Annotated in this window: 51 protein-coding genes, 1 tRNA gene and 2 rRNA genes (2 of these 54 only partly in view); 35 read left to right on the top strand and 19 right to left on the bottom strand. The window is 61.0% G+C overall.

What is annotated here, in order from left to right:
• The 3 genes from MRK42_RS01645 to MRK42_RS01655 form a co-directional block, all read left to right on the top strand.
• A 23S ribosomal RNA gene (locus tag MRK42_RS01645) occupies positions 1-1,860 on the top strand; it begins 1,029 nt to the left of the window's first position.
• Positions 1,861-1,980: 120 nt separating this feature from the next.
• Positions 1,981-2,095: ribosomal RNA gene (gene rrf / locus MRK42_RS01650) — 5S ribosomal RNA — on the top strand.
• A 94-nt stretch (positions 2,096-2,189) separates the two neighbouring features.
• Positions 2,190-2,266 (top strand) — tRNA-Asp (locus MRK42_RS01655).
• A gap of 343 nt (positions 2,267-2,609) precedes the next feature.
• Here MRK42_RS01655 and MRK42_RS01660 read toward each other — a convergent pair.
• From MRK42_RS01660 to MRK42_RS01670, 3 genes are all read right to left on the bottom strand, one after another.
• The gene (locus MRK42_RS01660; protein ID WP_354688802.1) at positions 2,610-2,975 is read right to left on the bottom strand and encodes a YijD family membrane protein; all 366 of its coding nucleotides are present in this window, start codon (positions 2,973-2,975) and stop codon (positions 2,610-2,612) included.
• 19 nt (positions 2,976-2,994) lie between these two features.
• On the bottom strand, positions 2,995-3,615 hold the full coding sequence (gene fabR / locus MRK42_RS01665) for an HTH-type transcriptional repressor FabR (RefSeq protein ID WP_026455969.1): 621 nt from the start codon (positions 3,613-3,615) through the stop codon (positions 2,995-2,997).
• Between the two features lie 299 nt (positions 3,616-3,914).
• On the bottom strand, positions 3,915-4,055 hold the full coding sequence (locus MRK42_RS01670; protein ID WP_167335320.1) for a hypothetical protein: 141 nt from the start codon (positions 4,053-4,055) through the stop codon (positions 3,915-3,917).
• Positions 4,056-4,241: 186 nt separating this feature from the next.
• On the opposite strand from MRK42_RS01670, the gene MRK42_RS01675 reads away from it, so the two are divergent.
• On the top strand, positions 4,242-4,868 hold the full coding sequence (locus MRK42_RS01675) for a lysoplasmalogenase (RefSeq protein WP_026455970.1): 627 nt from the start codon (positions 4,242-4,244) through the stop codon (positions 4,866-4,868).
• Positions 4,869-4,919: 51 nt separating this feature from the next.
• On the opposite strand, the gene MRK42_RS01680 is transcribed toward MRK42_RS01675, so the two are convergent.
• Both MRK42_RS01680 and MRK42_RS01685 read right to left on the bottom strand, forming a co-directional pair.
• Complete coding sequence (locus MRK42_RS01680; RefSeq protein ID WP_354688803.1) at positions 4,920-6,473, bottom strand: DHA2 family efflux MFS transporter permease subunit; 1,554 nt, start codon at positions 6,471-6,473, stop codon at positions 4,920-4,922.
• Positions 6,473-7,525, bottom strand: a complete 1,053-nt coding sequence (locus MRK42_RS01685; RefSeq protein WP_354688804.1) for an HlyD family secretion protein — start codon at positions 7,523-7,525, stop codon at positions 6,473-6,475. The genes MRK42_RS01680 and MRK42_RS01685 overlap by 1 nt, the downstream gene beginning before the upstream one ends.
• A 96-nt stretch (positions 7,526-7,621) precedes the next feature.
• On the opposite strand from MRK42_RS01685, the gene MRK42_RS01690 reads away from it, so the two are divergent.
• Positions 7,622-8,524, top strand: coding sequence for a LysR family transcriptional regulator (locus MRK42_RS01690; protein WP_216993215.1), 903 nt, complete (start codon positions 7,622-7,624; stop codon positions 8,522-8,524).
• 9 nt (positions 8,525-8,533) lie between these two features.
• The gene (locus tag MRK42_RS01695; RefSeq protein WP_026455974.1) at positions 8,534-8,848 is read left to right on the top strand and encodes a DUF2007 domain-containing protein; all 315 of its coding nucleotides are present in this window, start codon (positions 8,534-8,536) and stop codon (positions 8,846-8,848) included.
• Between the two features lie 5 nt (positions 8,849-8,853).
• Here the strand turns inward: MRK42_RS01695 and MRK42_RS01700 are convergent, their stop codons facing one another.
• Entirely contained in the window at positions 8,854-10,137 is a 1,284-nt protein-coding gene (locus MRK42_RS01700; RefSeq protein WP_354688805.1) for a dicarboxylate/amino acid:cation symporter, read from the bottom strand.
• Positions 10,138-10,345: 208 nt separating this feature from the next.
• Here MRK42_RS01700 and MRK42_RS01705 point away from each other — a divergent pair, with 208 nt between their 5' ends.
• Complete coding sequence (locus MRK42_RS01705; RefSeq protein WP_354688806.1) at positions 10,346-10,591, top strand: YecH family metal-binding protein; 246 nt, start codon at positions 10,346-10,348, stop codon at positions 10,589-10,591.
• Between the two features lie 98 nt (positions 10,592-10,689).
• Entirely contained in the window at positions 10,690-11,289 is a 600-nt protein-coding gene (locus MRK42_RS01710; RefSeq protein ID WP_026455977.1) for a YhgN family NAAT transporter, read from the top strand.
• Here MRK42_RS01710 and MRK42_RS01715 read toward each other — a convergent pair.
• Positions 11,262-12,254 carry a LysR substrate-binding domain-containing protein gene (locus tag MRK42_RS01715; protein ID WP_354688807.1) on the bottom strand — a complete coding sequence of 331 codons (993 nt, stop codon included), beginning with the start codon at positions 12,252-12,254 and terminating at the stop codon, positions 11,262-11,264. The two genes, MRK42_RS01710 and MRK42_RS01715, sit on opposite strands and share 28 nt — an antisense overlap.
• Before the next feature lie 273 nt (positions 12,255-12,527).
• On the opposite strand from MRK42_RS01715, the gene tatA reads away from it, so the two are divergent.
• The 4 genes from tatA to MRK42_RS01735 all read left to right on the top strand — a co-directional run bounded on the left by tatA (position 12,528) and on the right by MRK42_RS01735 (position 16,030).
• Positions 12,528-12,689, top strand: a complete 162-nt coding sequence (gene tatA, locus MRK42_RS01720; protein ID WP_026455979.1) for a twin-arginine translocase TatA/TatE family subunit — start codon at positions 12,528-12,530, stop codon at positions 12,687-12,689.
• Between the two features lie 14 nt (positions 12,690-12,703).
• Complete coding sequence (locus MRK42_RS01725) at positions 12,704-13,006, top strand: YfcZ/YiiS family protein (RefSeq protein WP_354688808.1); 303 nt, start codon at positions 12,704-12,706, stop codon at positions 13,004-13,006.
• Between the two features lie 123 nt (positions 13,007-13,129).
• Complete coding sequence (locus MRK42_RS01730) at positions 13,130-14,548, top strand: lytic transglycosylase F (protein WP_042028979.1); 1,419 nt, start codon at positions 13,130-13,132, stop codon at positions 14,546-14,548.
• 228 nt (positions 14,549-14,776) lie between these two features.
• Positions 14,777-16,030, top strand: a complete 1,254-nt coding sequence (locus MRK42_RS01735; protein WP_354688809.1) for a phospholipase D family protein — start codon at positions 14,777-14,779, stop codon at positions 16,028-16,030.
• Between the two features lie 495 nt (positions 16,031-16,525).
• On the opposite strand, the gene MRK42_RS01740 is transcribed toward MRK42_RS01735, so the two are convergent.
• The 6 genes from MRK42_RS01740 to MRK42_RS01765 form a co-directional block, all read right to left on the bottom strand.
• Complete coding sequence (locus MRK42_RS01740) at positions 16,526-19,084, bottom strand: TRAP transporter permease (RefSeq protein ID WP_354688810.1); 2,559 nt, start codon at positions 19,082-19,084, stop codon at positions 16,526-16,528.
• A 103-nt stretch (positions 19,085-19,187) separates the two neighbouring features.
• Positions 19,188-20,159: a TAXI family TRAP transporter solute-binding subunit gene (locus MRK42_RS01745; protein WP_026457441.1), complete on the bottom strand. Its 972-nt coding sequence runs from the start codon at positions 20,157-20,159 to the stop codon at positions 19,188-19,190.
• 415 nt (positions 20,160-20,574) lie between these two features.
• A complete protein-coding gene (locus MRK42_RS01750) occupies positions 20,575-22,716 on the bottom strand; it encodes a S9 family peptidase (protein WP_354688811.1) in 2,142 nt (713 codons plus the stop codon).
• A gap of 235 nt (positions 22,717-22,951) precedes the next feature.
• Complete coding sequence (locus MRK42_RS01755; RefSeq protein ID WP_042028986.1) at positions 22,952-23,383, bottom strand: DUF411 domain-containing protein; 432 nt, start codon at positions 23,381-23,383, stop codon at positions 22,952-22,954.
• Between the two features lie 49 nt (positions 23,384-23,432).
• Entirely contained in the window at positions 23,433-23,756 is a 324-nt protein-coding gene (locus MRK42_RS01760; protein ID WP_042028987.1) for a hypothetical protein, read from the bottom strand.
• Positions 23,757-23,844: 88 nt separating this feature from the next.
• Positions 23,845-24,567, bottom strand: a complete 723-nt coding sequence (locus tag MRK42_RS01765) for an SDR family oxidoreductase (RefSeq protein ID WP_354688812.1) — start codon at positions 24,565-24,567, stop codon at positions 23,845-23,847.
• Positions 24,568-24,709: 142 nt separating this feature from the next.
• Between MRK42_RS01765 and MRK42_RS01770 the strand changes: the two genes are divergently transcribed.
• From MRK42_RS01770 to MRK42_RS01790, 5 genes are all read left to right on the top strand, one after another.
• On the top strand, positions 24,710-25,552 hold the full coding sequence (locus MRK42_RS01770; protein ID WP_354688813.1) for a LysR family transcriptional regulator: 843 nt from the start codon (positions 24,710-24,712) through the stop codon (positions 25,550-25,552).
• Between the two features lie 102 nt (positions 25,553-25,654).
• The gene (locus MRK42_RS01775; protein ID WP_354688814.1) at positions 25,655-26,254 is read left to right on the top strand and encodes an NAD(P)H-dependent oxidoreductase; all 600 of its coding nucleotides are present in this window, start codon (positions 25,655-25,657) and stop codon (positions 26,252-26,254) included.
• A gap of 70 nt (positions 26,255-26,324) precedes the next feature.
• Entirely contained in the window at positions 26,325-28,181 is a 1,857-nt protein-coding gene (locus MRK42_RS01780; protein ID WP_354688815.1) for a monovalent cation:proton antiporter-2 (CPA2) family protein, read from the top strand.
• Positions 28,178-28,564 (top strand): SirB2 family protein, encoded by a 387-nt coding sequence (locus MRK42_RS01785; protein ID WP_042028995.1) that lies wholly within the window; start codon positions 28,178-28,180, stop codon positions 28,562-28,564. The genes MRK42_RS01780 and MRK42_RS01785 overlap by 4 nt, the downstream gene beginning before the upstream one ends.
• Positions 28,565-28,856: 292 nt before the next feature.
• Positions 28,857-29,843, top strand: a complete 987-nt coding sequence (locus MRK42_RS01790; RefSeq protein ID WP_026456656.1) for a WYL domain-containing protein — start codon at positions 28,857-28,859, stop codon at positions 29,841-29,843.
• 871 nt (positions 29,844-30,714) lie between these two features.
• Here MRK42_RS01790 and MRK42_RS01795 read toward each other — a convergent pair.
• Positions 30,715-31,026 carry a DUF1145 domain-containing protein gene (locus MRK42_RS01795; RefSeq protein WP_342013825.1) on the bottom strand — a complete coding sequence of 104 codons (312 nt, stop codon included), beginning with the start codon at positions 31,024-31,026 and terminating at the stop codon, positions 30,715-30,717.
• Positions 31,010-31,639, bottom strand: coding sequence for a 16S rRNA (guanine(966)-N(2))-methyltransferase RsmD (gene rsmD, locus MRK42_RS01800; protein ID WP_354688816.1), 630 nt, complete (start codon positions 31,637-31,639; stop codon positions 31,010-31,012). Before rsmD ends, MRK42_RS01795 begins: the two co-directional genes overlap by 17 nt.
• Before the next feature lie 110 nt (positions 31,640-31,749).
• Here rsmD and ftsY point away from each other — a divergent pair, with 110 nt between their 5' ends.
• The 11 genes from ftsY (at position 31,750) to hutH (ending at position 45,307) form a co-directional block, all read left to right on the top strand.
• The gene (gene ftsY / locus MRK42_RS01805; protein ID WP_354688817.1) at positions 31,750-33,693 is read left to right on the top strand and encodes a signal recognition particle-docking protein FtsY; all 1,944 of its coding nucleotides are present in this window, start codon (positions 31,750-31,752) and stop codon (positions 33,691-33,693) included.
• Positions 33,694-33,744: 51 nt separating this feature from the next.
• Entirely contained in the window at positions 33,745-34,413 is a 669-nt protein-coding gene (gene ftsE, locus MRK42_RS01810; protein ID WP_026457129.1) for a cell division ATP-binding protein FtsE, read from the top strand.
• Positions 34,414-34,512: 99 nt separating this feature from the next.
• On the top strand, positions 34,513-35,466 hold the full coding sequence (gene ftsX / locus MRK42_RS01815; protein ID WP_026457130.1) for a permease-like cell division protein FtsX: 954 nt from the start codon (positions 34,513-34,515) through the stop codon (positions 35,464-35,466).
• 450 nt (positions 35,467-35,916) lie between these two features.
• On the top strand, positions 35,917-36,771 hold the full coding sequence (gene rpoH, locus MRK42_RS01820; RefSeq protein WP_354688818.1) for an RNA polymerase sigma factor RpoH: 855 nt from the start codon (positions 35,917-35,919) through the stop codon (positions 36,769-36,771).
• Between the two features lie 126 nt (positions 36,772-36,897).
• Positions 36,898-37,557 carry a carbonate dehydratase gene (can, locus tag MRK42_RS01825; protein ID WP_042070270.1) on the top strand — a complete coding sequence of 220 codons (660 nt, stop codon included), beginning with the start codon at positions 36,898-36,900 and terminating at the stop codon, positions 37,555-37,557.
• Between the two features lie 10 nt (positions 37,558-37,567).
• Positions 37,568-38,272: a histidine utilization repressor gene (gene hutC, locus MRK42_RS01830; RefSeq protein ID WP_026457133.1), complete on the top strand. Its 705-nt coding sequence runs from the start codon at positions 37,568-37,570 to the stop codon at positions 38,270-38,272.
• Between the two features lie 107 nt (positions 38,273-38,379).
• Positions 38,380-39,702, top strand: coding sequence for a YjiH family protein (locus tag MRK42_RS01835; protein WP_354688819.1), 1,323 nt, complete (start codon positions 38,380-38,382; stop codon positions 39,700-39,702).
• 156 nt (positions 39,703-39,858) lie between these two features.
• On the top strand, positions 39,859-41,082 hold the full coding sequence (gene hutI, locus MRK42_RS01840) for an imidazolonepropionase (RefSeq protein WP_354688820.1): 1,224 nt from the start codon (positions 39,859-39,861) through the stop codon (positions 41,080-41,082).
• Complete coding sequence (gene hutG / locus MRK42_RS01845) at positions 41,079-42,023, top strand: formimidoylglutamase (protein ID WP_354688821.1); 945 nt, start codon at positions 41,079-41,081, stop codon at positions 42,021-42,023. The genes hutI and hutG overlap by 4 nt, the downstream gene beginning before the upstream one ends.
• A 28-nt stretch (positions 42,024-42,051) precedes the next feature.
• A complete protein-coding gene (gene hutU, locus MRK42_RS01850) occupies positions 42,052-43,782 on the top strand; it encodes a urocanate hydratase (RefSeq protein WP_354688822.1) in 1,731 nt (576 codons plus the stop codon).
• Positions 43,775-45,307: a histidine ammonia-lyase gene (hutH, locus tag MRK42_RS01855; RefSeq protein WP_354688823.1), complete on the top strand. Its 1,533-nt coding sequence runs from the start codon at positions 43,775-43,777 to the stop codon at positions 45,305-45,307. The genes hutU and hutH overlap by 8 nt, the downstream gene beginning before the upstream one ends.
• A 66-nt stretch (positions 45,308-45,373) precedes the next feature.
• Here the strand turns inward: hutH and MRK42_RS01860 are convergent, their stop codons facing one another.
• From MRK42_RS01860 to MRK42_RS01870, 3 genes are all read right to left on the bottom strand, one after another.
• Complete coding sequence (locus tag MRK42_RS01860) at positions 45,374-46,471, bottom strand: calcium:proton antiporter (RefSeq protein WP_354688824.1); 1,098 nt, start codon at positions 46,469-46,471, stop codon at positions 45,374-45,376.
• 195 nt (positions 46,472-46,666) lie between these two features.
• Positions 46,667-48,154, bottom strand: coding sequence for an EAL domain-containing protein (locus MRK42_RS01865; protein WP_342013836.1), 1,488 nt, complete (start codon positions 48,152-48,154; stop codon positions 46,667-46,669).
• Between the two features lie 329 nt (positions 48,155-48,483).
• Positions 48,484-48,654, bottom strand: coding sequence for a hypothetical protein (locus MRK42_RS01870; protein WP_156130737.1), 171 nt, complete (start codon positions 48,652-48,654; stop codon positions 48,484-48,486).
• A gap of 66 nt (positions 48,655-48,720) precedes the next feature.
• On the opposite strand from MRK42_RS01870, the gene MRK42_RS01875 reads away from it, so the two are divergent.
• The gene (locus MRK42_RS01875) at positions 48,721-50,649 is read left to right on the top strand and encodes an EAL domain-containing protein (protein ID WP_354688825.1); all 1,929 of its coding nucleotides are present in this window, start codon (positions 48,721-48,723) and stop codon (positions 50,647-50,649) included.
• A 21-nt stretch (positions 50,650-50,670) separates the two neighbouring features.
• Here the strand turns inward: MRK42_RS01875 and MRK42_RS01880 are convergent, their stop codons facing one another.
• The gene (locus MRK42_RS01880) at positions 50,671-51,597 is read right to left on the bottom strand and encodes a pyridoxal-phosphate dependent enzyme (RefSeq protein ID WP_354688826.1); all 927 of its coding nucleotides are present in this window, start codon (positions 51,595-51,597) and stop codon (positions 50,671-50,673) included.
• A gap of 86 nt (positions 51,598-51,683) precedes the next feature.
• Here MRK42_RS01880 and MRK42_RS01885 point away from each other — a divergent pair, with 86 nt between their 5' ends.
• The 6 genes from MRK42_RS01885 to MRK42_RS01910 all read left to right on the top strand — a co-directional run.
• Positions 51,684-52,547 carry an MSHA biogenesis protein MshI gene (locus tag MRK42_RS01885; RefSeq protein ID WP_354688827.1) on the top strand — a complete coding sequence of 288 codons (864 nt, stop codon included), beginning with the start codon at positions 51,684-51,686 and terminating at the stop codon, positions 52,545-52,547.
• Positions 52,547-53,140 carry a PilN domain-containing protein gene (locus MRK42_RS01890; protein WP_354688828.1) on the top strand — a complete coding sequence of 198 codons (594 nt, stop codon included), beginning with the start codon at positions 52,547-52,549 and terminating at the stop codon, positions 53,138-53,140. The genes MRK42_RS01885 and MRK42_RS01890 overlap by 1 nt, the downstream gene beginning before the upstream one ends.
• Positions 53,140-53,787, top strand: coding sequence for a type 4a pilus biogenesis protein PilO (pilO, locus tag MRK42_RS01895; protein ID WP_354688829.1), 648 nt, complete (start codon positions 53,140-53,142; stop codon positions 53,785-53,787). Before MRK42_RS01890 ends, pilO begins: the two co-directional genes overlap by 1 nt.
• Positions 53,780-54,109, top strand: a complete 330-nt coding sequence (locus MRK42_RS01900) for an MSHA biogenesis protein MshK (protein WP_354688830.1) — start codon at positions 53,780-53,782, stop codon at positions 54,107-54,109. The genes pilO and MRK42_RS01900 overlap by 8 nt, the downstream gene beginning before the upstream one ends.
• 66 nt (positions 54,110-54,175) lie before the next feature.
• A complete protein-coding gene (gene mshL / locus MRK42_RS01905; protein WP_354688831.1) occupies positions 54,176-55,858 on the top strand; it encodes a pilus (MSHA type) biogenesis protein MshL in 1,683 nt (560 codons plus the stop codon).
• 92 nt (positions 55,859-55,950) lie between these two features.
• Positions 55,951-56,724, top strand: partial view of an AAA family ATPase gene (locus MRK42_RS01910; protein ID WP_354688832.1) — the 5' portion only. Its footprint extends 117 nt past the window's final position; only the first 774 of its 891 coding nucleotides appear in the window; the start codon lies at positions 55,951-55,953; its stop codon lies off the right edge, out of view.

Raw genomic sequence — 56,724 nt, forward strand, 5'->3', positions numbered from 1 at the left:
GCTCAGACAGCTAGGATGTTGGCTTAGAAGCAGCCATCATTTAAAGAAAGCGTAATAGCTCACTAGTCGAGTCGGCCTGCGCGGAAGATGTAACGGGGCTCAAACCAGGCACCGAAGCCGCGGATTTGCACTTAGTGCAAGTGGTAGGGGAGCGTTCTGTAAGTCTGCGAAGGTGTATCGAGAGGTATGCTGGAGATATCAGAAGTGCGAATGCTGACGTAAGTAACGATAAAGGGGGTGAAAAGCCTCCTCGCCGGAAGACCAAGGGTTCCTGTCCAACGTTAATCGGGGCAGGGTGAGTCGACCCCTAAGGTGAGGCCGAAAGGCGTAATCGATGGGAAGCAGGTTAATATTCCTGCACGACTTGTAATTGCGATGGGGGGACGGAGAAGGCTAGGTGGGCCAGGCGACGGTTGTCCTGGTGAAAGTGCGTAGGCGGTACCTTTAGGTAAATCCGGAGGTGCAACGCTGAGACACGAGACGAACGCACTACGGTGCGGAAGCCATTGATGCCCTGCTTCCAGGAAAAGCCTCTAAGCTTCAGATTACAAGTCATCGTACCCCAAACCGACACAGGTGGTCGGGTAGAGAATACCAAGGCGCTTGAGAGAACTCGGGTGAAGGAACTAGGCAAAATAGTACCGTAACTTCGGGAGAAGGTACGCTCTTGTTGGTGAAGTCCCTTGCGGATGGAGCTGACGGGAGTCGCAGTGACCAGATGGCTGGGACTGTTTATCAAAAACACAGCACTCTGCAAACACGAAAGTGGACGTATAGGGTGTGACACCTGCCCGGTGCCGGAAGGTTAATTGATGGGGTTAGCGCAAGCGAAGCTCTTGATCGAAGCCCCGGTAAACGGCGGCCGTAACTATAACGGTCCTAAGGTAGCGAAATTCCTTGTCGGGTAAGTTCCGACCTGCACGAATGGTGTAACCATGGCCATGCTGTCTCCACCCGAGACTCAGTGAAATCGAATTCGCCGTGAAGATGCGGTGTACCCGCGGCTAGACGGAAAGACCCCGTGAACCTTTACTACAGCTTGGCACTGAACATTGAACCTACATGTGTAGGATAGGTGGGAGGCTTTGAAGGCGTGACGCCAGTTGCGCTGGAGCCGTCCTTGAAATACCACCCTTGTATGTTTGATGTTCTAACGCAGGCCCCTGAATCGGGGTCGCGGACAGTGCCTGGTGGGTAGTTTGACTGGGGCGGTCTCCTCCCAAAGAGTAACGGAGGAGCACGAAGGTTGGCTAATCCTGGTCGGACATCAGGAGGTTAGTGCAATGGCATAAGCCAGCTTAACTGCGAGACGGACAGGTCGAGCAGGTACGAAAGTAGGTCATAGTGATCCGGTGGTTCTGAATGGAAGGGCCATCGCTCAACGGATAAAAGGTACTCCGGGGATAACAGGCTGATACCGCCCAAGAGTTCATATCGACGGCGGTGTTTGGCACCTCGATGTCGGCTCATCACATCCTGGGGCTGAAGTCGGTCCCAAGGGTATGGCTGTTCGCCATTTAAAGTGGTACGCGAGCTGGGTTCAGAACGTCGTGAGACAGTTCGGTCCCTATCTGCCGTGGGCGTTGGATGATTGAAGGGAGTTGCTCCTAGTACGAGAGGACCGGAGTGAACGAACCTCTGGTGTTCGGGTTGTCACGCCAGTGGCACTGCCCGGTAGCTAAGTTCGGAATCGATAACCGCTGAAAGCATCTAAGCGGGAAGCGAGCCCTGAGATGAGTCATCCCTGACCCCTTGAGGGTCCTAAAGGGCCGTTGGAGACCACAACGTTGATAGGTGGGGTGTGTAAGCGCGGCGACGTGTTGAGCTAACCCATACTAATTACCCGTGAGGCTTAACCATACAACACCCAAGAAGTGTTCTAAGGCTTGTAGCAAATAGAATGAACTACTCAAATTCAGTGATAGCGAAGCCAACAGGCAAATCGTTATTCACGTCAGCTTTCTCAGATTGAAGAATTTGCCTGGCGGCCATAGCGTCGTGGAACCACCTGATCCCATGCCGAACTCAGAAGTGAAACGCGGTAGCGCCGATGGTAGTGTGGCATTCGCCATGCGAGAGTAGGACACTGCCAGGCACCCAATTAAACGGTGATGTGAAAGACATGACCGGCTGCGAGGATGACACCTCAGAAGAAGCGGCAAATGATTTAGCGAAAGCTAACCGAATGCGGAGCGGTAGTTCAGTCGGTTAGAATACCGGCCTGTCACGCCGGGGGTCGCGGGTTCGAGTCCCGTCCGCTCCGCCACTACTTAAGAAGCCCAGTCGACAGACTGGGCTTTTTTGTTTTTAAGGCCTGCCAGATAGGGAAGGCTTTTTTGCTTTCTGGCATTTGCGAACGGGAATAAGGAAAGAAGAGAAAACTGCAGGACTGCGATTTGCCACTGGCAACACCCTCCCGGCTTGCAGTCTCTTATGCTTGAGCCGGACGGTGTCCGTCCAGTCAGAGAGTTGCTTGCTGCTGGCTTCTCAAACCCTGGCCTCAGGGAGGCATCGACTTTTCCCTATTCCTCTGCAGCCGTAAAAAAGCCTTCCCGATGGAAGGCTTTTTATCTTCATTTCGTACTGGTTAATACAGATATTCGGTTCTTTCAGGCTTTCTCTTTCTTGCCAAAGCTCAGGCCCAGCTTGATGGAAAGGGCGGCCAATAGCAGCAACATCATGATCAGAGAGAAGAAATTGCTGCCCATTTCCGGGTATTGCACCTTGAGCAGGGCGGAATGACCAAATACACCGATAAAGAAGCAAAGCAGGGTGCATATCGGGGTATTGCCCACCATGGGTTCCTGCCGATAGTGCAGGAACAGTTGGTAAGCCGCCAGGAAGAAGGCGATGAGAGGATAGAGGGAGAAGGAAACTTGCGAGTTGGTCAGCACAGCCAGCGATGCATCTCCGCAGATGCCAGTTAGCAGTGCCAGTATGAGAGGCTTTTTCGGGATCATTAGCTGTTCATGCATATCGTTCTCCATCCAATAGTTATGAGTGAGGGGCATGGCGTTTCTGGTTTTGAACCTCGGCACCCATGGCGATCATTCGCAGCTGGCGAATCGTACGCTCGGAGAGCGCACGGCACTCCTCGCTGGTCATGTCGAGGGCATCTGCCCCGGCGCTGAATACGATGGTGACCATGGCTTCGGCCTGAATATAGGCGTCTTCTCGCGGGGCCTGAGTGGTGGCCTCAAGGTAGTCGGTCAGCTCGGCAATGAAGTGCTGGATCTCGCGTGCCACGGCTTGGCGGAATGCGGCCGAGGTGCCTGAGCGTTCCCGCAACAGTAGCCGGAAAATGTTGGGATTGTTCTCGACGAACTCCATAAAGGTCTGCACCGAGGTGCTGATGACGCTGCCGCCACCGGCAATGCGTTGACGGGCCTGGCGCATCAGCTGACGCAGAGTCAGGCCGCCTTCGTCCACCAGGGTCAATCCCAGCTCCTCCATATCGCGGAAGTGGCGATAAAAGGAGGTCGGGGCTATGCCGGCCTCTCGGGCGACCTCCCGCAGGCTGAGATTGGAGAAACTACGGTTGGCGCACAGTTGGCTGAATGCAGCATCGATCAATGTACGCCGGGTCTTTTCTTTTTGTTGAGCGCGAATACCCACGAAATCTGTCACCTTCAGCTTGTCGAGGCCAGATGATAACCCGAAGGCGCCTCAGGATCAGGTTTGTATCCTATTTTTTTGCCAGCGAGCGTGTCCTCTTGTTGGCGTCGGGGAGTATGAGTCATGGTCGCCGCGATGAGGGATTCGGTGCGGCATTTTCTGGCGAAACTTGCCCTTGAGCCTGATATGTCCGTTCTGGAAGGGCTTGGTTGCAAGAGGCAATCAGTAAAAGAGAAAGCCACCAGTTCGGCGGCTTTCTCTTTACGTGATATGTGCCGTTTACCTTGCCTGAAGGTGGATTATTCCGGCATATCCTGCTCTTGCAGTGCGCTCAGGGTCTGTTGTTCCAGCTGGCTGAGGCCCAGTTGCTCACAAGCCTGCTCAAAACTGATCCCCAAATGGCACATCATGATATCGATCGCAGGCAGATAGTTTTTCATAGCTTCTTCCATGGTGATCCTCCGAACCCGTCTCTTATGCCCTGAGTGACTCGGGGCTGCAATTAGACTTTAGGCTTAGTCCGCTCGTTTGATAACCCCCTGCCACAGCGGACGACTATTTGTTAATCTACTCAATGAGATAGAATGGTTTCCGTATGGCAGCGAGCATCAGGTAAGGGGCAGGGCATGTTATTGAGTTTCTTGATCATCGCATCCGGTTGGTGGCATATCCGCGCCGCCTATGGTGCTGATTATCGCCAGTTTTATCTCAGCAAGCCGCTGACCATGCTGTTTATCATCGCGCTGGCATTCGGTTACCAGGGTTATGATCACGATGGATCCCACGCCTGGATCCTGCTTGGGCTCTGTCTCTCACTGGCGGGTGACGTGTTGCTGATGCTGCCGGCAGACCGTTTTATCGCCGGGTTGGCGGCATTTCTTGTCGCGCATCTCTGTTACATCGTCGGTTTTGCCCAAGGTCCCTTGTTGCTCAATCTGGTGGATGGGCTTTTGCTGTTGCTGGTCGCCGGCATGGTATTTGGCGTCTTGTGGAGCAAGCTGGGGGAGATGCGGATCCCTGTCTTCTGCTACATGTTGGTGATCATCTGCATGGCTTGGGTGGCAGCCGGTGCTTGGCATGCTTCTCTGACCGCAGGCAGTGCCGCAGCTCTGGTGGGGGCACTGATGTTCCTCTTCTCAGATACTATGCTGGCACTCGATCGCTTTCGTCGCCCCTTTCCCCAGGCTCGGGCCTGGATCATGAGCAGCTATTTTGCGGCGCAATTCCTGATAGCCGGGTCGCTGGCGGGCTGAGTATTACCGCTAACACAAAACGGGCCCAAGAGCCCGTTTCTGATTAGGGCATCATGCTTCTATCGGTTCGGCATCAGCTGCCCTGGGGGCTGGTTGCTTGAGCAGCAACATCAGGCCGCTGGCGATCAGCAGGAAGATGCCCATCACATAGAACACCTGGTTGTAGGCCATGATGGCTGCCTCGCGGCTGATGGTATTCGACAGCATGGCCCGGGCTTGTTGCCTGGCCAGCTCCGGGCCAGAACCTTGTGCCATCATGCTCTGGGTCAGCTGCAGCAGGTAGTTCTGTCCCTCTATGCTGCTGGCGGCCAGGGTACTGCTGATCTGGCTGACATGGACCCGGGTATCGTTGTCGATCATGGTCGCTATAATGGCGATGCCAAAGGCGCCCCCCAGGTTGCGCAATACGTTGAGCAGGGTAGAAGAGGAGGGGATTTCATCATGGGTCAGGCTGGCGGTCGCCACCAGCGAGAGCGGCACCATGATGAAGGGCTGGCCCAGCGCCCGTACGATGAGCGACTGGATTAGCTGGGGGCCGGCATAGTCGGCGCTCATGTTGACGTTCATAAAACAACTGGCGGCGAACACCAGAAAGCCGAAGCTTACCAGATAGCGCGGGTCTATCTTGTGGGTCAGCCTGGGCACCAGCGGCAGCACCAGCAGTTGTGGCAGGCCCATCCACATCAACACTTCCCCTATCTCCAGCGCGTTGTAGTTGTGGATCTGGGTCATGTAGAGCGGCAGTACATAGATGGAGCCCATCAGTGCCATGCCAAGCACCAGATAGGCAAAGCAGGCCAGGGCGAAACGCGGGTTGTGCAGCAGCCGCAGGTTGACCAGTGGATGGCGTCTGAGTAGTTGACTGATGACGAAGAACACCAGCGCGACCACAGAGATGACGGTGAGTCGCACGATGAAGCTGGAACCGAACCAGTCCTCCCTGTTGCCCTCTTCCAGCACCACTTCCAGCAGACCCAGCCCCACCGCCATGGTGACGATGCCGACGAGATCCACTCGCTTGATCACCCCCCAGTCCACCGGCTGCTTGTCCAGTCCGTGAGCCAGCATGGCCAGCACCAGCAGTCCGGGCGGCACGTTGAGGTAGAAGATGTAGTGCCAGGACATCTGTTCCGTCAGCCACCCACCCAGGGTCGGGCCGATGGCGGGGGCGAAGGTGGCGCACAAGCCGAACAGCGCCATGCCGGTGGCTCTCTTCTGCAGGGGCAGCAGGGTCACGATGAGCGAGAAGGCCATGGGGATCAGCGCCCCTCCGGTGAAGCCCTGCAGCGCACGGAAGACGATCATGCTGGTGAGGTTCCAGCTGAACGAGCAGAGCACGGAGGCGACGATGAAGGCCCCCGTGGTCCACAGCAGGTAGCGCCGCACGCTCAGCCCCCGGCTCAGCCAGCCGCTCAGCGGGATGGCGATCATCTCCGCCACCAGATAGGAGGTGGAGATCCAGGAACTCTCGCTCAGGGTCGCCGACAGGGCCCCTTGGATGTCTTTCAGTGAGGCATTGGTGATCTGGATGTCGAGGATGGCCATGAAGGCACCGATAAGGCCCCCCATGACCGCGATCCAGTTGCGGCGTGGAATGGGTTCCATCAGTTGGCCGCAACCAGAGGCTCGGGAGTACGGGTATCCACTATGACCTCGGTGGAGAGGCCCGGGCGCAGCTTGCCTGCTAAGGGGCCCGGTTCGGGAATGCGGATCTTGACCGGCACCCGCTGCACGATTTTGGTGAAGTTGCCGGTGGCGTTTTCCGGCGGCAGCAGCGCGAACTTGGCGCCGGTAGCGGGGGCCAGGCTATCGATGATCCCCTCGACCGGCTGATCCGGATAGGCATCCAGGATCACTTCCACTTTTTGTCCGGGTTGCATGTGAGCGAGCTGGGTCTCCTTGAAGTTGGCCTCGACCCACACCTGCTGCAGCGGCACCAGGCTGGCCACCTGCATGCCGGACTGGACGTAGAGCCCTTCCCGCAGGCTGCGTTTGCCGATGATGCCGTCGGCCGGTGCCCGCAGCTCGGTGTAGCTGAGCTCCAGCCTGGCCTGTTCAAGCTGGGCGGAGCTCAATGCCAGCTTGGCCTGATTCTGTTTGGCTTCAGCATCCAGCACCAGCAGCCGTTCACGAGCGGCCTGCAGGGCTGCCTTGGCTTCCTGCATCTGTGCCTGCGTGACCTGCAGGCTGGCGCGTACTTCGTCCAGACTATCTTGCGAGCTGTAGTGGCGCTGGTTGAGCTGGCCTATTCGCTGCACCTGCTGCCGGGCACGCAGTTGCTCGGCTTCGGCAGAGGCGACTCTGGCTTCGGCCTGCTGGATCAGGCTCAACTGCTGGACACGGGTCGCGGCCAGGTTCTCGATAGTGGCCTGAATAAGGTGAAGATCGGCCTGTGCCTCTGCTACCTGGCTTTGGAACTCGCGATCATCGAGGCGGGCGATCAGCTGACCCGCCTTGACCGACTGGTTATCGGTCACCAGCACCTCGCTGATATAACCGGACAGCTTGGAGCTGATCCCGGTCACTTCACTTTGCAAATAGGCGTTGTCGGTGCTTTCGAAATAGCGGCCATGAAGATACCAGTAACCGGCAAACAGCAGGCCAAGCAGGGCCAGCACCATGGCGGCCAGCAGGGGAATTTTCTTGTGTTGACTCATCGGGGGGATTCCTGAACTTAAGAGACGCAGGCTAACACCGGCCAACTGTTTCGATTAGTATCAGGTTATGAGAATAACTGTCTCATTGGTGAAACAATGGATCTCAATGCCGCATTAATCCTGGTTCGTATCGTCGACAAGGGATCTTTTACCGCCGCCGCCCAGGAGCTGGGGATGACCAAGGCGATGGTAAGCCGACGCATTGCCGAGCTGGAGCGTCGGCTCGGTGTGCGCCTGCTCTATCGCTCCACTCGCCAGCTCACGCTGACGGAAGAGGGAGAGCAATATTACCAACGCTGCAGCAAGGCGGTGGATGCCCTGACGGAGGCCGAGCTGATGCTGAGCGCCCGCCAGCAGGAGGTGACCGGCACCCTCAAGCTGGCCGTGCCCATCGAGACCGGGCAACTGGTCGTCGGCCGCATGGTCGCCAAATTTCTGCAGCGCTATCCCGCCATGCAGGTGGAGCTGGAGCTGACCAACCGGATCCTGGACCCCATCAGCGAGGGACTCGACGCCGTGGTGCGGGTGGGGGACATGAGCAATTCCAACCTGGCGGCGCGTCGGCTCTGGAGTACGGAGCGGCTGCTCTGTGCCAGTCCGGACTATCTGGCTCGCAGTCCGGCAATCGCCCGGCCGGAGGACTTGCTCCGCCATGAGCGGGTGGCAGTCAGCAGCGGTTTTCTGGCGTCCCACTGGTGTTTTGAACGGGATGGCAGAGAGGTTCTGGTTGACCCCCCATCCCGTTTTCGGGTTAATAATATTACCTGCGCCAGGGAGGCCGCAAAGGCGGGGCTGGGGGTCGCTTCGTTACCCGCTATGCTCTGTCTGGAGGAGCTGGAACGCGGTGAACTGGTCTCCCTGCTGCCTGAGTGGCAACAGCCGAGAGTACCCATCTATCTGTTGTTTCCGGAGCGGCGCCTGATGCCGCGCAAGTTGCGGGCGTTTATCGATTTCATGGTGGAGAACGGTGTCGAGTTCGGCATCGACAAGCTGCTGTAAGGGGGACCTATGGAAAACTGGATCAACCTCTATCGCGCCTCCCACTCTCTTGAAGCCCACGCGCTCAAGGGGGCGCTGGAAGTGGAAGGGGTCATGGTGCGCCTCAGTGGCGAGGGGCTGTCAGGCGCATTGGGCGAGCTGCCAGTCGATCTGCTTCAGGTCACCCTGATGGTGCGAGCCGAGGATCGCAGCAAGGCCGGCAGAGTCATCGAGCGTTACCAGCAGCGTCAGGGAAACGGCTGGCTCTGTGGTCAATGCGGGGAGGAAAATGGCGCCAATTTTGATGTCTGCTGGCGCTGTCATCACGATCCCCATGACGGTTGAACGGGCTAGCGCAGGGGGAAGTCGATATCTTCCCCTGCGTGTTCGTCATGATAGGTCGCCATATCCAGTTCGTTCTCGCTGCGCGCAATCAGCACTGAAACCAGTATATCCCCCGAGACGTTGACGGCGGTGCGCGCCATGTCGAGGATCCGGTCGATCCCTGCGATGAGCGCCACTCCCTCCAGCGGCAGGCCGACGGCAGTCAGGGTCAGGGTCAGCAGCATCAGGCCGGTGCCCGGGGTGCCGGCGGTGCCGATGCTGGCCAGGGTCGCGATGCTGATGATGGTCAGGTAATCCACCAGGTGCAGATCGACACCAAAGGCCTGGGCCACGAACAGGGCGGTGACGCCCTGATAGAGAGCCGTACCATCCATGTTGATGGTGGCGCCGATGGGCAGTACTTTGGCGGTGATGGCGGAAGAGACTCCCAGCCGTTTCTCGGCACAGGCCAGGCTGATGGGCAGGGTGCTTGAGCTGGAGCTGCTGGTGAAGGCCACGGCCTGGGCATCGACGATGCTCTTGAAGTAGTGCAGCGGATTGAGGCGTGCCAGCAGGAGCAGCAGGGCGCTGTAAACTCCCAGCACATGCAACAGGCAGCCGAGGTAGACGGCACCGATCACCTTGAACAGCGGCAACAGCAGGTCGATGCCATATTTGCCGATCATCCAGGCCATCAGGGCACAGACGCCGTAGGGCGCCAATGCCATCACCATCTGGGTCAGCTTGAACATCCCCTCCGACAACGAAGTAAAGAAGTGGATGGCGGGACGACCGCGGCGGCCGCTGGCGTTGAGCGCCACTGCGAGGGCCAGGGCGAAGACAAGCACCTGCAGGATCTTGCCATCAACCATGGCCTGAATGGGATTGCTGGGGACCAGCTGGCTGAGCACAGTGCCCAGGGTCGGTTGTTGCACCATCCCGACCCGTTCATAAGGGCCCATGTCGGCACCCATGCCGGGTTCCAGCAGCCAGCCCATCATCAGGCCGATGCAGATGGCGATGGCAGTGGAGCCCAGATAGAGGCCGATGGCCTTGCTGCTGATGACATCCAGTTTCTTGCCCTTGAGCAGGGCGGTGAGGCCGGCGATGACGGAGCAGAAGATGAGGGGCACCATCAGCATCTGGATGGTGTTGACGAACAGCACGCCGATGGGTTTGAGCAGCAGGGCCTGCTCTTTGAAGCCAACGCCGAGGGTGACCCCCAACAGCATGCCGATCAGGGTCTTGAGCCAGAGTGGGCGGCGGGTCCAGATCTGCCAGGGCTTGAAAGCCTCTCCATGGAACAGCATGACGCCAATATCCTTATTAATTTGTCTGCAATGGCAAAAGGGGCGCCAGTGTAGCGATCCCCGATGCGGGTTGCCACATTATCGACAAAGGAGTCGCCACGACCAGTCTCTTGACCGGGTAATGCGTGATTTATTGGTCTACATCAAGATCCCCGGCGCCCTGACAGGATTTAATGAGCATTAAATATGTTTATTAATGAGGTGCAAAATGTCGCAATCGGTACACGGTCACGAAGTGATGGAGATGATGCTGGAGCTGGGCGGACAGTTTACCCGTGCCAGCCTCAAGCAGGCGATGGCCGAGCGTTTTGGCGAACAGGCGCGTTTTCATACCTGCAGCGCCAGCGAGATGGATGCCGAGGCTCTGATCGACTTCCTGGCTGCCCGCGGCAAGTTCATCGAATCCGCCGACGGTTTCCAGACCCACGCCAACAAGATCTGCAACCACGGTTGACCCTCTGCGAGCGCATCATGGCGCTCGCTGAATACCTCCCATTTTGCTATATTTCGCCCCTTCTCTTTTTGCTATTCAAGGCGTAGCCAGGGCGTTGTATGGATACCTTCTCTGCCGCAGTCATGCTGTTTCTGATCATGGACCCGCTGGGCAACCTGCCGGTCTTCCTCTCCATTCTGCGTCACATCGATCCCAAGCGGCGACGCAAGGTGATGATCCGCGAGCTGCTCTTCTCCCTGGCGATCATGATGCTGTTCCTGTTTGTCGGCCAGCAGATCCTGAGCTTCCTCAACCTGCGTCAGGAGGCGGTGAGCATTGCCGGCGGTATCATCCTCTTCCTCATCGCCATCAAGATGATCTTCCCGGGAGAGGGCGGTGTGACCGGGCTTGCTGCGGGTGAAGAACCCTTCCTGGTGCCGATGGCGATCCCGATGATCGCCGGCCCTTCCATCCTCGCCTCCCTGCTGCTGCTCGCCAACCAGGAGCCGACCCGGATGGTCGACTGGTCGCTGGCCCTCTTCATGGCCTGGGGAGCCAGCGCAGTGATCCTGATGTTCTACGAGGTGTTCAACAAGCTGCTGGGTGAGCGTGGACTCACTGCGGTGGAGCGGCTGATGGGCATGCTGCTGGTGATGATCTCGGTCCAGATGCTGCTCGATGGCGTGCACCACTACCTGCAGGTGACGGCCCAGTCCTGATCGTTGACATGGGCGTGAGGCTCAAGCTGGCTCATGATCTGGGTCAGCAGGGTCTCGCGCAACCAGCGATGGCCCGGATCCTCGTCATGGCGCTGATGCCAGATCAACAGGTGGGAGATGCTGTCCAGCTCGATGGGCAGGGGGAGCTGCATCAGCGGATAGACCTGGGTCGCATGGCGGGCATAGAGACTTGAGAGTGTCACTATCATGTCGGAGTGCATCCCCATCCGTAGCGCTGCCTCGAACGAGGGGACGGTTGCCTCGATCCGCCGGTAGAGATCCTGTTCCGCCAGCTTGTAGTCCAGCATCCAGCGATCCCGTCCCTCGCAGTAGGTCTGTACATGGGGGTAGCGCAGATAGTGGTCCAGATCCCAGCCGGATTCCCGCAAGGCGGGGTGATGCTTTTGCACCAGGCAGGTCAGCCCGTCGATGGCCAGCAGCCGCTGGCAGATGCTGCTTGGCAGGGTATCGAGCCGGTAATCCGAGTTGATGCAGTTCTCCCGCACCGTGAAGGCGATATCCACCTGTCCCTGGCTCATCTCGGTCAGGCTGTTTTCGGTCCACTCTTCATAGCGCAGGCGGATCCGCGGCGCCTGGCGCTTCAGTTCGCTCAGGTAGAGCGGGGCAAACAGAGTGAAGGCGCTGTCCATGCTGGCGATGACGAACTCCCGCTCCGAACTGGCGGGATCGAACGCGGGGGGCTGGATCAGGTTGTCCAGCGACAGCAGTATGGGTTGCAGCTGCTGTTGCAGCGTCTGGGCTCGGGCGGAGGGTTCCAGCCCGTAGGCGGAACGGATGAAGAGCGGGTCGTCGAAAGTCTCGCGTAGCCGTCCCAGGGCCTTGCTGACGGCAGACTGGCTCAGGTGAAGGCGACGAGCCGCCTTGCTGCCGTTGCGCTCTTCCAGCAGCACCTGCAGGATGATGAGCAGATTGAGGTCAATGCGGGCCAGTTGTTCCAGTAGCATGATATGAATCCTGTTCAATACAAGGATGAATTTATACCATTAGTATTCATATCTTGGCGATCTTATCCTCTAGAGGTCTCGGGCCCGTCAGGGCCGCTGGTACAGGATGTAGCGGTTGAGGGGACAAAGTAGCACAAGCAATATGGCGGCCCCGGGCCGCCATATTTTTTGGGCGATTTATTTGCCAACTTGCACCCGTCTTGATTTTACCCAACAATCCTTGCGCGTTAATTTGATACAACCAGCAGATATCTCTGGATGAGAGGTTTCCCTATGGGACTCGGTGGAATTCATATCTGGCATTTGTTGATCCTCTTGCTGGTGGTCGTGCTGGTGTTTGGCAGCAAACGCCTGGCCAGCGCCGGCGAGGATCTGGGTACCGCCATCAGGGATTTTCGTAAAGCCTTGCGTGACGATGCAAATCATCCGAAATGAGTAGGAGTGGAAGTATGTCTGTAGACGATAAAGTTGAATTGAACGAAACCTGCGACAGCTGTGGTTGCTTTGCCGAGATTGGCACCATTATCGGCGAAGGTGATGACGTGATGGATCTGGTGATCGAGGCCGCTGAAGAGGACGCTGCCCGCGCCAAACTGGCTGCCTATGAAGCGCTGGCCAAGCAGGTCACCGACGAGGCCAAGGTGAGCAGCGAGCTGACCCAGGGCGCCGATGGGGTGATCCTGAAAGCCCGCCTGCAGTTCACCTGCACCGCCGAAAAACTGATTTTCGAGATGCGGGCTCGCGCCATCTGAGCACTGTAATGATGCGGCAGGTACGCCTGCCGCGTTGACCCTTCTGCCGTGGGTCGAGTTCTATAGTTAGTCTATTCCACCGTCGGTATTGACCGGCGCGAGTGGCCAACAAAAGGCGAACACATGCGGCAATGGATCTGGGGCCTGCTGGCTCTCTGGTGTCTTCCTCTGCTGGCGGCCGATCTCAAGCCGCAGCGTCTTCCCCAACCCGGGGACCTCGACAGTATCCTGCAAAAGCGTGAACTCAGGGCCCTGGTGGTCTATGAGCGCGGCTTCTACTTCCTCGACAAGGGGGCCCAATACGGCATCCTGGTCAACCAGCTGCAAGGGTTCGAACGCTGGTTGAACAAGACTTATCTCGCCAAGGAGAAGGTCAAGCTCAAGGTGGTTTACATCCCGGTCAGGCAGGACAAGCTGCTGGATTATCTGACGGAGGGGCGTGGCGATCTGGTGGCGGCCACCATGACGGTCACCCCGACCCGGCGGGAGCAGGTCAGCTTCTCCAGGCCGCTCATCTCTTCCATCGAGGAGTGGGTGGTGAGCCAAAATAGCCTGCCCTCCTTCAACCGCATCACCCAGCTCTCCGGCCGGCGGGTCTGGGTGCGGGCCAGCTCCAGCTATTACGAAAGCCTGCGCCAGCTCAACTGGCTGTTTCGCGAACTGGGACTGCCCCCCGTCTACATAGAGACGGTGCCCGAATATCTGCAGGATGGCGATCTGCTGGAGATGGTGGCGGCCGGGATTATCCCCCTCACGGTGACTGACAGCTACAAGGGGCGGATCTGGCTCGGGATGATCGATGGCCTCAAGGCGCACAAGCTGGTGCCCCTGCGCAGCAATGGCACCAGTGCCTGGGCACTGCGCAAAAACAGCCCCGAGCTGCTCAAGGCGGTCAACGGTTATCTGGCCAGCGTCAGCCAGCACAGCCTGTTCAGCGATCTGACCCTGCGGCGCTTGCTGGCCCACAGCGAGCGGATGAGCAACATATTGGCACCGGATCCCTTGGGGAGACTGGCAAAGATCCGCAAGGTTCTTGAAAAATATGCGGAAAAATATGACATCGACTGGTTGATGCTGGCGGCGCTGGGATACAAGGAGTCCGGTCTCAATCCCAACGTGCGCTCCCCAAAAGGGGCGGTCGGCATCATGCAGTTGCTGCCTGCCACCGGACGGGAAGTGGGGATTACGGGGGCCAGGCTGGCGAGTCTGGAGGGCAACGTGGAGGCCGCCTGCCGTTATATGCGGCTGATCCTCGACACCTATTTCAACGATCCCGGTCTGGATCGGCTCAATCGTCACCTGTTTGCCCTGGCCGCTTACAATGCAGGGCCCAACCGGGTGCAGGCATTGCGCAACAAGGCCCGCTCACTGGGGCTGGATCCCGATGTCTGGTTTGGCAACGTGGATCAGCTGGTGGCCAACGAGGTGGGGCAGGGGCCGATCAACTATGTGGGGACCATCTACAAGTACTATGTCGCCTACCGTTTCAGCCTGCTCCAGATTGAAGGCAAGGCTGCCGCAATCGAGGCGGTGCAGCCCTGAATTCCTGGCCGGATTGGGCCGGCAGGGTCACCGGAAGTTGCCAGCCGCCATCCCTGTGCTGCAAAAACCAGTGCACGGGGTCGGTGGTCGGGACGACATCTGGCTGGCCTGACTGGTCGAGATAGCGCACCATCGGGGTATCGTGCAGTTCCATCAGCAGCTCCTTGCTTGCTATTCAGAGAGGCTTGCCAGCGTTATGACACTCCCCGATGACAACAGGATGACAGCATGATCCCGGGATCCTTCGCCCTGATCGCGGATCCCCTGCTGGCACTCAAGGTGCGCTGCCAGTGGATCCGCACTGCTCGCGAGCGGATCCAGGCCCAGTACTACAGCTGGGAAGAGGACAGCAGCGGCAAGCTACTGCTCAGCGAACTGCTCCATGCCGCCAGGCGCGGGGTCAGGGTCGAGCTGCTGGTGGATGATCTCTATGCTGGCGACAACCGCTTTCTGGAGATGGTGGCCCACGAGCCGGGGATCGAGGTGCGCCTGTTCAACCCCTTCTGGTTGCGGGGTTGGCGGCCCTTGGCACTGCTGCTGGAGGGGCTATTCAGCTTTCGCCGCATCAATCACCGCATGCACAACAAGCTGCTGCTGGTGGATGGCAGGCTGGCGCTGATCGGCGGTCGCAACATCGGTGATCGCTACTTCCATCTCGACGATCAGCCCCCCTTTGTGGATCTGGATCTCGCCTGCCGGGGAGCGCTGTGCCAGGAGATGGCGCAGGGATTTGCCCAGTTTTGGCACAGCCGCTGGAGCCATCCCATTCGCCACCTGTTGCGACGACCCCCGCAGCCTGCCGAGGCCCAGGTGGTCAATGACTTCCTGCTCACCATGACGGATCCGGCCATTGCCGCCGTCTATTCACTGCCGGCCAACCTGTTTGTCGATGAACCCCTGGCGCTGCAGTGGCACGACGGCGTGGCGGAGGTATGGTTCGACCGGCCCGGCAAAGGATTGATCTCGCGACCCGTCACGGCCCGCCAGCTGTGGCAGCGACTGGCAGACAATCCGCACTCATTGTCGTTGGTGACCCCTTACCTCATCCTGACCCGTGGCTTTCGCCGCCGCCTGTTGCAGTTGCGTCAGCGGGGCGTGACCATCGATATCCTCACCAACTCCCTAGCCAGCACGGATGTGCCTCTGGTCTATGGCGCCTACCGACGCTATCGTGGCTGGCTGCTGCGCCAGGGGATCCAGGTGCACGAGTTTGGCGATGACAGCCACAGTCTGCATGCCAAGCTGATCCTGCTGGGGCGGGAACGGGCCCTGTTTGGCAGCCTTAACCTAGATCCCCGCTCGCTGTTTCTCAACACCGAGCTGATGCTGCACCTGCGTTGCCCGACCCTGTGCGAGCAGCTGAGGTCGTGGCTGATGCACTGGCAAGAGCAGGCCAATAGCGCACCCCGCAAAATCGATGGCTGGCCCCGGCGACTGGTGGCCCGACTCAGTGACTGGTTGCCCCTGAAGCGCTGGCTGTGAGGCGGATGTTTTTTGTGCGAGATCTCGCAAAGCCTTGTACGCCTTTGCTTATCCTCCGTGCGGGTGAATAGCTATTCATTTCTTTATATGCCTGTTTTTAAATGAATTATTGTTAATGTGAAGGCGGTTTTTTGTATCAACACGGGAACTGTAGGGCATAAAAACGTTTTTTTATTTTATTTGTCTGCGTAATATTTCACTTGCAAGGACAAACACGGCGGCCCGTCTGCCGTGTGGATGAAGGCAACAAAGGGTGACCGGTCGACTGCATCGATGCAATCGACACTGACTTCGGATGGGTAGCGGACTCTGGGGAAGTGGGGTAAGGCATCCGGCGTGGCCGGACTCCAATATGGAACATGCTATTTGCGAGGGGGTGACATGGAAATGTCACCCCACTTTTTTTAGGGGCCGTTTTTCCTCTTGGGCCACCTTCGCCGCCATGGTCTATGCCGGACAAAAAAACAGGGCCGCATCACGCGGCCCTGTCAGGGATCAAGCAGGTTGTGGTGCCAGGCGTCGGCGTTGCAGCCAGACGATGACCCCGAACAGCAGGAAACCCGGGAGCCACATCAGCTCCTTGTTCCAGCGATCGGTCGGAGCCTTGACGGCGAGGATCTCTTGGTCAAACTCCAGCCCCATGCCGGCGGCAGGACTGCCGAAGGCCACGTTGTCGATCAGGGTCTTGCCATCCTGCTCATAGAGGCTCAGGCCCAGATTGGCCAGACGCTCTTCACCGTTCGCACCATCGGGCACGGCAACCAGCAGGGTGAACTTGCGGGGCTTGCCCACCGCATCTTCCCCTTGGATCCGCAGCCGCAAGGTGCTCTCCACCTCCAGTTCACCCATGGTTTGGGCCAGCTGGGCGGGCGGCGTCTCGCGATAGGGATCGTGCACCATGTCCATCCAGAAGCCGGGGCGGAACAGGGTAAAGGCAACCAGCAGCAGCAACACGCTCTCGTACCAGCGGCTCTTCACCAGGAAGTAGCCCTGGGTCGCGGCGGCGAAGATCAGCATGGCGATGGTGGCCACGATGAAGATCATCACCCCGTGGGCAAAGTCCACGTCGATCAGCAGCAGATCCGTGTTGAAGATGAACAGGAACGGCAGTGCCGCGGTACGCAGGCTGTAGTAGAACGCCGTGATACCGGTCTTGATGGGATCACCCTTGGAGACAGCGGCCGCGGCGAACGAAGCCAGCCCCACCGGCGGGGTCACGTCCGCCATGATGCCGAAATAGAACACGAACAGGTGCACGGCGATGAGCGGCACAATGAGGCCGTTCTGCTGACCCAGGGTGACCACCACGGGCGCCAGCAGGCTGGAGACCACTATGTAGTTGGCGGTGGTGGGCAGCCCCATACCGAGGATCAGGCTCAGCAGGGCAGTCAGCAGCAGCATCAGCAGCAGATTGCCCATGGAGAGCATCTCCACCAGATCGGCCAGCACCAGGCCAACCCCGGTCTGGGAGACGGCGCCGACTATGATGCCGGCAGTGGCGGTGGCGATACCGATGCCGATCATGTTGCGGGCACCGGCCACCAGGCCTTCGCGCAGGTCGATGACGCCGTCCCGTACGGTGCCGTAGTCATGTTTGCCGTCGGTGCGCAGCCAGTTGAGCAGCGGACGCTGGGTCAGCAGGATGATGACCAGCATGACGGTGCCCCAGAAGGCGGACAGGCCGGGGGAGAGGCGCTCGATCATAAGACACCATACCAGTACCACCACCGGCAGCAGGAAGTGCAGGCCGGAGAGCAGCACGGTGCGGGTGTCGGGCAGCTCGGTGAGCGGCTTGTCAGGATCTTCGGCTGCCAGCGGTTCATTGCTGGCGGCGATCTTCAGCAGGCCCACATAGGTGGCGGCCAGCAGCAGGGAGATCCCCGGCAGGGCATAGTCGCCCAGGGCCGGCTTGAGCCAGCCCAGACCGTAGTAGACCGCCATCGACAGCCCGCTGATGAGGGCGGCGCCGAAGGCAAAGCCGGTCAGGCGACGCAGCCAGGGCTTGGGCTGATGGCCACCGATGGGTTGCATGCCGAGCTTGAGCGCTTCCAGATGGACGATGTAGAGCAGGGCGATGTAGGAGATGGCCGCTGGCAGGAAGGCGTGCTTGATGATATCCACGTAGGGAATGCCGACGTACTCCACCATCAGGAAGGCCGCAGCGCCCATCACGGGCGGCATGATCTGGCCGTTGACCGAGGAGGCCACTTCCACCGCCCCGGCTTTCTCCGAGCTGAAACCCACCTTCTTCATCATGGGGATGGTGAAGGTACCCGTGGTGACCACGTTGGCGATGGAGGAGCCGGAGATGAGGCCGGTGAGGCCGGAGGCGACCACCGCCGCCTTGGCCGGGCCGCCACGCAGGTGACCGAGCAGGCTGAAGGCGAGCTGGATGAAGTAGTGACCGGCACCGGCCCGCTCGAGCAGGGCGCCGAACAGCACGAACAGGAACACGAAGCTGGTGGAGACCCCGAGGGCGATGCCGAACACCCCTTCGGTGGTGATCCACTGGTGATTGGCCAGCGCGGTAAAGCTGACCCCGCGGTGTGCCAGCAGACCCGGCATCCAGGGGCCGGCCAGGCTGTAGACCAGGAAGACGATGGCGATCACTGCCAGAGCCGGGCCGAGGGCGCGGCGTGCCGCTTCCAGCAGCAGGGGAATGCCGATGCAGGCGGTGACCAGATCCGAGGTGGTCAGGTTGCCGGGGCGCTGGGCCAGCGCCTCGTACATCACGAACAGATAGGATGCGGCACCGGCGGCGATCAGCCCCAGCGCGATATCGCTGAGGGGGACTCGATCCCGCGGGGAGGAGCGAAACGCGGGAAACACCAGATAGGCCAGCAACAGGGCGAAGGTGAGATGAATGGCGCGCGTTTCGGTGTCATTGAGTACGCCAACCCCGAAAATGAAGGGGAGCGGCGAGGCGATCCAGAGCTGGAACAGGGACCAGGCCAGTGCCAGGGCAGTAATGAGCCAGCCCATGGCTCCCAGCGGCAGGCGGGCGCCTACATCCTGGGCGATCAGTTCCTCGGTAGAGAGTTGTTTGTCTTGCATAGGGTCAACTTGTGCCATCGAGTACAACAAAAACGACACCCGCCGCCGCAAACCGCGCAGCCAACGGGTGTCGAAGGAGTGACAAAGGCCCTGGGGCCTTCAATCAGAGCCAGCCGCGCTCTTTGTAGTAGCGAGCAGCGCCTTCATGCAGCGGAGCGGAGAGCCCCACCTTGATCATGTCGGCTTCCTTCAGGTCGGCGAAGGCCGGGTGCAGGCGCTTGAAGCGGTCCAGGTTGTCAAACACGGATTTGACCAGCTGGTAGACCACTTCCGGATCGGTTTTGGCGCTGGTGGAGAGCACCGCCTTGCCACCGATGGACGGGGTCGGCTTGTCGCTGCCCTTGTAGAGGCCACCCGGGATCTCGGCCTTGGTGTAGTAGCTCTTCTCGGCCAGCAGCTTGTCGATGTCAGCGCCGGTGACCGGTACCAGTACCGCATCCGTGGTAGTGGAGGCTTCCTGGATGGCACCGTTCGGGTGACCGACGAAGTAGCTCATGGCGTCGATGTTGTTGTCACCCAGCGCGGAAGCCTGCTCGGCCGGTTTCAGCTCGGAGACCAGACCGAAGTCGCTCTTCTTCCAGCCCTTGACCGCCATGATCTCTTCCATGGTGTCACGCTGGCCGGAGCCCGGGTTGCCGATGTTGACGCGCTTGCCTTTCAGATCGTCGAAGCCGGCGATCTTGGCGTCCTTGCGGGCCAGGATGGTGAACACTTCGCTCTGCAGGGAGAAGACGGCGCGGATGTCGTCCATGGCACCTTCGGCCTGGAACGGGGGCAGCCCCTTCATCGCCTTGTACTGGTGGTCGGACTGCATGATGCCGAAGTTGAATTCGCCACTGCGAATGCCGTTGACGTTGGCGACACCGCCGCCGCTGGCCGGGGCGTTGCACTTGATCTCATGCTCGGTGGAACCACGATTGAGGAAGCGGCAGATAGACTGACCTGCCACATAATAGACGCCGGTTTGACCGCCGGTGCCGATGGTCACGAAGCGCTCCTGCGCCTGTACCGGACCACCAAATGATACGCCGACCAGAGCAGCCGACAGTGCGCACGCCAAGGATAATCCTTTCATTTTTTCTCCCTTTTTCTTGGATTTGGTTTACCCGATCCGCGGGTAAATTGATGGTAAGCCCGTTCTGCGCCGGGTTTGCCATTGCTTCATGTGTGCTGCATGACAAGGGCGGGATCCTGTGTGCCCTTGCCTGCGGTCATCGCGTCCTGCGGTGACTGTTGTGGCGTCCTGCCACTGGGGGTGTTTGGCCAATAGCAGGCCGGATAAAAAGTTGTAAGCACTCCGATTAAGCACATTTTGCCAACATAAATCAAACTAAATGGCAAACTAACGGAGTTAAATCTCGAGAAACATGACCGCGATCATTCATTTCCCTGTTGCAGATTAAGGGGAGTCGACGCGAAATGGAAGAGAGAAAAAGAGAGTCTGGATTCTTTTGTAGCCCTTGCGTGGCAAGGGCTACCGTGCAATGGACTCAGGGGGCCGAGTTGGCCAGATCCAGAATAAAGGCGTACTCCAGGGCGATATCCTCATAGGCCTTGAAGCGGCCGGACTTGCCGCCGTGGCCGGCATCCATGTCGGTATTCAGCAACAACTTGTTATCATCCGTCTTCAGCTCCCGCAGCTTGGCAACCCACTTGGCAGGCTCCCAATATTGCACCTGGGAGTCATGCAGCCCGGTGGTGACCAGCAGATTGGGGTAGGCCTGGGTCTTGACCTGATCGTAGGGGCTGTAGGACTTCATGTAGTCGTAGTAGCGCTTCTGGTTCGGGTTGCCCCACTCGTCGTACTCGCCAGTGGTGAGGGGGATGGACTCGTCCAGCATGGTGGTGACCACGTCGACGAACGGCACCTGGGCCACTACGCCTCGATAGAGCTGGGGCGCCTGATTGATCACTGCCCCCATCAGCAGGCCGCCGGCGCTGCCGCCCATGGCATAGACCTGATCTTTTGCGCCATAGCCCTGCGCTACCAATGACTCGGTGACGTCGATGAAGTCGTTGAAGGTATTCTGTTTTTTCAACAGCTTGCCATCTTCGTACCAGTGGCGGCCCAGCTCCTCACCGCCACGGATGTGGGCGATGGCGTAGACGAAACCCCGATCCAGCAGGCTCAGACGGGAGCTGCTGAAGTCGGGATCCATGCTGGCGCCATAGGAGCCGTAACCATAGACCAGCAGCGGGTTGTGGCCGTTTTTCTTGAACTTGTCCTTGCGATAGACCAGCGAGACCGGCACGGCTACGCCGTCCCGGGCGGTTACCCAGAGCCGCTCACTGGCGTACTGCTCCGCCTTGAAGCCCGCCACCGGTTGCTGCTTGAGCAGGGTGCGCTTGCCGCTGGCCATGTCGAGCTCATAGGTGGATGAGGGCGTGGTCATGGAGGAGTAGCCATAGCGCAGGGCGCTGGTCTCCGGCTCCGGGTTGTAGGCGAGCCAGGTGACGTAGGCCGGGTCGTCGAAGGCGATCTCTTTCTGCTCGCCGCTCTGCCAGTTGATCTGGCGCAGCCGGGTCAGCCCCTGGTTGCGCTCTTCCACCACCAGCCAGTCCCGGAACAGGGCGTAGCTCTCCAGCAGCACGTCGGGATTGGGGGCGATCACCGGCTTCCAGCGATCGACCGGGCTCTCTTTGGTCTCGTACAGGCCGAAGTTCTTGCCGTCCTTGTTGGAGCGCACATAGAAGCGGCCACGGTAGTGATCCAGGGTGTATTCGTGATCTACCTTGCGCGGCAGGAACAGACGGGGTGCCTGCTCCGGCACGTTGGCATCGATGAGGCGCGCCTCGCCGGTGGTGGTGCTGGAGAGATTGATGACGATGAAGTCTTCCGAGGTAGTGGCGTAGAGGCTGACGTAGAAGGTGTCGTCCTTCTCCTCATAGACCAGCTCATCCCTGGCCGGATCCGTGCCCAGGGTGTGGCGATAGACCTGATAGGGCAGCAGGGTCTTGGGGTGCTTGCGCACGTAGAACACCGTTTTGCTGTCGTTGGCCCACACCAGGTTGCCCGAGGTGTTCTCCAGGGTATCCGCGGCCCACTTGTCGCTCTCCAGATCGAGGAACTGGATCCGGTACTGGCGGCGGGAGAGGTAATCTTCCGCCACCGCCAGCCAGCGGTTGTTGCGGCTCACTTCCAGCGCCCCAAGGGCGTAAAATTCGTGTCCTTCGGCCCGCTGGTTGCTGTCGAGCAGCAGCTTGGACGCCTGCTCTCCCTGCTTGGTGCGCGAATAGATGCCGTACTCCTTGCCCGGCTCGTAACGGGTCTGGTAGCGGTAGCCGTTCTTCACGTAGGGGACGGACTCGTCTTGCTGGGGAATGCGGGCCACCATCTCCTTGTAGAGGGTTTCACGCAGCGCCTTGGTCGGCTTGAGCATGGCCTCGGTGTAGGCATTTTCGGCCTTGAGGTAGGCCAGCACCTCGGGATCCTGACGATCGTCATCGCGCAGCCAGTAGTAGTTATCGACCCGGGTATCCCCGTGTTTCTTCAGCGTATGCGGGTGTTTGGCGGCAACGGGGGGTTGGACAGGGATTTCGCTTCTCGGCATGGCAGACTCTTGGTTGGCATAGGAACAGGGAACGGCTGTCAGACAGGCTAGCAGCAGTATCCCTCGAGAAAAGGGGAACATGTCGCATCCTTTGCGCGTTAACAGGGTTGGCGAACCGGCGTATCGGCTCCTTGAACTGGCCAACAATCTGCCCCTTGTCGCCGGTGGTTGCAAGCAGTCCCTTGTTATCGCAGGAAAAACCATCAAAAAAGGCCGCTATCTCGCGATAGCGGCCTCTTCTCTGGCCATGAGCGACAAGGGTCCGCTCAGGTGTGCCTCACATGATGGGGGAGTGCCGGTTCATGGCCAGTATTCGTCAGCCGGGATAGCTCGACCAGACCCTGGTCGTGCCCTCGTTGCTGATGCTCAGCACCTGGTAGGGTTGGCCCGGAATGTCCATGCCGGGTGCGCTCTGGGGCATACCCGGAATGGTCAGGCCGCGGATCGCCGGCTTCTCTTTGAGCAGCTTCTTCACATCGGCGGCGGGCACGTGTCCCTCGATCACATAGCCGTTGACCACCCCGGTGTGGCAGGAGGCCAGTTGCGGGGCGATGCCGTATTTCTGTTTGACCGGTTCAAGCTGCTCGGTTTCGATGACCTCGAGTTCGAAGCCATTCTCTTCCATGTGCTTGTTCCAGGCCTGGCAGCAGCCGCAATATTTGGATTTGTAGACGGTCATCTTCTCGGCCGCGAGAGCGGAAAAGCTGACGGTGCCGGCCAGCAGGGCCAGCAGCAGGGATTTGTACATAACTCACCTCAGATTGAATAAAACATGCCCAAAAGCGGGGGATTTTGACTCAAGTCCGGGTGCGGGGAGGGCGCTCCAGCCGTTCTGCCGGAGCGTCCGGCATGAACAGGGAGGGGGGGAGGAAATCCGGGGTATCGGGTTCCAGCATAGCCACCGTCAGGCTGTCATTGCCGAGCACCGTCATGGAGAGCGCCGAAGTAAAGCTGCCGCACGGCATGGCTTTCTCCAGGGTGCGCTCGCTCTGGCTGCAGTGGCTGCTCAGGGTACAGAGGTCGGTCGCGGCCCGGCTGCCAAACGACATCAATACCAGCACCAGACTCCACAGGGGGAGCCAGCGACGGGCATGAGCGAGTTGGCGACGAGTGAGAACCATGGAACGACTCTGACGAAATTGGGGCGTTATGGTAACCCTGTGCCAGGGGGGAGGGTCAAGCCCTCCCCGCTGTTCCGGTCAGGCTGGATTAAGGTTGCTGACGGGTTGCCGCCAGCACGATTTCACGCACGCAGACGTCGGCCGGCTGGTTCCAGGCATAGAGCACAGCCTCGGCGATCACCTCGGGTGCGATCACGCCGCCCATCTGCTCTTTCCAGTCGTGGTAACCGGCCTTGATGCTCTCATCCGTGGTGTGGCTGAGCAGCTCGGTCTCCACCGCTCCCGGGGCGATAGTCACCATCCGCACCCCCAGGTCGGCCACCTCTTCCCGGATGTTTTCGGTCAGGGCGTGAACCGCGAACTTGGTGGCGCAGTAGGCAGCATGGTTCGGGAAGGTCTTGCGACCGGCGATGGAGCTGATGTTGATGATGGTGCCACTGCGGCGAGCCTTCATCCCGGCCAGCACCCCATGGATGCCGTTCAGCACACCCATTACGTTGATGTTGAGCATCTGCTGCCATTCGGCGGGATCCTGCACGTCGGCCTGACCCAGCAACATGACGCCGGCGTTGTTGACCAGGCAGCCCACCGGGCCGAATTGCGCCTCGGCCTGCTGAATGGCCGCCTTCATGGCGTTTGTATCGGTGACGTCGACCCCGATGCAGAGCGTATCGGGCAGGCCCAGGGCCTGCATGGGCTCGACCCGGCGGGCCAGCAGCAGTAGCGGGTGGCCGGCGGCGGAGAAGGCGCGGGCAATGGCGGCACCGATCCCGGCTGAGGCACCGGTGATCACGACGAGGGACTTGGACATGATGTTTCCTTCTGATTCGATAGTCGGTTTGGGCAAATAGACGGCTGGCCAGCACGCAGTGGAGTCACTATAGTCTCCGCATCCATCAGTGATAAATATTGTTTTCCGCTGGTTATCATCTGAAAAAACTATGGTTGGGCTTATGCTGGATCTGAGATTGCTGCGTTTCTTCATCGCCATCTATGAAGAGAAGAACATCACGGCGGCGGCGGAGCGTTGCCACGTCAGCCAGCCCTCCCTCTCGGCGGGGTTGCGCCAGCTGGAAGAGGTGCTCGGTGACAGCCTCTTTATCCGGGGCAAGAAGGGGGTGGAGGCGAAGGAGCCGGCCCACTATCTCTATCCCCACGCGGTCAAGCTGGTGGAGGAGGCGCGCCGCCTGCCCGAGCTGTTTCGCCAGAAAGCGACGCGGGCGAGACTCAATATTGCCATCATGCCTGACCTGAGCCGACGCCGGGTGGCGGCTCTGCTGCAGCGGGTGCAGGGGGTCTTGCCGGAGCTGGATCTCACCCTCTCCGACCAGGATAGCCACGCCGATTGTCGTCTGACCCTGGATGCTCTGCGCCGGGAAGACGAGATCTTCCTGCCGCTGTGGGAAGAGGATTATGTACTGTGCGTACCCACCGGCCACCCGCTGGCCAGCCGTCCGCGCATCGAGCTGGCAGAGCTGCAACACCATGATTTTATTGAGTGCCCCCCCTGCGAGGCTCATCAGCAGACCATAGGCCTGCTGGCCTGTGACCGGCTCACCCTCAACCTGGTGGCCAAGGCCGAGAGCAAGGGGCTGGTGATGTCGTTGGTGCTGGCGGGGGTGGGGATCAGTTTTCTGCCTGATGGGCTGGTGGAGGATGAACCCGGGTTGCAGACCCTGCCGGTCAACGGGCCGCGGATGTTTCGCCGGATCGGGCTCTGTTATCCTGCCCACCAGACCCTGAACCCGGCGCTGCGTGAACTGATCCCCGAGTTGGCAGGGTATGGCGCTTCCTGATAAGGTCGCTTTCCCATGCATCTTCAGGATGCACCTTGTCGTCGCGCCCTTTGTTATCGATCGCGCCATGCGCAGTGAGGCTTCTGTCCCGGTGGGCTTGTCATGAAACGCATTCTGGTCATTTTTTCACATCCGGCCCTGCAGAGTTCCAGGGCCAACAAGCAGTTGCTGCAGGCCGTCGACGGTCTGGAAGGCGTGACCCTGCACGATCTCTATCACCACTATCCCGACATGTTCATCAATGTGAAACGGGAGCAGGCACTGCTGTCGGAGCACGACATCATCGTCTTCCAGCACCCCTTCTACTGGTACTCCTGCCCGGCCATCATGAAGGAGTGGATGGATCTGGTGCTGGAGTATGGCTACGCCTACGGCCCCGAGGCTCACGCCCTCAAGGGCAAGCAGTGGCTCAGCGCCATCACCACGGGTGGTGCCCCCGAATCCTACTGCAGCGAGGGCTACAACAGCCGTCCGCTGCTCGATTTCCTGCTGCCCTTCCAGCAGACCGCCACCCTGTGCGGCATGCACTGGCTGCCTCCCTTCGTGCTCCACTCTTTTCACAAGATCCGGGATCAGGAGGCGTTGCGTCGCTGCGGCCAGGATTATCGTCAGCTCCTGTGCGCCCTGCGTGATGAGCAGCTGACCCCGGAGCAGCTGGCCGGGCGGCCTTATCTGCGGGATCTGCTGGAGGAGCTCTCATGACACGAATTCGATCCGGTCGTTGCCCCGGCATGCCCTCCCAGGGATCTGCCATCGCGTGGAGGATCCGCTGATGGGACATGGTTTGCTGTTTGATGCCTTCATCTATCTCTCGGCGGCGGTGATCGCCGTGCCGCTGGCCAAGCGCTGGGGGTTGGGATCCGTGCTCGGCTACTTGCTGGCGGGGATCATCATAGGCCCCTTCCTGCTGGGGTTGGTGGGTGAGCAAAAAGACGTGATGCACTTCGCCGAGTTTGGCGTAGTGCTGATGTTGTTTCTGGTCGGGCTGGAGCTGCGCCCGGCCCTCTTGTGGCAGCTGAAGGGGCCGATCCTCGGTACCGGTGGCCTGCAGGTGCTGCTCACTACTGGCGCCCTGACCGGCGTGGCTTGTCTCATCGATCTGCCGCTGCAGCAGGGGCTGGCTATTGGTCTCATCCTGGCGCTCTCTTCCACCGCCATCGTGCTGCAGAGCCTGCAGGAGCGCAAACAGATGCAGAGCGAGAGCGGCCGCTCCGCTTTTGCCGTATTGCTGTTCCAGGATATCGCCGTCATTCCCATCCTGGCGATTTTGCCGCTGCTGGCCATCGCGCCCGTAGCCAGCAACGGTAGCACCGAGCTGGCCGGTTGGCAGCATGGCCTGCTGGTAGTGGCCGCTATCTCCGGCATAGTGCTGGGTGGCCACTACCTGATGCGGCCGGTATTTCGCGCCATCGCCCAGTCCCATATGCGGGAGATCTTCGTCGCCGCGGCCCTGTTGCTGGTGATCGCCATCGCCGTGCTGATGGAGTCGGTGGGGCTTTCGCCTGCGCTGGGCTCCTTCCTCGCCGGCGTAGTATTGGCGGACAGCGAATATCGCCACGAGCTGGAGGCGGATATTGAGCCCTTCAAAGGCTTGCTGCTTGGCCTCTTCTTCATGTCGGTGGGAGCGGGGATCGACTTCGGTCTGTTTGCCGAACACCCCTTCCTGATCCCGACCCTGGTGATCGGGCTGATGGTGCTCAAATGGCTGGTGCTGATGGCCCTTGGTTTCGCCATCCGCATCTCGCCGGGTCAGCGCTGGACCTTCGCGCTGGCACTGGCCCAGGGCGGGGAATTTGCCTTCGTGTTGTTTTCGTTCGCGGCTCAGAACAGGGTACTGCCCGGTGACACCATCTCATTGCTGACCCTGGTGGTGGCGCTCTCCATGGCACTGACTCCGCTGCTGTTGATCCTCAACGATCGGGTGATCCAGCCCTGGTTCGACTATCGCAATCAGGGGGATGTGCCGCAACACGAGCAGCCCGAGCTGGTGGAGCACCCGGTGATCATCGCGGGCTTCGGCCGCTTCGGCCAGATAGTGGGGCGCCTGCTGCACGGCCACGGCATAGGCACCACCATCCTCGAGCAGGATGCCAGCCAGATCGAGATGCTGCGAAAATATGGCTATCAGGTCTTCTATGGCGACGCCAGCCGGATCGATTTGCTCCATGCCGCCGGCGCCCACAAGGCGAAGCTGCTGGTGCTCTCCATCAACGATACCGCCACCTCGCTGGCGGTGATCGAGATGGCCAGGAAACACTTCCCGCACCTCAAGATCCTCGCCCGGGCCCAGGATCGTCCCCATGCCCACGAGATCCTGCGCCACGGGGTCGACAGCGTCTATCGGGAGACCCTGGGCTCTGCGGTGGATCTGGGGGTGGAAGCCCTGACCCAGCTCGGCTTTCGGGCCAACCAGGCCTGGCGGGCGGGGCAGACCTTCAAGCAGCATGACAACTGGTTGCTGCGGGAGCAGGTGAACTACCTGGATGATGAACACACCTATATCAACAAGAGCCTGCAATACCGGGAGATCCTCTCCGATCTGTTGCAAGACGACGAGGAGGGGCAGGAGCGCATCCATGCCCACAACTGGAACAGCGGGCTACCCAACGACGACAAGGAAGCAAGATGATTGCCTATTACCCCATGCTCAAACACCTGCATATGACGCTGGCGCTGGTCAGCCTGCTGCTGTTCCTCTACCGCTGGGGCCTGGCCCTGGCGGGCAGTGCGCGGCTGCAACAGAAGTGGCTCAAGGTGCTGCCCCATATCAACGACACCTTTCTGCTGCTGTTCGGGGTGTTGCTGGCGGTTGCCCTGCAGATGAGCCCGGGCCAGCAACCCTGGCTGATGGCCAAGCTGGTGGCGCTGGTGGTCTACATCGGGCTCGGTGTCATGGCGCTCAAGCGGCCGGCGCAGGGCCAGAAGCTGGTGGCCGGTGTCGCCGCCCTGGCGGTGTTTGGTTATATGGTCGGTGCCGCCATCACCAAGTCCCCCTGGTCCTGGCTGTTTTGATCGGAGAAATGGAGGGGAGGCAGGCTTCCTCTCCATGTAATCTGCTTTAAAAATCGATAATTTCTCTCTTTTATCCTTCCTGCGACCTTGTTCGTGACATGTCAAATTTATCTTTTTTATTATCAAAAAAGCCTCAATTGCCACCTTTCTGGTTTGTTTTTTTCTTATAAATCATGTCGATAAGTCTGACTGTATGAAAATGGAGACAGTTGTCTCGGCAAAACTTGCGTCATAGACTGTCGCAGGTCACGACTAGCATTCAGTCAACACTAACCCAGTGAAGGCATGCACCATGAGTAAGAAGCTGTTACGACAACTGACCTTGGCGCGTTGCATCCCGCACCGCCCTTACAAGCTGACCGCCAGCCAACTCCAGGTAAAACTGGAAGAGGAAGGCATTCATGTCAGTCTGCGTACCGTGCAACGGGACCTGGAAGAGATGTCCGGCATGGGGCTGTTCGACCTCACCTCGGACGAGCGCAGCAAGCCCCATGGCTGGTGCTTTGAGCGCCACGGGCTTAACGATTTTGCCAATATCATGCCGCTCTCCCTGGCGGTGGCTCTGAAAACCTGGAGTGATCAGGCAAGCCAACTGTTGCCGGCGAGCGTGCTGACCGAACTGAACCCGCTGGTCGACAAGGCCAGCCAAGTGATCCGCGACAGCCAGAGCGAACTGGCCGAGCGCTGGCTCGAGAGCGTGCATCAGTCGCCGCGTCCGTTTGCCGGCAACCCGGAGATCCGCCGCAGCACCCTGATCCGCGATGCCCTGTGGCGTGGTCGCAAGTTCAGCGCCGAGATCCAGCGGGTGATCAAAGAGCGAACCGTGTGGCTCTGCTATGACCGCATCAATCCGCTCGGGATCCTCAACCAGCCGGAAGGACCGGTTCTGCTCTGCACTCTGTCCGAGCTGGATCCCAAGGTGTATGGCATCCCGTTCGATCACATCAAGAGTGTGGAGCTGACTAATTTCAGCGCGACCCAGCCGAAGGATTTCAATATCCAGAAGCTGATCCGCGATCAGGGCTATCAGGATGTGAGCGGTCCGATCCGCTTTGTCGGCCGCATCGATGCCAACAGCCAGTCGCTGGTGGACAACCAGATCCCCGGCAACAACCCCCGCATGACGCGTTATGACAAGCGCAGCGTGGTGGTCGAGACCGAGGTGCAGGATACCCCCGAGTTTCGCAGCTGGCTGAACAACATTGGTGGCGAGCTGGAAGTGCTGGCGCCGGAATCCTTGCGCAAGGCCTACCTCAACCCGTCCAACCGGGTGAGTTGATAGTACAAGGCTGATAACAGCAAACGGATAGCATCACAAAGAGTCGAGCCTGGTCTCGACTCTTTTTTTGTCTCTTTTTTGAGCATATTTATTCAACAAATTTTTAAGCTTTATTCGCTGGATTGAACCGTTTTCGCGGGCCGTTTCGGGGCGAGGAAAGCATGTAAGAGATCTGCCATAGGGTATGTGCGACGCTAGCGCTTTAAGCCGTACGCGAAGCCATGCCAGAAAAGGTGACCTTTCTAGTGAAACTAACTAATTAATTGTTTTTAAAGGAATAGTTTTTAAGGTTGTTTTTTGTCATCTATATGGTAGCGGATATTTCTCCACGGATGGCCCTTGCTCGGAGAGTCCATTGCCTTAGTATGGGTCTCACAAGGACGAAGCTGGTTCGGCAGGATGCAGAGCAGCGAATAAAGATGGAATAGTCCACAGGATGTGGGCAAGGACACCTCAGGATGGGCACGGTAGTCAGGATGATTATCGTCATGGATGAACAGGGAACACCGCGGGATGCGGCAGGACACTCTCGGGACGAGAGCAGAACGAACCGGATATCGTTCTTCAGGATGAACAGGACCTCGCGGGATGTGAGAAGGACGCTTCAGGACGAAGCGAGATAGCCCGGATGGTTATCGGTCAGGAAGATGCAAGGACCCCCACAGGACGTGGTAATGGACACCTCCAGGATGGAGACAGTGAAGCGGTTCAGGATGAATTGCCAAGCCAGGAAGGCTGCTGGACACGCCAATGGATTGGAAAGGGGATATTCCAAGGGATTAGGATAACGTCAGGGATTGCAGGGAGCATTGCAGTTCTAGGGACAGGACGACATGACTCTAGGGGACGGCCACCGCCGTCCCCTTTTCTTTTATTGTTTGTCCGGATTGTTTGCGCGTTGGGCTGCTTCAACGATCCCTTGCAGGCGCTGGCGAATGTCTACCATGCCAAAGACGCCGAAGATGAGCACACCGATGAACTCGCTCCGGGTCACCTCAAAGTAGCGTTTGCAGGCTGCCTTGATCATGCTGGCTTGCACCCAGTGCAGCAGGGCGACGATCACGCCACAGACCGGCAAAAAGCCGTTCAGTTTGCCTGGCAGGGGCAGGATCAGGCTCATCACTACGCCGAACCAGAAGAACAGAATGAGCCCCATCGCCAACAGATTAAATATCCGCTTCATCGTTTACCTCCCGCACATAGAGTTGATAGCAGACCTGACCGGCCTGTTTGTCCTTGAGTAATTGCCAGCTGGCAGGCAGAGGAAGATCTGCCATCTCCTTCTCCCGCTCCAGATAGATGAGAGCATCCGGAGTCAGCCAACCTCGCTGCTCCAGCAGATCGCACACCTGGGGCAGCAGTTCGCGGCGAAAGGGGGGATCGAGGAACACCAGATCGAACGGGGTAGCCGGGCCTTGCAGCCAGTTCACCGCATCGGCCTGGATCACCAGGCCCTGGTTGCTGCCGAGGGTGGTCAGGTTCTGTCTGATCTGCTCGGCGGCGCCTCTGTCCATCTCGATCAGAGTGACCTGTTCGGCATAGCGCGACAGCGCTTCCAGACCCAGACCACCGCTGCCGGCGAACAGATCGAGGCAGCGGGTACCGCGGATGTGGGGGGCCAGCCAGTTGAAGATGGTCTCCTTGACGCGATCCGTGGTAGGCCTGAGCCCTTCTACATCCCTGACCGGCAATTTACGGCCGCGCCACTGGCCGCTGATGATTCTTACAAAGCCCGATTTTCCTTGCTGGGCTGGGCGTTTATTGGGGTTGCTACGGCTGGATTTCACTCTGGGCATCGCGTTTCATCGTCAGAAAATAAAGTGGTAGTATAAGGCAGTTCATTTTTATGCCGGCCCTCCCGGGACGGCTATCTTAGCAGTCAGCCAACGATGTGAGTATTTTTTAGATGGCAAAAGGTTTGTTTTCCTGGCTGGGTTTCGGCCGCAAGAAAGAAGAGGCTGAGGCTGTCCAACCACAGACACCGCAAGCCACCCCTGTTACCGCTGAACCTGAGGTTCCTGCTACCCCAGCCGCTGACACAGTGCCGGCTGTCTCTCCCGAGGTGTCCGCCAGCGAGCCGTCCTCTGCCGAGCATGATGAATGCTGCCAACCCGCCGAACCCGATGCCAAAGGGCCGTTGGTGGTGGAGGAGTGCACCTCCGATCTGGAACCGGTGATCGTCAATGAATCACTGATGACAGATGAAGCCCGGGCGGCCGAAGAGGCCCGCATCGCCGCCGAGGCGAAGGCCGCAGACGAAGCCCGTATCGCCGCCGAAGCGAAGGTTTTGGAAGGGGCGCGTATCGCCGCTGAAGCGAAAGCCGCGGAAGAGGCCGGCATCGCCGCCGAAGCGAAGGCCGCAGAAGAAGCCCGTATCGCCGCCGAAGCGAAGGCCGCGGAAGAGGCCCGTATCGCCGCTGAAGCGAAGGCCGCGGAAGAGGCCCGCATCGCCGCCGAAGCGAAGGCCGCGGAAGAGGCCCGTATCGCCGCCGAAGCGCAGGCTGCGGAAGAGGCCCGCATCGCCGCGGAGGCACAGGCCGCGGAAGAAGCCCGTATCGCCGCCGAAGCGCAGGCAGCGGAAGAGGCCCGTATCACCGCCGAGGCGAAGGCTGCAGAAGAGGCCCGCATCGCCGCGGAGGCACAGGCCGCGGAAGAAGCCCGTATCGCCGCCGAAGCGCAGGCTGCGGAAGAAGCCCGCATCGCCGCCGAAGCGAAGGCTGCGGAAGAGGCCCGTATCACCGCCGAGGCGAAGGCTGCAGAAGAGGCGCGAATCGCCGCCGAAGTGAAGGCAGCGGAAGAGGCCCGGATCGCCGCTGAGGCGCTGGCTGCGGAAGAAGCGCGTATTGCCGCCGAGGCTGAAGCCGCCGCGCTGGCAACCTTGCCACTGGCCGCTGCCGTAGAGGATGACACCCAGGAAAAACCGCAGCGCGAAGGCTTCTTTGCCCGTCTCAAGCGCAGCCTGGTGCGCACCAAGGAAAACATTGGTTCCGGCTTCTTCGGCCTGTTCCGTGGCAAGAAGATCGATGACGATCTGTTTGAAGAGCTGGAGACCCAGCTGCTGACCGCCGATCTTGGCGTGGATACTACGACCCGTATTATCGAAGGGCTGGTGCAGCATGCGGATCGCAAGCAGTTGAAGGATGCCGAGGCGCTCTACGGTCTGCTCAAGCAGGACATGGGCGCCATGCTGGCCAAGGTCGAGCAGCCGCTGGTGATCGATACCGGCAAGAAGCCCTACGTCATCCTGATGGTTGGTGTGAACGGGGTGGGCAAGACCACTACCATCGGCAAACTGGCCAAGCAGTTCCAGGCCGAGGGCAAGAGCGTCATGCTGGCCGCCGGTGATACCTTCCGGGCCGCTGCCGTCGAGCAGCTGCAGGTGTGGGGTCAGCGCAACAATATCCCGGTGATCGCCCAGCATACCGGTGCCGATTCTGCCTCCGTCATCTTTGATGCCATCGAGGCCGCGCGCTCCCGTGGTGCCGACGTGTTGATCGCCGATACTGCCGGTCGCCTGCAAAACAAGAGCAACCTGATGGAAGAGCTCAAGAAGGTGGTGCGGGTGATGAAGAAGCTTGACGAGGAGGCCCCTCACGAGGTCATGCTGACCCTGGACGCAGGCACCGGCCAGAATGCCCTGAGCCAGGCCAAGCTGTTCAGCGAGGCGGTGGGCCTGACCGGTATCACCCTCACCAAGCTCGACGGCACCGCCAAGGGGGGCGTCATCTTCGCGGTGGCGGACAAATTCCAGATCCCGATCCGCTATATCGGGGTCGGCGAAGGGATTGACGACCTGCGTCCCTTCGTGGCCAACGATTTTATCGAGGCACTCTTCAGTCGCGATGAGTAACCGCAGCATGCCCCGGCCCAGGTCGGGGCTTGTCAATGTCAGGGAACCGTTATGATTCGTTTTGACAAGGTCAGCAAGGTATACAGCGGCGGTCATCAGGCGCTGCAGAAGGTCAGCTTTCACCTGCGCAAGGGGGAGATGGCTTTCCTGACCGGGCACTCGGGAGCGGGCAAGAGCACCCTCCTGAAACTGATCAGTGTGATGGAGCGACCGACCGATGGTCGCGTTTTCTTTCATGGTGATGACGTCAGTCATATCCAGCGCAGCCAGATCCCCTATGTTCGCCGCCAGATCGGCATGATCTTCCAGGATCACCGCCTGCTGATGGACAGAACCGTGTTCGACAACGTGGCTCTGCCGCTGGTGATCGATGGTTACAGTCACGCCGATATCAACAAGCGGGTCGCTGCGGCGCTCGACAAGGTGGGGTTGCTCGGCAAGGAGCGTTACCAGCCGCGCATGCTCTCCGGTGGTGAGCAGCAGCGGGTGGGGATCGCCCGCGCCATCGTCAATAAGCCACCACTGCTGCTGGCGGACGAGCCGACCGGCAACCTGGATCCCCAGCTCTCGATGGACATCATGCGGCTGTTCGAGGAGTTCAACCGCTTCGGGGTGTCGGTGCTGATTGCCACTCACGATCTCGGCCTCATCGCCCGCATGCGCTACCGCACCCTGACCCTCAAGGCGGGTCGCATGTATTCGCAAGGGGAGGAGCTCTGATATGGCCATCGTTCGTCATAAACAGCCGCCACTGCGCCGCCTGATGATGGTCATGTGGATGGATCACATCGCCGATATTCGACATGGGGGAGGGTGCTGATGGCTATCGTTCGTCATAAACAGCCACCGCTGCGCCGCTTGATGATGTATGGCGTGGATCATGTGCGCCAGGCTTTCGCCAGCCTGGGGGAGTTGTGGCGCAATCCGCTTGCCTCCCTGATGACGCTGGCAGTATTGGGGGTCAGCCTGGCGCTGCCTTCCTGCTTCCACGTGCTGCTGAAAAACGCCGAGATCGTAGAGGGAAGCTGGCAGAACAGCTCCCAGATCTCCCTCTATTTGCGCAAGGACCTACCTGAGCAGAGCATCCTCGATCTGCAGCAGCGGATCCTGCTCTATCCCGAGGTGGACTCGGTGACCTATCTGAGTCGGGATGATGCACTCAGGGAGTTTCGCGAGATCTCCGGTTTCGGCGATGCGCTTGATTACCTCGACAGCAATCCGCTGCCGCCGGTGCTGAGTGTGATCCCGGATCCCCGCTGGCAGAATCCGGAAGGGGCCGCCGAGCTACTCGGCAAGCTCAACAACGAAAACGGGGTGGAGCAGGGCAAGCTGGATCTGCAGTGGCTGACCCGGCTGCAGGGGATCATGAACCTGCTGCGCCACACCATCACCGGCATCGCCGTGCTGCTGCTCTCAGCCGTGCTGCTCATTGTCGGCAACACCCTGCGCCTCAATATCCTCAACCAGCGATCCGAGATCGAGGTGCTCAAGCTGGTGGGGGCGACCGACTCCTTTATTCATCGTCCCTTCCTTTATACCGGCATCTGGTTCGGCGTCATTGGCGGCATGCTGGCCTGGTGGCTGACCGAGGTGATGGTGATCTGGAGCGAAGGGGTGGTGAAGGAGCTGGCGGGGCTTTACAACAGCAACTTCCGGCTGGTGGGAATGGGGGCGTTTGACGGTTTCAACCTCATACTGCTCGGGGCCTTGCTGGGGCTGATCGCCTCCTGGTTCTCGGTTCATCGCCACATTCGCGACATAGAACCGTCCTGATTAATTTATCATCAAAGTAAATCACTGGATTTTGCGAACTGGATCAAGTAAAAAAGTGGCCTTTTCTGGCTCGGACCGCATTGTCAGAGTATTCTGGGTAATAATGATCCCCGGGATCTTCGCGGGATCCAGTGAACCTTCTGCACTATAAACGGTCTATCAAGCTGAAGCATTTATACGGGTATGGCCCCTATGCCTTGCTCGTCTGACTTGGCAAGCATGTGAAGGTTGCGAGCTCCGCAACAATGGACTTAGCATGCTACTTTTCGGGGGTCCTTGATTGTGACCCCCTTTTTTTGACTGTTCATTCATGATTCATCCTGCCGGCCTAAGATAACCCAGTCTGAAACTGGGTTTGATGTATGATGCAAGCCGCAGAATGACGTCCGGTCAGTAGACAGACCCTCTCAGGGTGTTAGACTGATTTGATTGAAAAGTAAGAGGTAACAGATGGGAACTTCATTGCAGCGCACTATGGCTTTGATTCCGCAAGGTAGTCTGGAAGGCTATATCCAGGCAGTTAACTCGATTCCGGTGCTGAGCGCAGAGGAAGAGCGTGAGCTGGCTGAGCGTTTGCAGCAGGATGGCGATCTTGAGGCTGCTCGTCAGCTGGTTATGTCGCACCTGCGTTTTGTCGTTCACGTGGCCAAGAGTTATGCCGGTTACGGCCTGCCCCAGGCTGACCTAGTTCAGGAAGGCAATATCGGTCTGATGAAAGCGGTCAAGCGCTTCGACCCGAGCGTGGGTGTGCGCCTGGTCTCCTTCGCCGTGCACTGGATCAAGGCCGAAATTCACGAATATGTTCTGCGCAACTGGCGCATGGTCAAGGTGGCTACCACCAAGGCCCAGCGCAAGCTCTTCTTCAACCTGCGCAAGTCCAAGAAGCGTCTGGGCTGGCTGAACCACGAAGAGGTTCAGGCCGTGGCCGCCGATCTTGGCGTCTCCGCCAGCGACGTGACCGAGATGGAAGCACGCATGAGCAACTATGATCAGGCGTTCGATCTGGTCGGCGATGATGACGAAGAGGGTGGCTTCGCCCCTGTCCACTATCTGGAGGACAAATCCTCCGATCTGGCCGCCACCATCGAGAACGACAACTGGGACGATCACGCGACCCGTCGCCTGAGTTCCGCCCTCGCCACTCTGGACGAGCGCAGCCAGCACATCATCCGCGCCCGCTGGCTGGATGACGAGAACAAGACCACGCTGCAGGAGCTTGCCGATACCTACGGCGTCTCCGCCGAGCGCGTGCGTCAACTCGAGAAGAACGCCCTCAAGAAATTGAAAGATGCCATGGAGGCCTGATGCCTCCATCATTGAAAACAGGGCCTGATGGCCCTGTTTTTGTATCAGGCTGGATCTGTTGAGGCTTGCCCAGGTTACCCATGGGTGTGTTATGTTGCCGCCACTGCCAAATAATGGAGAGCAGAAGTGAAACTGTTGAACGATCTGTTTACCAATAACCGCGAGTGGGCCGAGCGGATCAAGGCCGAAGATCCCGATTTCTTCGCCACCCTCTCCGCCCAGCAGGCACCGGAATACCTCTGGATCGGCTGCTCCGACAGCCGGGTGCCGGCGAACCAGCTGATGGGATTGTTGCCGGGGGATGTGTTCGTCCACCGCAACGTCGCCAACCTGGTGGTGCACACCGACTTCAACTGTCTGTCCGTGCTGCAATATGCGGTCGAGGTGCTCAAGGTGAAGCACATCATCGTCTGCGGCCACTACGGCTGTGGTGGCGTCAAGGCGGCGATGCAGAACCAGGAGCTGGGGCTCATCGACAACTGGCTGCGCAACATCAAGGACGTCTACTTCAAATACAGCGAACAGCTCGATGCCATCGAAGACGAGCATGAGCGCTTCGACTATCTGTGCGAGCTGAACGTGGCCGAGCAGGTGGCCAACGTCTGTCATACCACCATCATCCAGAACGCCTGGCGCAAGGGTCAGGAGCTGGCGGTACATGGCTGGATCTACGGCATCAAGGACGGTTTGCTGCACGATCTCGATCTCTGCATCAGCGGTCCCGAGCAGATCCCGGATGTCTACCGCGCCTGGCCGGACATGCGTCCGCCGCATCGCCGCCGCTGAGGATCCGACCTTGGCTCCAGCTCTCTACCTGCAGATAAAGCAACACATCCTAGACGGGATCCGCGAACGCCACTATCAGGCGGGAGACAAGATCCCGACCGAGGCGGCCCTGTGCGATCAGTTCGGCGTCAGCCGGATGACGGTCAACAAGGCCCTGCGCGAGCTGACGGCCGAGGGGTGGCTGGTGCGCACCGCGGGATCCGGCAGCTTTGTGGCGGACAGGCGCACCGAGTCGCCACTGCTCGAGATCCGCAACATCGCGGACGAGATCACCGAGCGCGGTGCCCGCCACGGCAGCCGGGTGATCCGGCTGGAGCGGCAGAAGGCGGACGAGAAGGTGGCGGTGCAGCTTGGCCTTCGGGTCGGCGCCCCCATCTTCCACAGCCTGATCGTCCATCAGGCCGACGACGAGCCGCTGCAGCTCGAGGAGCGGTTCGTCGACGCCGAACGCCTGCCGGGCTACGGGGAGCAGGACTTCACCACACTTACCCCCAACCATTACCTGATGCAGGTCTGCCCCCTTTCCGAGATGGAGCACGTGGTCGAGGCGGTGCAGCCGAGCGCCGGCGAGGCCGCCCTGTTGCAGGTGCGGGTCGATACTCCTTGCCTGCTGCTGCACCGGCGCACCTGGTCGGACGGCGTGCTGGTCTCCTACGCCCGCCTGCTGTCGCCGGGATCCCGCTACAAACTGAGATCCAAGACACGGATCGGATAGAAGTTGTAACGCAAATGTAACTTTTCATTTCCTTCCTGCCATCGGGCGCTATAAATGTATATACATTTTGGCGTCCGGAGGACGCCCGTTCACTCAGGGAGGAAATCATGGAACCGGAACACACTCTCGACTCGACCGCGCGTGGCGGCGCCGGTCTCAAGCTGTTGCTCACCAGCGTGCTCGGCATCGGCGCCTTCTTTGTGCCGTTTGAGCTGGCGGGACGCAGCACCATACTGGTGGATCACCTGGCCGGCGCCCTGATGGGGCAGCGACCCCTGGCCGTTGGTCTGATCCTGGCGTTGATCGCCTATGGCGCCGCTCGCCCCTTTTTTGACGGCCGCTGGCGTGGCCGCCTCATCGACCGGCTGCTGACCCTGTTCAAGCTGCTCGGTCTCGCGTTGGCCCTCCTCTACGTGACAGGCACGGGGCCCGCCTGGCTGATGACGCCGGATCGTCTGCCCTTCCTGTTTGACAAGCTGGCCCTGTCGGTTGGCCTCATAGTGCCGCTCGGCGCCATGTTGCTCACCTTCCTGCTCGGTTTCGGCCTGCTCGAGTTCATCGGAGTGCTGATGCAGCCGGTAATGCGCCCTCTGTGGCGCACTCCGGGCCACTCGGCCATTGACGCGGTGGCCTCCTTCGTCGGCAGCTACTCGGTGGGCCTGCTCATCACGGATCGGGTGTTTGCCGCTGGCAAGTACTCGGTGCGCGAGGCGGCCATCATCGCCACCGGTTTCTCCACCGTTTCGGCCGCCTTTATGATCATCGTGGCCAAGACGCTCGGCCTGATGGAACACTGGAACTTCTACTTCTGGTCGACCCTGGTCATCACCTTCCTCATCACCGCCATTCTGGCCCGGGTGCCGCCCATCAGCCGGCTGGACGACGCGGGGGAGGCCGAGGCGCCCCTGCCGGACGGCGTCAATCGCTGGCAGATGGCGCTGGCCACCGGGCTGGCTCAGACCCGCGGTGCTGACCCCATCGGCCGCCAGCTGCTCGACAACCTGCGCGATGGCATCCGGATGGCGGCGGCCGTGGTGCCCACCATCCTCTCGGTGGGGCTGCTTGGCCTGCTGCTCGCCAAGTACACCCCCCTGTTCGACGTCATCGGATGGCTGCTCTGGCCCCTGACCTGGCTGCTGCAGCTGGGGGAGCCCCTGGAGACGGCGCGGGCCCTCGCCGCCGGCCTGGCCGAGATGTTCCTGCCGGCCATCCTGCTCAAGGAGGCAGATCTGCTGACCCGCTACGTGGCCGCCGTGGTGTCGGTGAGCACTGTGTTGTTCTTCTCCGCCTCCATCCCCTGCATCCTGGCCACCCGCATCCCCATTGGAGTGGGGCAGCTGCTGGTCATTTGGTTGCAGCGGACTCTGATCGGCATCCTGTTGGCCGCGCTGGCTGGCCGCCTTGGCCTTGCTCTGGGCTGGATAGGTTAATTGTATATACAAAATAGCACGCTCGTTTTGCCCGCCTTGCGCGGGCTTTTTTCTTTTCGGCCCTTGTGTTAAGCCTGTTACAGAAATGTGATGAGGGATCTTCCCTTTTCACCTACGATCGACTATACATATTTGTATATACATTTGGAGTCTGGCATGAACAAGGAACTGTTGGCCTGCGATCGGGTCTGGATCAACCTCATCCCCGCCACCATGAGCGATGGCTACGACCTCCTGGCCCCCCACGCCCTCGGCGTGAAAGCGGGCCGGATCCACGCCCTGATCCCCATGAGCGAGCTGATCGGGCCCTTCCCCGAGAGCTGGCAGGATATGAAGGGCCGCCTGGCGACCCCGGGTCTTATCGACTGCCACACCCATCTTATCTATGCCGGCAGCCGCGCCGCCGAGTTCGAGCAGCGGCTGCAGGGGGTCCCCTACAGCGAGATTGCCCGCCAGGGTGGCGGCATCCTCAGCACGGTGCGTGCCACCCGTGCGGCCAGCGAGGAGGAGCTGTTCACGCTGGCGGCCAGCCGGCTCAAGAGCCTGCTGCGCGAAGGGGTCACCACGGTCGAGATCAAGTCCGGCTATGGTCTGACCCTGGAAGACGAGCTCAAGATGTTGCGAGTCGCGCGCCGCCTTGGCCGCGCCCTGCCGGTGCGGGTACGCACCACCTTGCTGGCGGCCCACGCCGTGCCGCCCGAGTTCGACGCGGATGGCTGGGTCGATCTCATCTGCGACCAGCTGATCCCGATCGCTGCCGCCGAGGGGCTGGCCGACGCGGTCGACGTCTTCTGCGAGGGGATCGCCTTCAACTTGGCCCAGTGCGAGCGAGTCTTCGCCGCCGCCCGTGCCCACGGCCTGCCGGTCAAGGGGCACATGGAGCAGCTCTCCAACTTGGGCGGCAGCGCGCTCGCCGCCCGCTACCGCGCCCTCTCGGTGGATCACCTGGAACACCTGGATGCCGCCGGCATCGCCGCCCTGGCCGAGAGCGGCACGGTGGCGGTGCTGCTGCCCGGCGCCTTCTACTTCCTGCGCGACACCACCTTGCCGCCGGTGCAGGCGCTGCACGAGGCCGGCGTGCCCATCGCGGTCGCCTCCGACATCAACCCCGGCACTTCGCCGCTGGTCTCCCTGCGTCTGGCCATGAACATGGCCTGCACCCTGTTTCGTCTCACCCCGGAGGAGGCGCTGTGTGGCGTCACCCGTCACGGCGCCACGGCGCTTGGCGAAGCAGGGCTGGGTCAGCTCCAGGTAGGCATGGAGGCCGACTTCCTGGTCTGGTCATGCGCCCACCCGGCCGAGCTGGCCTATCAGGTCGGCGTCGACCAGCTGGTGGCGCGGGTCGTGAAAGGACAGGAAACCCTGGGAGGTCTGGCATGAGCGAGATGCAGGTATGGCAGGGTCGTCAGGACCCGGAAGACGGCGCGCTGGCTCTGCGCTGGCACGACAAAGTTCTGCCTTGGCAAGAGGCGCAGCCCTGGCAGGCGCAGGACGAGGCGCCTGGCGTGGTGCTGCTCGGCTTTGCCTGTGACGAGGGGGTGCGCCGCAACAAGGGGCGGGTCGGTGCCGCCGGCGCGCCGCTGGCCATTCGCAAGCTGCTCGCCAACACCGCCTGGCACCTGAGTCAGCCCGTCTACGACGGCGGTGACGTGTGCTGCGAGGACGGGGATCTCGACGCCGCCCACGTCCGGCTGGCCAATCGGGTCGCTACTGCCCTCGCGCAGGGCCACTTCCCGCTGGTGCTGGGGGGCGGCCACGAGGTGGCCTTCGGCAGCTGGAGCGGCCTCAACCGCCATCTCAACGGCAAGGGCAGGGTGGGCATCATCAACTTGGACGCTCACTTCGACCTGCGCATGAAGCTGGAGCAGGCGAGTTCCGGCACCCCCTTCTACCAGATCGCCGAGCAGTGCGCGGCCCAGGGCACGGTGTTCCATTACGCCTGCCTCGGGGTGGCCGAGACCGCCAACACGGCGGCGCTGTTTGCCCGCGCCGAGGCGCTGGGGGCGTGGCACATGCTGGACGAGGTCATGACCCAGGCGGATCTGCCGGTGCTGCTGGCGGGGCTGGATGCCTTTATCGCCCGCTGCGATCACCTCTATCTCACCATCGATCTCGACGTGCTGCCCGCTGCCGTCATGCCCGGCGTCAGTGCGCCGGCCGCCCGCGGCGTGGAGTTGGCGGTCATCGAACCGCTCATCGCCCATATCCGGGCCAGCGGCAAGCTCAGGCTCGCCGATCTGGCCGAGTACAACCCGAACCTGGATCTCGACAGCCGCAGCGCCCGCGTGGCGGCCCGTCTGGTCCACCAGTTAACCAAGTAGTGACCGAATCCATAAACAAGGAGTGTCTATGTCCCTGCAAAACCAGGAGCCCCGATCTGATTCCAGAACGGACCCGAGCCGCGTGATACGCGCCCCGCACGGTAGCAAACTGACCGCCAAGAGCTGGCTCACCGAAGCGCCCCTGCGCATGTTGATGAACAACCTGGATCCGGACGTGGCGGAGCATCCCCAGTCTCTGGTGGTGTACGGTGGCATCGGCCGCGCCGCCCGCAACTGGGCCTGCTACGACAAGATCGTCGAGGTGCTGACTCGCCTCGAGGACGACCAGACCCTGCTGGTGCAGTCGGGCAAGCCGGCGGGTGTGTTCCAGACCCACAAGGACGCCCCGCGGGTGCTGATCGCCAACTCCAACCTGGTGCCTCACTGGGCCAACTGGGAACACTTCAACGAGCTCGATAAGAAGGGCTTGATGATGTACGGCCAGATGACCGCCGGCTCCTGGATCTACATCGGCACCCAGGGGATCGTGCAGGGCACCTACGAGACCTTCTTCGCGGTGGCCAACCAGCACTTCAACGGGTCGCCTGCGGGGCGCTGGATCCTGACCGGTGGCCTCGGCGGCATGGGCGGGGCCCAGCCCCTGGCGGCCACCATGGCCGGTTTCTCCATGATCGCCGTGGAGTGCGACGAGACTCGCATCGATTTTCGCCTGCGCACCCGCTACGTTGACAAGAAGGCCCACACCCTGGATGAGGCGCTGGCCATGGTCGAAGAGGCCAAGCAGAGCGGCAGCGCCGTCTCGGTCGGCCTGCTCGGCAACGCCGCCGATGTGTTCGCCGAGCTGGTGGCCCGTGGCATCACCCCGGACGTGGTGACCGACCAGACCTCCGCCCACGACCCGATCCACGGCTACCTGCCCCAGGGCTGGAGCGTGGCCCAGTGGCGCGAGCTGCAACAGAGCGCGCCGCAAGAGGTCAACGTGGCCGCCCGCCGCTCCATGGCGCGCCAGGTCGAAGCCATGCTGACCCTGCAGTCCCGTGGCGCCGCCACGCTCGATTATGGCAATAACATCCGCCAGATGGCGCTGGAAGAGGGTGTCAAGAATGCCTTCGACTTCCCCGGCTTCGTCCCGGCCTATATCCGTCCGCTGTTCTGCCAGGGCATAGGTCCGTTCCGCTGGGTGGCCCTCTCCGGCGACCCGGAAGACATCTATAAGACCGATCAGAAGGTCAAGGAGCTGATCCCCGATGATCCCCACCTGCACAACTGGCTCGACATGGCCCGTGAGCGCATCGCCTTCCAGGGCCTGCCGGCACGGATCTGCTGGGTCGGCCTGAAAGATCGGGTACGTCTGGGACTGGCCTTCAACGAGATGGTGAGAAACGGTGAACTGAAAGCCCCCGTCGTCATCGGCCGCGACCACCTGGATTCGGGCTCGGTGGCGAGCCCGAACCGCGAGACCGAGTCCATGATGGACGGCTCCGACGCCGTCTCCGACTGGCCGCTGCTCAACGCCCTGCTCAACACAGCGGGTGGCGCGACCTGGGTCTCTCTGCACCACGGTGGCGGGGTCGGCATGGGCTTCTCCCAGCACTCCGGTGTGGTGATCGTCTGTGACGGTAGCGACGATGCGGCTCGCCGCGTCGGCCGGGTGCTGCGCAACGACCCGGGCACCGGGGTGATGCGTCACGCCGACGCCGGTTACGAGATTGCCATCGAATGTGCCCGCGAGCAGGGGCTGGATCTGCCGATGATCGACGGCGCCGACGGCGTCAAGAAGGTGAACCAAGATGTTTGAACTGACCATTACCCCGGGCGAGCTGGATCTCGCCACCCTGCGCCGCGTCAGCCGTGAGCCGGTCCACCTCTCCCTGAACCCGGCCGCCCTGCCGGCGATCCAGGCCTCCGCCGACACCGTCTCCCGGGTGATCGAGCAGGGCCGCGTGGTGTACGGCATCAACACCGGCTTTGGCCTCTTGGCCAACACCCGGATCCCGGTGGATCAGCTCGACGAGCTGCAGCGCTCCATCGTGCTCTCCCACGCCGCCGGCATCGGCGAGTACATGTCCGACGCCACCGTGCGCCTGATGATGGTGCTCAAACTCAACTCCCTGTCCCGTGGCTTCTCCGGCATCCGCCCCCTGGTGCTGGAGGCCCTGATGAAGCTGGTCAACGCAGGCGTCTATCCCTTGGTGCCGAAGAAGGGCTCCGTGGGTGCCTCCGGCGACCTGGCGCCCCTGGCCCATATGAGCTGCCTGTTGATCGGCGAGGGCAAGGCTCGCCACGACGGGCGCGAGATCGCGGCGTCCGAGGCTCTGCGCATCGCCGGGCTCGAGCCCATTGCCCTGGCGCCGAAAGAGGGGCTGGCCCTGCTCAACGGCACCCAGGCGAGCACCGCCTTTGCCCTGGAGGGGCTGTTCCACGCCGAGGATCTGTTCGCCGGCGCCACCGTCATCGGCGCCATGAGCGTCGAGGCGGCGCTGGGCAGCCGCCGTCCGTTCGATGCCCGCATCCATGCGGTGCGCGGCCAGCGCGGGCAAATCGACGCGGCCACCTGCTACCGCCACCTGCTCGGGGATCTCAGCGAGATCGGCATGTCCCACCACAACTGCGAGAAGGTGCAGGATCCCTACTCCCTGCGCTGCCAGCCCCAGGTGATGGGCGCCTGCCTGACCCAGATCCGCCAGGCCGCCGAGGTATTGGTGTGCGAAGCCAACTCGGTCTCCGACAACCCGCTGGTGTTTGCCGATGACGAGGAGATCATCTCCGGCGGCAACTTCCACGCAGAACCTGTGGCCTTCGCCGCCGACAATCTGGCGCTGGCCATCGCCGAGATCGGCTCCCTGTCCGAGCGTCGTATGGCCCTGCTCATCGACTCGCGCATGTCGGGCCTGCCTCCCTTCCTGGTCAACAATGGGGGCGTGAATTCCGGCTTTATGATCGCCCAGGTCACCTCGGCGGCACTCGCCTCCGAGAACAAGACCCTGGCCCACCCGGCCTCGGTGGACAGCCTGCCCACTTCCGCCAACCAGGAAGACCACGTCTCCATGGCCACCTTCGCCGGTCGCCGTCTGGCAGACATGGCCGAGAACACCCGCGGCATCCTGGCGGTCGAGCTGCTGGCGGCTGCCCAGGGGCTGGATTTTCGTGCCCCGCTGCGCGCCAGTGAAGGGGTGGAAGCGGCCAAGGGACGCCTGCGCGCCCACGTGCCCTTCTACGACAAGGACAGGTACTTCGCCCCGGACATCGAGGCGGCGGCGAGCCTGCTTGGCACCGCCAGCTACAACGATCTGTTGCCGGCCGGTGTGCTGCCCAGCCTCTAAGCAGTCACTCCGCTCATAACAAAAGACCGCCCATCGGGCGGTCTTTTTCATATCCGGGGCTCGGTGTCAGCCGTGCTCGAACATCAGAAACAGATAGACCACGAACAGCACCAGGTGGGTAGCCCCGTGCAGGGCGTGGGTGCGGCCGCTGCTGAAGGTGACCTTGCACACCATCAGGGTGCTGACCAGCAGCACCATGTCGGCAGGGGCGAGCCCCAGGCGCACTTCCTGTCCCATCAGGGAGCCGATAAAGAGTACGGCCGGCACCGTGAGGGCGATGGTGGCCAGCACGGAACCGAAATAGAGGTTCATGGCCCGTTGCAGCTGGTTGTTGAAGGCCGCCTTGATGGCGCCCACCGCCTCGGGAGCCAGCACGATACAGGCGACGATGAAGCCCCCCAGCGCCGCCGGGGCCTCCATCACCTGTACTCCGTGGTTGATGGGGATGGCCAGCGTCTTGGCCAGCAGGATCACCACCACCAGGTAGGCCAGCAGCAGCAGGGTGTGGTAGACGTTGCTCTTCAGTGGGCCATGGTGCTCCTCGTGATCCGCGTGGTCGCCATCGACGAAGAAGTGGCTGTGGCTGCGGGTCTGGATCAGCAGAAAGACCCCGTAGAGCAGCACGGAGACGATGATCAGCATCCAGGACATGGCGCGTGACAGGCTGCCGGCGTTGCCCCCCTCGGTGAAGTTGGGCAGCACCAGACAGAGCAGGGCCAGAGGAATGATGGCCACCAGATAGGATTTGACCCCGTCGAGATTGAAGTTCTGGGTGTGGTAGCGCCAGCCGCCAAACAGCAGGGTGAAGCCCACTAGACCGTTGGTCACCAGCATCACCACCGCAAACATGGTGTCGCGGGCCATGGTAGGGTTGGGTTCACCGGTCAGCATCACCGAGGAGATCATCACCACTTCCAGCGAGATGACAGACAGAGTCAGGATCAGGGTACCGAAGGGCTCGCCAAGCTTGATGGCGAGGGCATCGGAGTGGCGCACCACGGAGAAGATGGCCCAGGTGACGACGGCCAGTAGCCCCAGTGACACCGGCAGATAGAGCCCGAGCGGCGTTGTCTCTGTCAGCAGGTCGCTGCCTGCCGTCTTGAAAAAGAGCAGGGTCAGCAGGCCGACGGGTAGGGCAATCTCTTGCCGGATAAATGACTTCATAGGCAAGGGTCCTCTTGCGGGGGGTCGTATGACCGGGAAAACAGGCGCGCAACGGCCGGTTGCGCGTGAGTTGGCCCGGTATGATAAAGGCTGGCCGTCACTGGAGCGGGATCATTTTGTTGCGAAATGTAACTGTGTGGAGTGAAGAGGGAAGAGTGGCTCGCGGTGCGGGTGCCACGAGCCGACGAAGAAGGGTCAGGCTGCATGTTCCCCTCCTTGGGGATGATCAAGCAGCCACTCCTCCTGCCAGCGCAGCAGGGCCGACAGGGGAATGGGTTTGGCGAACAGATATCCCTGCAGCAGATAGACGCCTCTCTGGCTCAGGTAATCGGCCTGAAGCTGGGTTTCCACCCCTTCCGCAATCATCTCCATGCCGGACTCCCGGCCCGAGGCGATGATGGCATCCAGCACGCTGCGCTTGAGGTCGTGGGTGCCTATGGTATCGACGAACATCTTGTCGATCTTGATCTGGCGGATCCCCAGTCGCTGCAGATAGGCAAAGCCGCCGTAGCCGGTACCGAAGTCGTCCAGCTTGAAGCGATAACCCATCTGATGCAGCGCGGTGATCTCGTGAGTCGCCGCTTGGATATTGGTGATGGGTTTACGTTCGGTCAGCTCGAAGAGCAGGCGGTCGGGAAAGGGGGTCTCGTGCTGTAGCAGCAGGTTACGCAGCAGGGGGCGTTCGATATGGGCCGCCACCAGGTTGACGCTGACCCACTGCCCCTCGGCCAGTTGCGGCAGATCGCGGAGCACCTGCTCCAGCAGTTGTTCGGTCATCGGCAGGATCAGCCCCTGGGCCTCCGCATAGTCGATGAAGGTACCTGGTGGCAGCAACTCTCCCCTGTGTTGCCAGCGCAGCAGCGCCTCGAAGCCGACCACCTGCTGGCTGCGACTGTCCACTATGGGTTGGTAGAAGGGGATGAACTCCCGCCGTGTCACACCGTTTTGCAGCATCCCCTTCAGAGAGTGGCGGTAGCTGCGCAGCAACCAGTAGGTGGCGTTGAACAGGAGGCCCAGTGCGCAGCCGAGCCAGAGGGCATATTGCCGGGTCTGGAGCAGGGCGTAGTGGGCGAGGGTTTTTCCAGCCCAGACGGTCTGCTTGGTGAGAGCGCCCGTTTCCTGGAAGCTCAGGCTGCGGTTGTCCGCTTCCGCCTTGATGGACTTGTCGCCGCGGGGGAGGATCATGGGTGGTGCGGCGGGGTCTCGCTGGCTGAACTCGAGGTAGAAACACTGGGGGCAGGGGTGTTGCAGCAGATCGTGGCTCCAGCTGTTGTCCAGCACCCAGTAAACGATGTTGTCTTTGACATGGTAATAGGCGATCAGCTCCTGTTCCGTGTCGTCATAGGCCGCAGTGACGGTCAGGCCCGCTTTGCCTGGCAGCTTGCCGCTGCGCTTTGCCTCGCTGATGAGGGAGAGGCCAGGCCCCAGGCTGGAGCAGCTGATACCGGACGCCAGCTCCAGCCCCTGCAGGCGCAGGTGGGTACTGTAAAAGCGGGGATCCCGCAGCAGGGCCATGTCTTGCTTGCCGCAATCGAAGTGGAATTGCTGCAACTGGGCACTGAGCGCAGTATCCAGAACCTGGTGGCGTGCCCTTATCGCCTCCCTGATCTCCCCGGCTTTTTGCTCGAGCAGGTGGCGTGCCACGAGATCGCTGAACCAGGGGCTGAGGGGTTGGCTGATCATGAGGGGGGTGGCAAACAGCAGCAAGCTGATCCAGAGGGGAGAAATGCGTAACACGGGTTACCTGCCAGATTGGACGAGACGCAAATGGGTTGCGTCATCTTAGCGCATTAGCAGAATCAACTTGAGACTGATGTATCAGATTTGAGGTTGCCGTTTGTAACTCACTGTAAGAAAACGATTTTTAGGACTTGATTGAGTTTGATTTAATCGATGACCTGTCATAAGTGACAATTGCCTGGCTTATCCGAAACGCATTAAAGTAGCCCTGCGGTTTGACTCACCGTGTGTTCAATACTCCTGTATCTGTTTTTTGTCAGTAGCACAGAGTGTTAGTTTTGATATTTTGATATGAGTGTTCCTTTTGGTCCCTTTTCAGGGACCATTTTTCTCTCTGTCACTTCTCCTTTCTCCGGGCCTGCAGCCCACCATCTTTGGTATTCTTCCGGCACCTTGGTTATGCTCCCTGCGGCGTAAATTGCAGAAGCGGGATCTTCATCCATAGCTGCGGCGTGATCCCCACTGCTACTATGAGGCCACAAGGATGGTCCGGGCATACGGAAAAGCACATGAAACTGACTACACAGCTTGTCTCATTCATCACCCTGTGCGTGATCGCCGCCATGGCGACCGTGCTCATCGGCGGGGTCTTCAGCTTTCGTGAACTGGGCATGGAGCTGCAACAGAAGAAGGTCGACGCCTTGGTCGAGGTGATCGACGAGCAGCTGGATGTCAGCCAGAACGTGGATGCGATGAGCAACTGGCTGCCCACCCTGCTGCGGGCCGCCCATGTGGTCGAGCTGGAAGTGCGCCAGAACGATCAGCGGGTCTACTGGTTCCGCGATGTGCAACGCCCGGTCGATGAACAGCTGCTGCTCTCCTACAGCCATTCGCTTCCTCACCAGGCCGGCATGCAGGCCAATTTCCGGCTCGAACGCCCCTTCAAGGAGGTGGAGTACTCCATCGAGGCAATGTCGGGTATCTCGTTTGGCATCTTCATCGTGGTGTTCGGTCTCTGGTACTCCATCCGCTGGTTGCGCCAGCAGTTGCGGGGGGCCGAGTTGCTGGGGATTCGTGCCCAGCTGATCCTGGATGACAAGCTCTCCAAGCTCAGCCATGACCCGTCCGAGGAGTGGCCGGTGGCCGCCAGTCAGGCCCTCGATCATCTGCTGGCCGAGCTGGCCGATGCCCGCAAGGAGCGCAGCCGTTTCGACAACTTCATTCGCAGCAACGCCTTTGTCGACAAGATGACCGGCATCGGCAATCGCCTGTTTTTCGACAACCGGCTGGAGAGCGCCATCATGGAGGCAAGCGTGATGAGCGGCGGGGTGCTGCTTATCGATCTCGCCTGTCTGGAGGAGCTGGAGGCCGAACAGTACGAGCAGCTTGGCCCCGACCTGCTGGCTCAGGCGAGCGCAACCATAGGGGCCTTCGTGCGCAAGCACAGCGGCGCCCTGCAGGCGCGTTACGCCGGCCAGGTGTTTGCCGTATTGTTGCCCAACATGTCCGAGAGCGAGATGGTGGACAGCGCCAGCCAGCTGCTCAAGAGCCTGCAGCGCCTGCATTGGCCGGACGAGGTCAACCCCGAGACCGCCGTCTATATCGGCGCCGTTTGTTACCACTCCCAGGACAGCCTGCTCAAGGTGCAGGAGGAGGCCGAGCTGGCCCTCAAGAGCGCCCGCCTGCAGGGGCACAACGGCTGGTTCCTCTACGAGAAGCAACTGGAGGAGGAGCAAAGCAGCAAGGGCTCGGTGCGTTGGCGCACCCTGATCAGCCGTCGCCTCGAGGAACATGGCATCGACTTCTACACCCAGGCGATCCAGCAGGATCGCGGCCAGGTGGTATTGCAGCAGGAGCTGCTCACCTATCTCCACGATGAGCAGGGGCGCGCCCTGCCAGCCGGGGTCTTCATGCCGATGGCGGAGAAGGTGGGGATGCTGCTGCAACTGGATCGGCTGGTGGCGGAGCAGACCCTGCAGCTGCTGCGCCAGCGCGCCGAGCACAGCTGCCCCATCAGCCTGACCCTGAGCGCCCAGAGTCTGCTCCATCGCGAATTCCAGCGCTGGCTCTTCTTCGCCCTGTTCCAGCTGCCCCGCAGCACCAACGAACGGCTGGTGCTGCAGCTGTCGGAAGCCCAGGTCACCCGTCATTACGAGGCGCTCAAGCGGCCGCTGCGCTCCCTGCGCATGCTTGGCTGCCGCCTGGCCATCGACCACGCCGGCCAGGATGTGGTGAGCACCCAGTACATCAAGGAGTTCGAGATCAACTTCCTCAAGCTGCATCCCAGCCTGGTGCGGGAGATCCACACCCGCCAGGTCAACCAGATGGCAGTGCGCAGTCTGGTGGGGGGCTGCGCCAACACACCGACCCGGGTGCTGGCGGTGGGGGTGGAGAGCGAAGAGGAGTGGAAGATGCTGCGCCACCTCGGGGTGCATGCCGGTCAGGGGCCCTGGTTCGCCGCGCCGGAGCGGCTGCTGATAGAACCGGTCGGCGTCTGAGCCGGGCGGCGCGAGCCGCCGTCAGAGACGCCCCTGCTCCTTGAGCCCCGCCAGCCCCTGCAGGCCGCCGGTGTGGATGAAGACGATCCGGCTGCCGGCCGGGATACGGCCCGCTGCCAACTCGCGAAACAGTCCCCACATCGCCTTGCCGCTGTAGATGGGCTCGAGCGGCAGGCCGGTCTCGGCGCTGAAGGCCTGCACCCATTGCCAGAGCGCAGGGCTGAATCTGGCGTAACCGCCGTCATGGTGATCCAGCGCGATCCGCCAGCCGGGAATCGTGGCCGCGGCCGGGTAGAGCCGGCACACCTCGTCGGCGATGAAGCTGCCCCCCTTGAGCACGGCGATGGCAAGGATCTGTTCCGGATCCCGCTTGCCCGCGATGAGGCCGGCCAGGGTGCCGCCGCTGGCACAGGGCAGCACCCAGAGATCCGGCGAGAAGGGGACTTCGTCGACCAGCTCGGCAACCCCCGGGATGGCGAGGGGGCTGCTGCCTCCTTCCGGCACTATCAGGGTATCTGCGGCCGCAAACCGGGCTAGCCACTCGGGGTCATGTCGCCTGCGGTAGGTCTGCCGGTCGACAAAGCGCAGGGCCATGCCCCAGCGGCTGGCATCCGTCAGGGTGGGGTTGCCGATTGCCTCCGGTTCGCCCCGGATGATACCGGTGGTGCGCAGCCCGTAGTGGTGGCCCGCCGCCGCCAGGGCATGGATGTGGTTGGAGTAGGCGCCGCCAAAGGAAAGCAAGTGCTGCTTGCCCTGTTCGCTGGCATGCTGCAGGTGATATTTCAGCTTGCGCCACTTGTTGCCCGAGATGGTCGGGTGGATCAAATCGTCCCGCTTGCACCAGAGTTCCACCCCGTAGTGGGCGAGCAGGGGATGCCGGATGGGGTGCAGTGGCGATGGCTGGGGGCTGTCCCCCTCAGTTGCCAGAGGTGTAAGGCTGTCTTGCAAGGGTGAGTCCGTCTTTTGCTGGAGGCTAATTCTCTGTTTATGTTAAGATTTCATGCTTTTTGCCAATTAATGACGGGGCGGCTTACATGAAACAACTGTTCAAACGGTCAACGCCAAGTCGCCAGGTGGGGCTCCTGCTGGCCAATGACAGGATCATGCTGGCTGCCGTCGCCAATCCCCCCGTCTTTGCCACCCGGACCATCAACGGACCGCACGAGTGGGGCCAGGCCGTCAATGAACTATTCAGCCGCCATGGCCTCGCCAAGTCTAAGGTGCGTGTCGCCCTGGCCGCCAGCCTTTATCAACAGATCCAGATCGACAAGCCCGCCGTGCCCGAGGCCGAGATGGCCGGTGCCCTGCCCTGGGCCATCAAGGATTATGTCAGCGAACCCGTGCTGCAGCTCGCCATGGATTATGTCGACCTGCCCACGCCCCCTGCCGGTCAGCCGCGGATCAATGTGATCTGCCTGCCCAAGGGCCGGGTGCAGCAGGTGGCCGAGGCCATCAACGGCGTCGCCACTCTGGATGCCATCGTCAGCGACGAGCTGGCGCTCACCTCCCTCTACGAGGCCGACAAGGCGGTGCGCATGCTGCTGTGGCAACCCAGGGGGCAGGATCTGCAGCTGCTGGTGTTCCATCAGGGCGGGCTCTGCTTCTCCCGCCAGCTGCGCGGCTTTGGGGCGCTGACCGGGGAACAGGAGCCGGATGCCCTGCTGCTCGATACCCTGGCGCTGGAGATCCAGCGCTCCCTCGACTATCTGACCGGTCAGCTCAAGCTGCCGGAGCTGGGCCAGATGCAGCTGGCCATCGCCTCCTCCTTCATCGGTACCCTGGTGCGCCACATGGAACAGACCTTCGGCATGGCCGTCTCCGCCATGGCCAACAAGGCGGTGCTGGCGGGGGTCGAGTATCTGTCTGCCTATGCCGCCGCCATCGGGGAGGATGCGTGATGAAACGCCAGATCAACCTCTACGGCGCCGAGTTTCGCCCCAAACGCCAGTGGGCCAGCCTCAACCAGATGGCGCTGGCCTGGGGCGCCGGCTTGCTGCTGATCCTGCTGATGGCTGCCGGCTATGGCTGGCAGCAACAACAGGTCAGTCGGGCGTTGGCACAGGTCAATACCGAGCTGGCGCACAAACGTAGCGAGGCTCAGAGGCTCGATGCCGAGCTGGCCCGCCATCAGGCCGATCCCCGCTTGCAACAGCGGCTCACCGGTCTGCAGGAGGAGTTGACTGCCAAGCAGGGGCTGATGCGCCAGCTGGGCAGCCTGAGCCTGCAAAAATCCCTGGGGTATGCCAGCGTGATGGCGGATCTGTCGCGGATCCGCAGCAGCAACCTCTCGCTGCAACGTATCGAAATCAACGAAGGGCGGTTCAACCTCTCCGGTTTTGCCGGGCGCAGCCAGGATGTGCCCGCCTGGGTCAATCGCTTCAAGCAGACTCCCAGTCTGGCGGGCCAGGAGTTTGGCGAACTGACCCTGAGCCGTGACAAGGAGGGTCGCCTGACCTTCCAGCTCAGCGGCATAGCGCGGGAGAAACCCTGATGACCCTGAAAGAACAGTGGCAGGACTGGAACCAGCGTATCGCCGCCCTGAGCCAGCGTGAACGAGTGCTGATCCTGCTGACCGGGCTGGTGGTGCTGGGGACGCTTGGCTTCTATGGTTGGCTCGATGGCGCCGCGACCCGACTGCAGCAAGACCGCATGGCGCTGAACGCCGCCGAACGGGATCGCGAGATCATGGATTTGGAGAATCTCGGCAAGCAGGCTCGCCTCAAGCGGGATCCCGATCAGAGCGTTCGGGAACAGCTGGCGCGCACCGAGGATGAGCTGGCCCGGCTCGACGAGCGGCTCAAGGCCCAGACCGTGGATCTGATCCCGGCCCGCGAGATGCCGCAGGTGCTGGAGGCGCTGCTCTCCCGCTCTGCCAACCTGCACATGCTGGCCCTCAGTTCCCTGGAGCCGAGCCCATTGATGGCCGGTGAGCAGAAGATCAATCTCTACAAGCACGGCATCCGGCTGCAGCTGGAAGGGGGCTATTTCGACGTATATCAGTATCTCAAGGCACTCGAGGCCCTGCCGCGCCACTTTTACTGGAAGCGGTTCGACTACCGGGTGAAAGATTACCCGGGGGCCCTGGTGGAGATGGAGATCTACACCCTGAGCACCAGCAAGGAGTTCATTCGTGGCTAAATGGTTCCCATTGTGTTGTTGCCTGTTCGGAGCCCAGATCATGGCGCAGCCGACCGAAGTGTTGCAGGATCCCACGGCGCCGCTGGCGGAGATGGCCGGTGGCTCCGCGGCCAGTGGTCAGGGGAGTGCCGGGTTGCCGAAATTGCAGAGCATAGTGCTGGGCAACGGTCCGGCGCTGGCGGTGCTCAACGGCAAGAGTTACCGGATAGGACAGCAGATCGAAGGATATACGCTGGTGGCCATCCAGGCCGATGGTGTCGTGCTCGAGAAGGCGGGAAAACGCCACGCGCTGACACTGTTTGCCAGCAAGGTTCGGGTTTAATCCTGGCGGTCCCACAGGGGCGCCGGGTTTATCGCATTTAATTGCAAGTCAGGGTGCATTGATTACATGAAAACACACCGTCTCTGTCTGATCGCCGTGGCCATGATGGCCGCCGGCTGTACCACGTATCGACACCCTGAGCCCACCCAGGCCAAGGACGCCCTCAAGCAGGCCATGAGCGAACAGCAGAAGCAGGCCGCCCCCCTGACCACCCTGCCCGAATCGGTGCAAAGCGAATTGCTGCAGCTGAACCGGCCGCAAACGCCCGTGCCCATGCCGGAAAAGCGGCTGCGCATCGCCGCCCACGACGTGGAGGCAGTCGAGTTTTTCGGCTCTCTGTTCAAGGGATCCCGCTACAGCGTGGCGGTGCACCCCGGAGTCTCCGGGCTGGTCTCCGTTGAGCTGAAGGACGTCACCCTGCAGGAGGTGCTGGCGGTGGTGGGTGACATGTACGGCTTCGACGTGCAGCGTAAGGGCAACGTGTTTCACATCTACCCGGCCGGCCTGCGTACCGAGACCATTCCGGTCAACTATCTGATGATGTCCCGGCGCGGCCTCTCCCGCACCTCGGTCAGTACCGGCGGGGTCACCTCCAACGACAATAACAACAGCAATAACAACAGTTTCGACAGCGCCAACAGCAACAACACCAGCACCAGCACCAGCAATTCGTCCGGCAGCAACGGCAACTCGGACAACAGCAACGGCACCCGCATCGAGACCGACACCAACAGCGACTACTGGACCGATCTGCGTACTTCCCTGGAGATGCTGATCGGCACCGGCGACGGCCGCGCCGTCATCACCAGCCCGCAGGCGGGTCTGGTGACCATTCGCGCCTATCCGAAGGAGCTCAAGGCGGTGCGCGAGTTCCTCAACCAGTCCGAGAGCCACCTCAAGCGCCAGGTGGTGCTGGAGGCGCGGATCCTGGAGGTATCTCTCAACGAGGGTTATGAGCAGGGTGTCGATTGGAGTGGTCTGTCTGCCAGCTGGGATGGCAACAAGGGGATTACGGGAGGTGGCTCACTGGCCAATACCGGCCTGCCTGTCACTCCCAACCAAATTTTCACCGCTCTCGGTGGCGGGGCCGGTTTCAAAATTTCTGACGGCAGCTTCAAAGTGGCGGTCAACCTGCTCAAGACCCAGGGGGATGTGAATACCCTCTCGAGCCCGCGGGTGACGGCGACCAACAACCAGAAAGCGGTGATCAAGGTGGGGACCGACGAGTATTACGTCACCAACGCCTCGACTACCATCACCACCAACTCCTCCGGCGTCTCTGACAAGACCCCGAACGTGGAGCTGACCCCCTTCTTTTCCGGTATCGCCCTGGATGTGACGCCGCAGATCGACGAGGAGGGCAAGGTGCTGCTGCACATCCACCCCTCCGTCATTGATACCGAGGAGCAGAACAAGGTGATCGACATGGGGACCACGGGTGGCAAGCTGGAGCTGCCGTTGGCCAGAAGCTCCATTCGGGAGTCAGATACCGTGGTGCAGGCCAACAACGGCGACATCATCGTCATCGGCGGCCTGATGAAGACCGACAAGCAGGAGATCGTCAGCAAAGTGCCACTGCTCGGCGATATTCCCTGGGTCGGCGAGGCCTTTACCAATCGCCGCGAGAGTACCAAAAAGGTGGAGCTGGTGATCCTGCTCAAGCCGACTGTGGTGGAGAAGGAGACCTGGCAGAACGAACTGCAGCGCTCCGCCGATCTGCTCGACAAATGGTATCCCCCCAAGGGTTGATGGCATGAGCGCGGATCCGGCTCTGTCCCATGGTCTGGTGCTGGCGGGTGGTCTGTTGCAGGCCACCCGGCCCAGGCGCGGGAGCTGACGGCATGTACCTGGAACACTTCGGGCTGCAGGAGGCACCGTTCGGCCTCACCCCCAATACCGGTTTTTACTACGGCCTGCCCCCGCACGAGGAGGCGCTGCAGGTGCTCAACTGGGCGCTGTCGCAGGGGGAGGGCTTTATCAAGGTGACTGGCGAGGTGGGCACCGGCAAGACTCTGCTGTGCCGCAAGTTGCTGGGGGAGCTGGGCTCGGAGGCGCATCCGGTGCGCATCGCCTGGTTGCCCAACCCGCACCTCTCTCCGGCCGAGCTGCGCATCGCTCTGGCGCTGGAGCTGGGTCTGTCGGTGCACGATGGCAGCGAGCTGGACATCACGGATCGCATCCATCGCCACCTTATCGCCCTGCATCAGCAGGGGAGCCGGGTGGTGGTGCTGATCGACGAGGCCCAGGCCCTGCCGGACGAGACCCTGGAGGCGATCCGGCTGTTTGGCAACCTCGAGACCGAATCGAGCAAGCTGCTGCAGATAGTGCTGTTTGGCCAGCCCGAGCTGGATAGCCGGCTCGGCAAGCCCCATCTGCGCCAGCTGCGCCAGCGGATCGGTTTCTCTTACTGCCTGCGACCCCTGAGCCGGGACGAGACCCGCGCCTATCTGGAGCACAGGTTGCAAGTCTCCGGCTATCGCGGCGCGCCGCTGTTCAGTCGCCGCGCCCTGACACTCCTGTGGCGCGCTTCGCGCGGCGTGCCCCGACTTATCAACGTATTGGCGCAGAAGTGCCTGATGCTGGCCTATGGCCAGGGGGGGCGGCAGATAGCGCCG

It is taken from the genome of Aeromonas sp. 19NY04SH05-1 (assembly GCF_040581895.1).
Lineage (GTDB): Bacteria > Pseudomonadota > Gammaproteobacteria > Enterobacterales > Aeromonadaceae > Aeromonas > Aeromonas enteropelogenes.

Coding starts and splice junctions, on each gene's coding strand:
- MRK42_RS01660 (WP_354688802.1), bottom strand. CDS start 2,975: ATGCATGAACAGCTAATGATCCCGAAAAAGCCTCTCATACTGGCACTG.
- MRK42_RS01670 (WP_167335320.1), bottom strand. CDS start 4,055: ATGAAAAACTATCTGCCTGCGATCGATATCATGATGTGCCATTTGGGG.
- MRK42_RS01675 (WP_026455970.1), top strand. CDS start 4,242: ATGTTATTGAGTTTCTTGATCATCGCATCCGGTTGGTGGCATATCCGC.
- MRK42_RS01680 (WP_354688803.1), bottom strand. CDS start 6,473: ATGGAACCCATTCCACGCCGCAACTGGATCGCGGTCATGGGGGGCCTT.
- MRK42_RS01685 (WP_354688804.1), bottom strand. CDS start 7,525: ATGAGTCAACACAAGAAAATTCCCCTGCTGGCCGCCATGGTGCTGGCC.
- MRK42_RS01690 (WP_216993215.1), top strand. CDS start 7,622: ATGGATCTCAATGCCGCATTAATCCTGGTTCGTATCGTCGACAAGGGA.
- MRK42_RS01695 (WP_026455974.1), top strand. CDS start 8,534: ATGGAAAACTGGATCAACCTCTATCGCGCCTCCCACTCTCTTGAAGCC.
- MRK42_RS01700 (WP_354688805.1), bottom strand. CDS start 10,137: ATGCTGTTCCATGGAGAGGCTTTCAAGCCCTGGCAGATCTGGACCCGC.
- MRK42_RS01705 (WP_354688806.1), top strand. CDS start 10,346: ATGTCGCAATCGGTACACGGTCACGAAGTGATGGAGATGATGCTGGAG.
- MRK42_RS01710 (WP_026455977.1), top strand. CDS start 10,690: ATGGATACCTTCTCTGCCGCAGTCATGCTGTTTCTGATCATGGACCCG.
- MRK42_RS01715 (WP_354688807.1), bottom strand. CDS start 12,254: ATGCTACTGGAACAACTGGCCCGCATTGACCTCAATCTGCTCATCATC.
- tatA (WP_026455979.1), top strand. CDS start 12,528: ATGGGACTCGGTGGAATTCATATCTGGCATTTGTTGATCCTCTTGCTG.
- MRK42_RS01725 (WP_354688808.1), top strand. CDS start 12,704: ATGTCTGTAGACGATAAAGTTGAATTGAACGAAACCTGCGACAGCTGT.
- MRK42_RS01730 (WP_042028979.1), top strand. CDS start 13,130: ATGCGGCAATGGATCTGGGGCCTGCTGGCTCTCTGGTGTCTTCCTCTG.
- MRK42_RS01735 (WP_354688809.1), top strand. CDS start 14,777: ATGATCCCGGGATCCTTCGCCCTGATCGCGGATCCCCTGCTGGCACTC.
- MRK42_RS01740 (WP_354688810.1), bottom strand. CDS start 19,084: ATGCAAGACAAACAACTCTCTACCGAGGAACTGATCGCCCAGGATGTA.
- MRK42_RS01745 (WP_026457441.1), bottom strand. CDS start 20,159: ATGAAAGGATTATCCTTGGCGTGCGCACTGTCGGCTGCTCTGGTCGGC.
- MRK42_RS01750 (WP_354688811.1), bottom strand. CDS start 22,716: ATGTTCCCCTTTTCTCGAGGGATACTGCTGCTAGCCTGTCTGACAGCC.
- MRK42_RS01755 (WP_042028986.1), bottom strand. CDS start 23,383: ATGTACAAATCCCTGCTGCTGGCCCTGCTGGCCGGCACCGTCAGCTTT.
- MRK42_RS01760 (WP_042028987.1), bottom strand. CDS start 23,756: ATGGTTCTCACTCGTCGCCAACTCGCTCATGCCCGTCGCTGGCTCCCC.
- MRK42_RS01765 (WP_354688812.1), bottom strand. CDS start 24,567: ATGTCCAAGTCCCTCGTCGTGATCACCGGTGCCTCAGCCGGGATCGGT.
- MRK42_RS01770 (WP_354688813.1), top strand. CDS start 24,710: ATGCTGGATCTGAGATTGCTGCGTTTCTTCATCGCCATCTATGAAGAG.
- MRK42_RS01775 (WP_354688814.1), top strand. CDS start 25,655: ATGAAACGCATTCTGGTCATTTTTTCACATCCGGCCCTGCAGAGTTCC.
- MRK42_RS01780 (WP_354688815.1), top strand. CDS start 26,325: ATGGGACATGGTTTGCTGTTTGATGCCTTCATCTATCTCTCGGCGGCG.
- MRK42_RS01785 (WP_042028995.1), top strand. CDS start 28,178: ATGATTGCCTATTACCCCATGCTCAAACACCTGCATATGACGCTGGCG.
- MRK42_RS01790 (WP_026456656.1), top strand. CDS start 28,857: ATGAGTAAGAAGCTGTTACGACAACTGACCTTGGCGCGTTGCATCCCG.
- MRK42_RS01795 (WP_342013825.1), bottom strand. CDS start 31,026: ATGAAGCGGATATTTAATCTGTTGGCGATGGGGCTCATTCTGTTCTTC.
- rsmD (WP_354688816.1), bottom strand. CDS start 31,639: ATGCCCAGAGTGAAATCCAGCCGTAGCAACCCCAATAAACGCCCAGCC.
- ftsY (WP_354688817.1), top strand. CDS start 31,750: ATGGCAAAAGGTTTGTTTTCCTGGCTGGGTTTCGGCCGCAAGAAAGAA.
- ftsE (WP_026457129.1), top strand. CDS start 33,745: ATGATTCGTTTTGACAAGGTCAGCAAGGTATACAGCGGCGGTCATCAG.
- ftsX (WP_026457130.1), top strand. CDS start 34,513: ATGGCTATCGTTCGTCATAAACAGCCACCGCTGCGCCGCTTGATGATG.
- rpoH (WP_354688818.1), top strand. CDS start 35,917: ATGGGAACTTCATTGCAGCGCACTATGGCTTTGATTCCGCAAGGTAGT.
- MRK42_RS01835 (WP_354688819.1), top strand. CDS start 38,380: ATGGAACCGGAACACACTCTCGACTCGACCGCGCGTGGCGGCGCCGGT.
- hutI (WP_354688820.1), top strand. CDS start 39,859: ATGAACAAGGAACTGTTGGCCTGCGATCGGGTCTGGATCAACCTCATC.
- hutG (WP_354688821.1), top strand. CDS start 41,079: ATGAGCGAGATGCAGGTATGGCAGGGTCGTCAGGACCCGGAAGACGGC.
- hutU (WP_354688822.1), top strand. CDS start 42,052: ATGTCCCTGCAAAACCAGGAGCCCCGATCTGATTCCAGAACGGACCCG.
- hutH (WP_354688823.1), top strand. CDS start 43,775: ATGTTTGAACTGACCATTACCCCGGGCGAGCTGGATCTCGCCACCCTG.
- MRK42_RS01860 (WP_354688824.1), bottom strand. CDS start 46,471: ATGAAGTCATTTATCCGGCAAGAGATTGCCCTACCCGTCGGCCTGCTG.
- MRK42_RS01865 (WP_342013836.1), bottom strand. CDS start 48,154: ATGATCAGCCAACCCCTCAGCCCCTGGTTCAGCGATCTCGTGGCACGC.
- MRK42_RS01870 (WP_156130737.1), bottom strand. CDS start 48,654: ATGGATGAAGATCCCGCTTCTGCAATTTACGCCGCAGGGAGCATAACC.
- MRK42_RS01875 (WP_354688825.1), top strand. CDS start 48,721: ATGAAACTGACTACACAGCTTGTCTCATTCATCACCCTGTGCGTGATC.
- MRK42_RS01885 (WP_354688827.1), top strand. CDS start 51,684: ATGAAACAACTGTTCAAACGGTCAACGCCAAGTCGCCAGGTGGGGCTC.
- MRK42_RS01890 (WP_354688828.1), top strand. CDS start 52,547: ATGAAACGCCAGATCAACCTCTACGGCGCCGAGTTTCGCCCCAAACGC.
- pilO (WP_354688829.1), top strand. CDS start 53,140: ATGACCCTGAAAGAACAGTGGCAGGACTGGAACCAGCGTATCGCCGCC.
- mshL (WP_354688831.1), top strand. CDS start 54,176: ATGAAAACACACCGTCTCTGTCTGATCGCCGTGGCCATGATGGCCGCC.